Raw genomic sequence first — 57,671 nt, forward strand, 5'->3', positions numbered from 1 at the left:
GTGTTGGGATTTTACACTTCGGGCTGCTCTTGCCAAATTTTGTCCTGCTCTTCGTTGTTCTTCGGTCACGTAGCTAAGGCTATGTTCCCTCATCACGCCTTGATCAGAACAAAATTTGGCTGCGTTCGCTCCAAAAGCAAAGTCCCAACACGCTCTAAGGAATTGTTCGGCTGCAGATTTTCAGAAAGCACCGGACAACCCTTTTTCAATTGCCCTGGAACTGGCCTGGGAGAGTTTCCAAAAACGCCCGGACCAGGAACTCTTGGAATTGAAACTAACGTTAATTAAAAGATTATTGAAAGCGGGGCACAACCGGCAAAAAGTTTCCCGCGTCATGGACTTCATTAAGTTTTACCTAAGCTTTGAGCATATGGAAACAGAACTACAATTGGATCACCTCATCGATTTAGTCGAAGGCAAAAAAGAGCCATTCGGCATCCGTGAGCGTATATTAACTGAGCTGGCCCGGCAGTACAAGGAAGAGGGCCTGCAGGAAGGGCGCGAAGAAGGGCGTGAAGAGGAACGTGAAGAGCTTCAAAAAACCTTCGTCCAAAAATTACACTCGAAGGGTTACACTGTAGAGGAAATAGCCGATTTCCTGGAGATCACTCCAGAGAAAGTTAAAGCCATACTACGTAGCCTTGACCAGACTAAAGGCTAGCCTGGTCCTAAATGATCGCGTTTAGAAGAATCCCGGCACTTTTACTTTCGGATGTTCGGGAATTAACCGACTTTTGCTTCCGCAAATGAATTAAGGCTTGTTACCACAAGTAGACAAAGCAAGCTACCTAACCAAACCAAAACCATGGAAGCAATCAGCGTATTTGATATGCTTAAAATCGGGGTGGGCCCATCCAGCTCGCACACTTTGGGACCCTGGCGCGCAGCGGAGCGCTTTGCCCGTACGCTTGTCCATGAGGCACATTTGCCACAAGTCGCCAAAGTGGAATGCCACCTTTATGGCTCGCTTGCGCTGACCGGGCGTGGGCACGGTACAGATATTGCGGTTATGCTGGGCCTGAGCGGAAAGGATCCGGTCACCATTCCCCTTCCTGAGGTTAAAGCTGAGCCTGACCGCATACACGCAGAGCATTTGCTGTGCCTGGCCGGGCAGCACTCCATTGGCTTCAACCCGGATCAACACCTCATTTTCCACTATGATGAACGTCTGCCCGCCCATGCTAACGGAATGACCCTATTCGCCTTTTCTGAGGAAGGTGCCGCAATCCTGGAAGAGACCTACTACTCTGTAGGCGGAGGTTTTGTGGTAAAAGAAGGCGAAACCCTCCAAACAGATGAAGTACAGCTCCCACACCCCATTACCTCAGCCCGGCAGCTTAGCCGGTACTGCGCAAATCATGGCGTCGGCATCTGGCAAGTCGTCCTGGAAAATGAAAAAACCTGGCGCCCTGAACCCCAAATCAGGCAGGAGCTTTTAAAGATTTGGGGGGTCATGCGCAACTGCGTCTACCGGGGCTGCCACGAAGAGGGCATGCTCCCCGGAGGACTGGAAGTGACCCGGCGCGCACCGGCCCTATTTCAAAAATTGGTACTCCCCTGCGACTACAGCAACGCTGATGAATGGCTGCGGTGCATGATTCAGTGCGATTTCAAGTTTTCTAAAATCCTAAAATGGATCGGTTGCTTTGCTATGGCCGTTAACGAAGAAAATGCCAGTTTCAGCCGTATTGTGACAGCCCCTACCAACGGCGCTGCAGGAGTAATACCCGCGGTGCTGATGTACTACGCCTGCTTTTCTGAAAAAGAACAAGTCACCGACGAGGACGTCGTCCGCTTTCTGCTGGTGGCCGGGGAAATTGGCAGCTTATTCAAAAAAGGAGCAACCATTTCGGCAGCCATGGGCGGCTGCCAGGCGGAAATCGGTGTGTCTTCGGCTATGGCAGCAGCAGCACTGACCGAAGGGCTGGGCGGCACTGTTGCTCAGGCTCTTATGGCGGCAGAAATTGCGATGGAGCACCACCTCGGCCTCACCTGTGACCCCATCGGTGGATTGGTGCAAATACCCTGCATTGAACGCAATAGCATGGGAGCCATCAAGGCGATCACAGCTGCCAATATTGCGTTGGAAAGCGATCCGGAAAAAGCCAAAGTCCATCTCGACGAATGCATCAAAACGATGTGGGAAACCGCTCAGGACATGAATCATAAATACAAGGAAACCTCTCAGGGTGGCCTGGCAGTAAATATCTCCATAAAGGTGCCCGAGTGCTAGAGAATAGCCCAATTTTCGGCACAACCTGCCTCTCGTGCAACAAACGGGCTCCGTGGCTGTATAGATAGGTACTAGACTAGAAAAGCGCACATCCATGGATAAGATACCACTCCGAATACTAGGTCAGGCCAAAAGCGACTCTACTCCTGAGCACTTCATCATCATACTCGAAGACGGCAAAGAGTCACGCCGCCTGCCGATCGTCATCGGGCCCTACGAGGCCCAAGCTATCGCTATTGGTCTTGAAGGCATAAGCGTAGGCCGACCTATGACGCATGACCTGCTAAAAAACACGATCGCGGCTTTCCAGGGAGCGCTTAAAGAAGTAGTTATTGACCGTATTGAAGAGGGGGTTTTCCATGCCACGCTCCAATGTGAGGATGCTGCGCAACAGCAGTTCTCTATTGATGCCCGGTCTTCAGACGCTATAGCAATGGCTGTCCGCTTTGGCTGCCCGATCTACACATACGAGCCTGTGCTTTCCGAAGCAGCCCTCCCGGCTGATGAAACAGAAATCATCTACGAAGGGGAAGAGCCTGAGCCTGAGCCTGCTCCCATCCGCCCGGACCCCAATAAGCCCCTACATGAGTACTCCAGACAGGAGCTGGAAACCTTTCTCGACCGTGCTTTGGAGCGGGAAGATTACGAAAGCGCTGCCAAACTCCGAGATGCCATCAACAATAAATCTAAAAACTAGCAGACCTGTACCACATGCTCTTCGGCCAGGACAAACACCTCGTCTCCTGCCTTGGGTTTCACAACTGCCGTTCCGGTAAATGCGCCAAAAGCAGGCATCAGTGCCTGCACTTTCCCAAACCAAAAGCAGGGTAGGCGCATGCGTTGTCTACCCATTCCTCCCAAAACCACCCCGGGATGAATATGCCCGGCCAGATTATAACTACTTTCCGGCACTTTTTCCATCGGGTGATGAGAGAGTAGAAACCTGCCTATACGGTAGGGCTCTTCGTGCACCTGTAGGCGCGCTGCCCGGTAAGTCTCGGGCGAAAGTATATCATGGTTCCCTTCTACTAACTCAAAACTGATCGCTCCAAATTGCTGCGTCAACGACCTGAGTTCCTCCCAGTCCCTATTGTACTCGCTGTGGAATAAGTCACCCAAAAAAAGGACGCGCTCCGGCTGAAAATCCCACAGCAGGCTGATGAGCCGGTCCCAGTTTTCCTGCCCTACCGAGGCGGGTACCGCAATGCCTGCCTTCCTGAAATGCTGGACCTTACCTAAATGCAAATCAGCAATCAGAAGTATTTTTTCCTCTTCCCAATACGCGGCACGAAAAGGGTGCAGCCAAAAGTGCTGCCCCTCCTTTTCATACCGGTAAATACCTTGTATTTGGCTTAGGTTTTCCACCATTGGCTTTACTGAATCACAATCCGGTGCCGAACAGGTGCCAACTGATTCCCGGCAGCCCGCAACTCCAATATGTATACCCCAGCTGGCAAAGGTGGTAAGCTCAGGGCTTCCTCTCTGCCGCCGGAAAGGGCCTGCTGTGCCACCGGTGCCCCGCTCATACCAAATATTTGCAACTGCAACGGGCCATTATACCCCTCTACTCTAATCCGGAGTGGTTGATTTCGGGGCAAAGGGTTAGGGTATGCACGGGCTGAAAGCGCAGGGCGCAGGGCTTGCGTACCAGAAATTTCGCCACAAATCTGGTCTGCCAGAAAATCCGCTGTGGCGGTTTCTACTTCAGCCTGGTATTGGTCTGCATTATTGGTGAAGTAGCTCACGTGCCCGTTACCAGGATAAGTGATCAAACGGCTTTCCACTCCTACCGCCTGCGCTTGTTGGTCCATACTGTAGCTGCCCTCTAGGTAAACCACAACGATAGGCCCGGCAAAAACAACGCCATTCCCATACACCACTATACCGTCTCCTTCATCGTGCACACTAAGCTGTGGCGGGTCATTTGCATCTATAAAGCGAGCGTCCTTAAGGGCTCCGGAGTAATTGACCAGCCCGGCTACATCGGAGCTGTACTGATAATTGTTGCTGCTGTTCCCCTCAATGCCGCCGTTATTGGCGATGATGTTTTGCAAGTAGTTCGGAATGTCGTCCGTCTCGTCCAGGTGCGCTACATGAGCCGCCGTAATCGCACCAGCAGAAATGCCTCCGGCAAAAATCAGGTTGGTATCTACCCGAAACTGATTGGAGGTGGCAGCATCCTCACGCAAGTACCGAATTGCCGCTTTCATATCGCCAATAGCCTTGACTACCACATCATGCATCTGGTTGGAGTCTAGCGGAATGAATTGATCAAACAAGCGGTAGTCGATGGTGACGGATACATAACCTTTCCGTGCAAGGGTGCGGCATAAGTCGTCCAGGTCTTCCCTTTGACCGGCCACAAAGGCGCCGCCGAAAGCCATGACTACAGTAGGCCGGACCTGAGCCGTATCACCGGCTGGCTCGTACACATCCATGAACAGGTTTTGTGCGTTACCGCCAATCGTGGTGTTGGAGCCAAACTGTATGGCTGCTGTTATATCCACCGCATCAAAAACATCCTGCCGGTAACGCTCGCCATCGCAGCTGGAGTAATCCTGTGCACCGATAATACTTAAACCGGCTAGCGCCAGTATTCCTGTGAGTAAAAGTCTTTTCTGCATTTCGTTAATATTTAGTGGGCTAATCTTCCGCAAGGAAGATACTATTTTTCATTGGGCCATCGCCCGGAAAATCCGACGTCCACCCGGCAAATCCTAATCTTTCACCAGTTGCAGCTTCATGCGCTGTATACGGTCGGCCAGCTTTTCACTGCTGAGGCGTTCCCGCAGGCGGTCCACAATAATGGGGAACGCGAAAGGCGTGAACCGGCCCGGACGGGTCAGCACCATCTCCTGTTGCCCTATCCGGTTCAGGGCGGTGCGCAAGCGGGCTTCCTCCAGCTGAAATGCCATGACTTCCTCGTAGGCTTGCATCAGCAGCAGGTTTCCCGGCTCGTAATCATTGAATACTTCAAAAAACAGCTGTGAGCTCGATTGCAGGTGCCGCTCTTTTTTCTGTTTCCCGGGGTACCCCTTGAAGACCAGACCGGCAATACTGGCAATATCCCGGAAGCGGCGCTTAGCCATCTCCGCCGCATTGATACTCGCCTGTATATCTTCCCGCAGGTTGGTGGTGCTAAACAGCCCGGCGGCCAGGGCATCCTCTATCGGAATGGCCGTATCAGACAGCAGCTCGAAGCCGTAGTCATTCATCGCTATGGAAAAACTAATGGGCGTCAGGCGCGAAATCCTATAGGCAATCAGTGCGCCCATGCCTTCATGGACAAACCGGCCTTCGTAGGGGTACACCAATAAATGGTGCCCCTCCCGGCTTGTGAAGTACTCCATCAGTAGCTCCCCTTCCTTTGGGACCCGGGAGCGGGACGCTTGTGTCTCAATAAGTGGACTGAGGCACTCCAGCTCCACATCCGTCAGCTCGGCCCGGCTCAACTGTGCCATTTTGAAGCGCAGGGAAGCAGATAATTGAGAAGACAGCGGCAACTTGCCGCCCAGCCAGGCCGGAACTTTACCTTTCTTTTTCTTGCTCGTTTTCACCTGTACCATCATGTCCTTTATGCGTACCAGCTCCAGGCTGCGGCCCGCAAACCAAAAGTTATCGCCTGGCTTGAGCTGCGCCACAAACCACTCCTCCACCGTGCCGATAAACTTACCCCCGACGTACTTCACCTTAAGGGATGCATCACTGGTAATGGTGCCAATTTGCAAACGGTGCCGCATGGCTACCCGCCGACTGTTGACTTTGTAAAGCCCTCCCTCCACTTCCACTTTGTTGTACTCATCGTACGCCTGCAAAGCCTGCCCGCCCGAACGGATATAATCCAGGCACCAGGCCCATTCCTCATCCGTGATGCTCGCATAAGCAAAAGTGCCCCGCACTTCCGGCAGAATCTCTGCAGGCTGGAACCCCTCGGAAACCGCCAGGGTAACCAGGTACTGCACAAGTACGTCAAATGAACGAATATAAGGCAGCCGGCTTTCCAGTTCTCCCTCGGCAATGGCCCGCCGCAGAGCAGCCGCTTCGATAAGCTCTAAGGCATGAGTAGGCACAAAGTGGATTTTACTGACCGCTCCCGGCTGATGACCGCTCCGGCCTGCCCGCTGCATAAAACGCGCCACTCCCTTCGGGCTCCCTATCTGAATGATGGTTTCCACCGGCCGGAAATCCACTCCTAAATCAAGGCTTGACGTACAAACCACTGCTTTCAGGCGGGCTTCATGCAGGGCATCTTCCACCCAATCCCGCAGCTCCCGGCTGATAGACCCGTGATGCATAGCAATAATACCTGCCAGTTCAGGGGCTACATCAAGTAGCTTCTGGTACCAAATCTCGCACTGCGCCCGGGTATTGGTAAAGATGAGGGTGGTCTGGCTTTGATTGATGATGGGAATGATTTTTTCCACCAGCTTGATGCCCAGGTGCCCAGCCCAGGGGAAGTGGTCTACCTCATCGGGCAGGACAGACTCAATCTCTATCGTTTTTGGGATATCCGCCCGCACAATCCGGCAGGCTTCCGGGGGCGTATTGCCCAGCAAAGCAGCGACCGCTTCATCCATATTGCCAATCGTGGCCGAAATGCCCCATACCTTTAGCTTAGGCAGGAAGCCTTTGAAGCGGGACAGCGCCAGCTCCATCTGTACACCCCGCTTGGAGCCGATCAGCTCGTGCCATTCGTCAACAACGACCGTTTGCAGGCCTCCAAAAAAATCAGGGTACCCTTTGCTGCCCAGCAGCAGGTGCAGGCTTTCGGGCGTAGTGATCAGTACCTGCGGAGGCTTCCGCTTTTGTTTTTGCCGGTCGCTGGAGCTCGTGTCCCCACTGCGTATAGCTACTTCCCATTCCAGCCCCAAGTCCTGAGCTGCCCGGTTGATGGCCGATTGAATTTCCTTGGTCAGCGCCCGGATGGGAGTAATCCAGATCGCCTGCAGCCCCTTTTTGCCGTATCCCGGATCTACCGATTGAGCCCGCAGGCATTCCAGTAAAATCGGGATCGCCAGCGAATAGGTCTTACCACTACCGGTAGGTGCATTCACCAGTCCACTGTAGCCTTCAAGACAGGCACGCCAAGCTTCCAACTGAAAAGGAAACGCTTTCCAGCCTTGCTGTTCGAACCAATCCTGACCAGTCTTAATCCAAGGGTCAACAGGCATAGTAATGGGGCTAACAGCGCATAAGCCAGATGGTTTTCGCACTATCCCACCAAACCGATAATGAGATAGAACAGGGCGGCAATACCGCCAGCCGTAAGCGCATATGGCAACTGAGTGCGCACGTGGTCAATGTGGTCCGTAGCGGAAGCCATGCTCGACAGGATCGTGGTATCAGAAATGGGCGAACAGTGATCACCGAATACACCGCCGCCCAATGCAGCAGCAATCGTCATGTACACATCCGCCCCCATGCCCTTAGCCATAGGTACGGCTATGGAAATCATGATGGCGAAAGTGCCCCAGGAGGTCCCGGTGGAGAAAGCAATAAAACAACTCACCAGAAATACAATCAAGGGTACAAAACTAGGCGACAGCCAGGCTTTTGCCACATCAGCAACGTACTGCCCGGTCCCCAGTTCTTTACATACCGCGCCAATAGCAAAGGCAAACATCATCAACAGCGCCAGCGGCATCATGCCAGAGATACCTTTCAGCGTGAGGTCGATCATCTCTTTCCACTTCATGATGCCCTGCACACGGTAGAGCACCATCGCACTCAGCGTGGAGGTAATCACCGCGATCAGTACCGAGGTAGAACCGGAGCCCTGCCCAATCGCGTAAGTGAATTTCTTAAAGAAGGAGGCTTCCGGCATCCGCTCCATCGCGCCTTCCCAACCCGTTACGGAAAGCATGACCGGCATCATGAAGACCATAATGAGGATAGGCAGGATCATATTATGGGCTCGTGGCTCAACGCCCGGCATGGTTTCCACATCAGTGAGTTCATCAGAAATCATGGGCTGGGCACCGTCATTAAGCAGCTTGCCTTCCTCCCGTGCCCGCCGTTCTGCAGCCCGCATCGGCCCGTAATCCTTACCTGTAAATACAACAAACAACACCAGCAGCAGCGCCAGGAAAGGATAAAAATTGTACCCGACGGCCCGGATCATCGTCGCAAACGGATCGGTAAAACCTTCGGCTACAAGTAGAGACATAATGAATGCTCCCCAGCCATTGAATGGAATGATAATGCTCGAAGGGGCGGAACTGCTGTCGGCTATATAGGCGAGCTTTTCCCGGGAAATGCCCAGCTTGTCAAAAACCGGCCGGTATAAAGCGCCGACCGTCAAAACGGAAATACTGGATTCCACAAAAATCAAAAGACCGGTCAGCCAGGCCAGGAATTGTACGATAATCCGGTTGCTGCCACGTTGCTTTTGCTCGTAGTGGTGCAACAGCCGGTTGACATGCCTGATGAAGCCTTCTACCCCACCCGAGCGCTGAATGAAAATGATCAGCGCCCCAACCAGGGCACAGAACATAATGGTCCGGGTATTGCCTGGCTCTCTGAATACATCCACCAGCGCCTCTACGGTATCGAAGCTGCCCTGAATCGGGTTGAACCCATCGATGATCATCCAGCCCAGCCAAATACCAAAAAGCAGGGAAACGTACACCTGTTTGGTACGTATAGCCAAAACGATCGCAATTACCGGGGGCAGAAGAGAAAGAAAACCGTAGTCGCTGGTCATTTTTCGTGGAAATATACGCCCGTTGCCCGGGTTTAACAAATAGAGTTTATGAACGAAAATTTTGTACGCCCCTGAATCATCTTTTCCGCCAGCTCTGCATCACGTCCTCACCTTAGAGGTTGTTGAGATTTCACCCTTTGGGCTGCTCTTGCCAAATTTCGTCCTGCTCTTCGTTGCTCTTCCGCTATTTGGCGGGACAGGTTTTGATCTGACAAAAACCTTGATTCATGGCCTATACAAAACCTACATTAATAAACTCTAATCAGAATTGGTCGCGGATGTACTCCAGTACCTGCTGCATTTCCTTTTTGACCGGTGCAGTGCCCTGCACGTAGTTGTTGTTCATAAAGCTAAAAATGAGCTCCCTCCCGGTATTCGTAATCAGGTAGCCACTCAGGCAGTGTTTGTTGCTCAGCGTACCGGTTTTGGCAAAGAGGTAGGGCTTGCCTTTTGCCCCGGCGTACAAATCTTCGATAGTGCCCGATACACCGCCTGTGGCAAAAACGCTGTGCCGCCATTCGGCCGGCTTTTCCTGCCGTATAAGGTCCAATACCCCTACCATCGTGCGGGGCGTGAAAAGATTATACCGGGACAAGCCGGAACCATCGCGCCACAGCAGACGATCCGGCAGGGCACGGTACAGGCTATCCTGTGCATATCGAATGGCATCGGCGGTACTTTGGCTGCCAAACAATTTCTCAGAGCAAGCCAGCAGCAACTGCTCCGCGATAAAGTTGTCGCTATCCTGCATCAGCTTGCGGTAAAGGGTGTCAGGTAGAACCCGGTGGTGCGTTTTCACGGGCATAGGGGGCAGATGTGTCAGGTCCAGCTCCCCTACCGGCTTATTGAGCGTGTCCGTCAGGAGCTGTGTGATCAGCTGAGGCGTGACATTGAAGGGGCGGAACTGCTCAAAGGGGAACCCCGAAAGGGCAGGGTCGTTAAACTCAAACGTATTACCGGACTCTGCTCTCAGAATACTCGGCCAGTTGCCACCTATGTTTGGATTGTATGCCAGCTGCCGCTCAAAGTAGCCCGGATAAGCCTGAATACCTTCACCTGTTTCAGTCCGGTAGAAGTAGACCTGATTGCCATATAACGGAAAGGAAGACTTCTCTGGCTGGAACCCATAGCTGTAATCGTCCCAGGCCCAGCCCGGCCCAAAACGCTCATCTTTATAATTGTGCGCACTAAAAAACAATTGGCAGGAGGTATCCTGCAGAAGTGAAAAACCTGTAGCATCTGCCGGTAAATCAGGGTGGAGGAACATAGGGTCAGCGGTACCCCATATGATCATGGAATCTCCGGTAGTGGCGTAGCGGAAAGCGGGTATAGAATCCCCTAACACTTTGAGCGCAGTGTAAAGCGTCAGTATTTTCGTATTGGAAGCCGGCGTGAAGTACTTACCGGCGTCCTTTTCCATCAGGAACCGCTCTTGCTCCGGGTCGTAGAGGGAAAATCCTGTAAAGATTTCACTAAAAACTTCAGATTCATGCAGCATGCGGTAGAGGATCTCCAGCTGCTTGTCTTCTTGCCTGGTCTGAGCGTTGAGCAAGGTGGCACAAAAAAGGAATAATAAGGGCAGGTATTGCTTCATGGGAATTGGAGTTCAGATGTGTACTTTTGTTGCAGTAAGAGCGTGTTGGGACTTTAGTAATCGGTCTGTCCCTGTGCACCGGGACACTTTTTTGCTTATACTTCGTCCCGAAAATCCTTCCCGCAAACTGCGGGACAGGCTATTCAGCTAAGGCTAAACTCGGGTTTTCGTGCCTCGTCTAACCAAAAAAGGGTTAGTTTTCGACTAGAAGACAAAAGTCCCAACACGCTCTAAAATTAATAGTACAAAATATAAACTTAAATGCAACGGGTACTTCTACTTGCTTTTCTTTTTTCAGCATTCCCGCTGTTCCTGACCGGGCAGCCCTCCGAAGATTTAATAGCCAGCCTCTCTTTCAAGCGGTCGGAACGGGCCACTACGGTCCTCATGAACAAAGAAGGGTTGCTGCCGCTCCAACGGCTCGACACCCTGCGTATCGCCCACCTGAGTTTCGGGAAGCTACAGACGGGGCCTTTCCTGAAAACCCTCAATAACTATGCTCCGGTTACGCCGGTTGAAGTACCATTCGACATCACGGAAGAGTGGCTGGCCGAGCAACGCAACCGTTTCAACCTGTTCATTATTGAGCTGGAAGATATCGCTATTGCCGGGCAGGTGCCGGCCGTGTACAACTACAAAGACTTCATACAACCCATCATTGACCAGTTGCCGTCAATCGTATTTATCAACGGAGATGGGAGCATCTTACAGGTGATGCCTTTCCTGCGCAATGCACAGGGCATGCTCATCACGCCTTCTCACGAAGATATGGGCACGGTGGTGGCTGCGCAAATTGTCATGGGAGCCGTTGCCGCCCAAGGCAAACTCCGGGGCGGGCTGCGGGGTACGAACCTGCGCACCGGTGACGGCTACACCTACCCCGGTGGAGAACACCTGCGCTATACGCCCTACGATTATGCCGAAATCGATCAGGCTATACTGGAAGACAGCATCGCTGCCATCGTTGAGGAAGGCATTGCCAAAGGTGCTTACCCCGGGGCACAGGTGCTCGTCGCCCGGCATGGCAATGTGGTTTACCACAAAGCCTTTGGGCACCATACTTTTGACCGTACTCAGGCTGTCAAGACAGACGACCTGTACGACCTCGCTTCTGTCACGAAAATCAGTTCTGCCCTGCCGGCCCTGATGAAGCTGCACGGAGCAGGCCAATTCAACCTGGATGCGCCACTAAAAACCTACATGCCCGAATTCAAAGGCTCCAATAAAGGCGATCTGACATTCCGGTCTATGCTGGCGCACCACGCCCGCCTACGCCCCTGGATCCCGTACTGGCAAGGCACGCTGAGAGGGCACAGCCGCTACCCCTGGCAAAAAAAATGGGATAAAGAGCGTATCAACGACGGCCGTTTCCGGTGGTTCACCTTCAAAGCGGACTCGTCGAAGCGCTTTCCGATCTATGTGACCGACAACCTCTGGCTGCACCGCAAGTACAAAAAGCGCATCTACAAAGCCATCAAAAAGTCGCCCCTGAACGAGGAGCCTGGCTACGTGTACTCGGGGCTGCTGTTCTACCTGCTACCCGAGATTGTAGCCGACCTGACCGGCACTGCCTATACCGAATACCTCGACCAAAACTTCTACCACCGCCTGGGCGCCTTTACCCTTGGCTACCGCCCGTTGGAGGCGTTTACGAAATCCCGCATTGTGCCTACCGAACGGGATACGTTCTTTCGTATGCAACAGCTGCATGGTTACGTACATGACGAAGGGGCTGCTATGATGGGCGGCATTTCTGCCAACGCCGGTTTGTTTGCTAATGCCAATGACCTCGCCAAGCTTATGCACCTCTATATGAATAATGGCCGTGCTGCCGGAGAGCAACTGATCGACTCAGCATCCGTAGCAGAGTTTACCCGCTACCAGTACAGTGAAGAGGGCAACCGGCGGGGCCTGGGCTTTGACAAACCCATGCTGGAGTACGACTCCACCAGAAGCTACGTGGCCAAGTCAGCCAGTCCTTCCAGCTTTGGCCACAGCGGCTACACCGGCACTTTTACCTGGGCAGACCCGGAAAGCGGCCTGCTGCTCGTCTTCCTGTCCAACCGCGTCTACCCTACCCGGGAGAACCGGAAGCTCTACGAACTCAACATACGCCCCCGATTGCACGAGGTACTGTATCAGGCCATCAAGGAAGACTGATAATTTGTCTAACCCGATACACAAAAGCCCCCGCCAGCAAACGCTGACGGGGGCTTTTTGTAATCAGGGTGGACAAGCGGCTACAGGTCCAGCAGCATACTCACCGGATCTTCGATGTATTCCTTCACCTTCACGAGGAAGGTAACGGATGTACTGCCATCCACCACGCGGTGGTCATAAGACAGGGCCAGGTACATCATCGGGCGGATTTTTACTTCCCCATCAATCGCCATTGGGCGGTTTTTGATGCCGTGCATGCCCAGGATGGCCGACTGTGGCTCATTCAGGATAGGCGTGCTCAACAGGGAACCGAAGATACCACCGTTAGTGATGGTAAAGGTACCCCCTGACATTTCCTCCAGCGTAAGGTTGCCGTTGCGGGCTTTAGTAGCGAGCTCTTTGATTTTGTATTCGATCTCTGCAAAGGACAGGGACTCCGCATTGTGTACCGGAGGCACGACCAGCCCATTGGGTGTGGAAACCGCAATGGAAATATCCGCATAATCGTGGTGGACCAGGTTATCACCATCAAGCTTAGCGTTCACATCCGGCATCTCCATGAGTGCCTTGGCGCAGGCCTTGGCGAAAAGCGACATAAAGCCCAGCTTAATGCCGTATTTCTCCACGAAGCGGTCCTGATAGGTTTTGCGCAACTTCATGACTTCAGTGAGGTCGACCTCATTAAAGGTGGTCAGCATGGCCGTTTCGTTCTTAGCGCTTACGAGGCGCTTGGCGATGGTTCGGCGCATGCGGCTCATCTTCCTGGAAGAGGTTTCGCGGCTAAAGTCTTTAGCGGAGGAGAAGACGACTTGCTTGGGTGCGTCCTCTTTTTTGGGTGTTTCTTTTGCAGGGGCCGGGCTTGGTGCAGGGGCCTGCTTTTTAGCTTCGACCGCTTTTTGCGCATCCTCTTTGGTAATGCGGCCATCTTTGCCTGTACCCTTGACCGCTTTAGGGTCAATATTATTTTCCTTCAAAATTTTAGCGGCGGCAGGAGAAGGGTGTCCGGCGGCATAGCTGTCTTCATTTTCGGAAGCTTCTGCAGGCGCTGAGGTAGCAGTCTCTGGTTTTGGCGCCTCTTCTTTGGCAGGGGCATCCGCCTTTGGTGCATCACCACCGCCACTTTCTTTGCTGACGCTCGTATCAATTTTGGCGACCAGCGCACCGATTTCCAGGTCATCGTCTTCTGCCGCTACGTGGATCAGCTTGCCAGAGGCTTCTGCCGGGAATTCGAGCGTGGCTTTATCGGATTCGAATTCACAAATAGGTTGGTCAAGTTCGACATAGTCGCCGTCCGCAATCAGCCATTGAGAAAGGGTCACCTCTGTGACGGATTCTCCGATGGTGGGGACTTTCATTTCTACTACGCTCATAAGGGCCGTGGGTATATTGGGTTATGAAAGAGTTTCTGCCTTCGTGCTGCCAAAAGCACCACAATAATCAGGTTTATACAGCACTTAAACAAGCTCAACGCACCTTTTCTGGCCTTGACTTATATAGTTTGCTATATATCTCGGAATAACACCCCTAAAGTGGAAGAGGTTCTTGCACCACCGCCTTAATCCCGGGGTTTATAGTTAAACCGGTATAACTTTGGGGTTCCGCCTTTGCCTTCGTTGGAGAGGTATAGAGCACCGTTGGAGGCAAAACACAGACCTTCCGGCTGCGGGTGTACTTTTTTGCTGAGCTTTTCGATGTGCAAGATGCGCCCGGTGGTATCCAGGACTAACAGCATCTTGCCTACCGAAGAGGTAATGTACAAATGCCCGGTAAGCGGATGTATAGCAATGGCCGAAGGGCTGAACCCAAACGCCTCCTCCGGGTCAAAAAACTCCACCAGCTTTTCCAGTTTCCGGATGGCAGGCTCCTGCTCCAGGTAGTGGCGCACGGAGTCAGCATCAACAAAATAAACCGGCTGCTCTACCATGACTTTAGTACTTAGGTCAAAAGCGTAAATCCCTTTTTTATGTGGGTATTCCACTTCGTGCCCGGCTTGTGCTTTACAGGCCAGCAACAGGCGATTGTTGGCTTTATCGTAAGCCAAGCCTTCAACATCATTATCATCATTAAGGAAGAAATTGTATTTCTCTACCTGCTGTTCTGCGTGCGCCGGATTGATAACTTCGTAAATCGTGCCGGTACTTTTAACGACATAGACCGTATTGCCAACCCACTCCACGCCTTCGTAGTCGCCATCTTTCCAAAACTTGGCCTCTCTTACCACTTCGCCGTTGTAGGGGTTGATAAAAAAGAGCACGCCGTCTTCATCCTGTACAGCTACCATCTCCTTTCCGTCTTCTGAAATACCGAGCCCGGAAATTTCCTCCAGTTCATGGGGCAGATTGAATGCCTGGTCCGGGTCGTCAAGGCGGTAGTTGAAGGAAAAGTTTGGGTCGAGTGTCAGCCCCGTTGCCTGATCGGCGGCTCTGTCATTAGCAGGCTGGCAATAAACAAGCGTCAGGACGAATCCCCAAAGCATAGCTACCATATAATTATTTTTAATTTCCATAGGTGGATTTCTTCACATAAAGCAGGTATTTCTTACCAGACCTGAAGCGTCGGGTCAGTGCAGTGGGAAAAATGAGCTATTTTCAACCACACGTCCCGGTAATTACCGGGATTTCAGGAGCTTAGCCTGAGCTAATTGAATAAAAAAGGCATAGCGTGGGAAGAAAAGCGCTGTTTTACCCCTGTAATAATCCCCGACGCATCAAGTCTATTTTATGAAGAGATGCTGCTCCGAAGTTTGATGATGCGGATTTTTCGCCGGAAAGCCAAAAATCAAAAGAGTAACATAGCAATTTTTTCTTAAAAAAAAGTACATCGCAGCCCTTGTGCTTGCCGCCCGGGTTGCATTTTTAGATTAGAGCATGTTTGGAGGAGCGCTTCTGCTGATAACCAAAGTGTTGTGAATACCGCAAGGATGCGGGACGTCATGGAAAAATACTTATGTGACCCCGCATTCTGCGGGGCAGGCTCCGCCAAACGTGCATTTTTCCATTTAGCCATAACCACAACCCTTTGAATATCAACTATCGTTTGCTCTAAGTGATGAAAAATCTGCCACCTCGTTGTTTTTAGGTGTATCTTTAAGAATCCCAAAGTTGTACAATAATGCAAAAGTTGATATTTACCCTGGCCCTGATCCTAAGTACCTGCTACACGGCAGATGCCCAAAAAATAGAGGACCAGGTGATCAAAGAACGTATAGCCCAATATAAAAAGGACCCGCGTGGCCCCTACAAGGATATCCGCTGGTTTTGTAATGACGGCACATTTGCCTTACCCAAAGAACGGTGTGCAGAGCCCGGGGCTGTTCAGCGGGCCCGTTACAAAGACGAGGTAGTTGCCCTCGCCAGGTCTAATCATATTTTCTTAGGCCAGATCTTGTCTACCACGCCCAGAGAAGACTTTTGGGAGGGCGCAGTTGTAATTAGAGATGGTTTGGAGTGCTGCTAACTATTTTGGCAGTCATGGCCATGGCGGGCGGTTCGATATCCTCCACTTTTTTGAGGCCCGCCAGATAGTAGGTAATGACTTTGACATTGACCGGGAATGGTGGCAGGCACGTCTATCTTTATTTTACCGCCGGGAATGGCTGCCCAACTCCAGATCGAGGTTTAGAGCGTGTTGGGAAGTCAGAGCTTGCCCCGCATTTCTGCGGGGTTCATAAAGCGTTGATTCGCAATAGTAACGAGCTCCAAACATGCTCTGAGACTATACATCAACCAAACCGCCCGCTCCACGGATTAACACCTTGGAACGGGCGGTTATTATTGATCATTTGTTGTACCTATCTGATAGGTCCACATCCGAATACCTTCGCATTCGCTTCGATGAAGGTGCGCACCGTGCGCCGGAATCTCAAAGACCCCAACACCACGTTTTCAACCTTGGACTCCGCTTACACGTCAACGTTCGCATACTTCGCATTCGCTTCGATGAAGGCGCGGCGCGGCGGCACCTCATCCCCCATCAGCATAGAGAAGATGTCGTTGGCGACCTGTGCATCGTCAATAGAGACTTGCTGCAGGATGCGGGTGTCCGGGTCCATCGTGGTTTCCCAGAGCTGCTCGGCGTTCATCTCACCAAGACCCTTATAGCGCTGAACTTTTACGCCACTGTCATTCTCTCCTTTTCCATATGTCGCAACGGCTTCCTTGCGCTCGTCCTCTGTCCAGCAATAACGGAATTGCTTGCCTTTCTTGACCAGGTAGAGCGGTGGTGTGGCAATGTAAATATTGCCATTTTCCACCAGTGGCCGCATGTAGCGGAAGAAGAAGGTCAGGATCAACGTCACAATGTGGCTGCCATCCACATCGGCATCACACATGATGACGATCTTGTGATAGCGCAGCTTTTCCATATTCAGTTTACGCTCGCCATCTTCGGCTTCCTCAATGGATACGCCGAGAGCCGTAAACATATTTTTGATCTCCTCGTTTTCATAAATCTTATGCTCCATTGCCTTTTCCACATTAAGGATTTTACCCCTTAGCGGAAGGATGGCCTGGAAACGGCGGTCACGGCCCTGCTTAGCCGTTCCACCTGCCGAGTCGCCCTCCACCAGGAAGAGCTCAGACTCATCCGGGCTCCGGGAAGCACAGTCGGCCAGTTTGCCGGGTAGCCCGGTGCCTGTCAGTACATTTTTTCGCTGCACCAGCTCCCGTGCCTTGCGGGCAGCGTGGCGGGCCGTAGCAGCAAGGATTACCTTATCAACAATTTTTCTGGCGGCCTGTGGGTGCTCTTCCAAATAATGGCCGAGTACCTCACCTACGCAGCGGGACACAATGCCCGTCACTTCCGAATTGCCCAGCTCGCCTTTGGTCTGCCCTTTGAATTGCGGCTCCGGGACTTTAACAGACACCACAGCAGTCAGCCCTTCCCGAAAGTCTTCCCCGGAAATGTTGAACTTCAGCTTTTTGAACATGCCGTTATCCTCCCCGTATTGCTTGAACAGCCGGTTGACAGCGCGGCGGAAGCCATTGACGTGCGTACCGCCTTCACGGGTATTGATATTATTGACGTAAGAGTAAATGGTCTCTGTAAAAGAAGTATTGTAGTGCAAGGCCACTTCTACCTCCACATTCTCCTCTTTACCGATCACATGGATAGGCGCGTCAATCAGTGCCGTACGGGATTTATCCAGGTTTTTGACAAACTCCTTGAGCCCGCCTTCTGAATAGAAGGTTTCGGTTGGATGCGCCCCTTTTTCGTCTGTCACCCGCTCATCCTTCAGGGTCAGGGTCAGGCCACTGTTGAGATAGGAAAGCTCCCGCAAACGATTGGCAAGCGTAACGTAGCTGTACTCCAGCATGTGGAATATCTCAGAGTCCGGCTTAAACGTGATAAATGTTCCTGTACTGTCGGTCGTGCCAATTTCACTGACATCACCCTGAGGCTTTCCTTTCTTATAATGCTGTTCATACACTTTGCCATCACGGTGCACTTCCGCGCGCAGGTCCATAGACAAGGCATTCACACAAGATACCCCCACACCGTGCAAACCACCGGAGACCTTGTAGGTATCTTTGTCAAATTTACCACCAGCGTGCAGGACGGTCATAACCACTTCCAAAGCTGATTTTTGCAACTTGGTGTGCATATCAACCGGGATGCCCCGGCCATCATCCTTTACAGTGATGGAGTTATCGGTATGAATAATGGTTTCAATAAGATTGCAGTAACCGGCGAGGTGTTCGTCAATAGAGTTGTCAATCACCTCCCAAACCAGGTGGTGGAGCCCTTTGGTGTCTGTACTTCCGATGTACATACCCGGGCGTTTACGCACCGCCTCTAATCCTTCCAGTGCCGTAATATTCGAGGCACCGTAGTCCCCTTTTTGGGGCTTTTTTTGTTCACTCATATTTTCTGTGCTCATCTTGCAAAAATACGCAAATTCTGCCGCTTTTTCTAATGCAGAAACGCCTTACAGTTCGTTTTTAAGCCCACTTAACGGTTTCTTATGAGATTAATGCAGCGCGGCCCCGAAAAGTGCGGCCCTGGCAAGCCTCAGAAACTCCATTTCAAACGTAAAAACACGGCCTGAAGTGGGCTGCGGTACCCTTCCGCTTCCTGATCAAAGGAGATCTGCCCGATCAGGTCTAAATCCCAGTTGGCACGTATGGAATAGGTCAGGTTCGGGTTAAAGAAAAGCGCATGCACGTCCACCGGGCTGTAGATGGCTGCCAACCCGGCATTGAACAGAGGGGTAACCGGGTACGAGCTTTGTACAAACAGCGCATGCCGGTAGGGGTACAAATTGCGGGCAGAAAGCTCGAAGCTAAATAAGCCTGTGATGCTATTGCGAATGCCCCCCTCGCTGTTGTACAGGTAGCCCAGACTGGCGTACAGGGAGTTGGAAAAGGAATAGTCCAGCCCCAGGGTGGCTGCAAAGGCAGCGTCATCGCCCTGTTCCTCCACCGGAAGGAAATAGGTAAGCTCCCCCTTTAGGCCCACACCGCCCAAATTGCCCGCCCAGCCACCGCCCAGCGCCAGATCGCCCCGGGTGTAACCGGCCAGCACCTGAAAGTCATAGGACCATTGATTGAAGCGCCAAAGGCCGGCAATCGTGGCTTCATTAAAGTCATCAAACATACCTACAGCGATCTCTACACTTGAAGCAAAACCCGTGTAGTACTTCACCCGCAGGGCATCACTGCCGGGGCGTTCTTCGTAGTCAAAATCCGTAAAAGCAAATGCGTTGAAGATATCGTTGGGGTTCCAGACCGTACTGATGCCCCAGTTGATGCGCTGCCGCCCCAGGCGGATTTCCAGCTTGTCGTTGACGTACTCCGCGTACAGGCGGTCGAGCATCGTATGCATGACCCAGGCATCCTCGTTCAATATTACCTGGGAGAGGTCAAAATAGTCGTTGTTGGCATCATCTACCAGATTGCCGTAGCCAGGTGTGGCTTGCACGAAGCTGCCGTAAAAGACCCGGGTGCGCAGGTCAGCCCGTACCGTCCAGTTCTTATCCAGGTACCAGCGGAAGTTGAGGCGGCTGTGGATAAGGTTGTCTTGAAAGAAGGTATCGACCAATTGCCCCTGCGACAAATCCGGATAGGCATCGTTGAAAAAGAGCAGGGTCTGCATGTTTTTCACATAGCCGTTGACGGTCCAGTTGCGCGGTTCTTCCTGCGCCTGCAAGTGAGCCAGGCTTAGCCCCAGCATTATCAGTAGCAGTAGGCGTTTCATGGTATATGCAGTTTAGGGTTGGGTTACCGGTGGTGGTCCTCGTCAATTTTTCCGTCTACCAGCGTTACCACCCGCCTTGCCCGGTCTATCACCCGTTGATCGTGAGTAGAGAAAACAAAGGTGACCCCTTCTTCCTGATTGAGGCGGGCCATGATGTCGAGCAAATTGGCGGTAGACGCAGAGTCGAGGTTGGCTGTGGGCTCGTCGGCAAGAATAAAGGTGGGCTTAGGCGCAAGCGCGCGCGCTACCGCGACGCGTTGCTGCTGCCCCCCGGAAAGTTCCGCCGGCCGCTTGTCCACTTTGTCTTCCAGTCCTACCGCTTTCAGCAGCTCGTCAGCCCGGGCGTGGCGCTCCGCCCTGGAGCGTTTTTGCAACAGCATCACAAATTCTACATTCTCCCGGGCGGTAAGCACCGGTATAAGGTTGTAGGCCTGGAACACAAAGCCAATGTGCTCCTTCCGGAAATCAATCAGGGTATTGTCTGACATCTGAGAGATATCCTCTCCCCCGACTTCCACGTAACCGGCAGTGGGGCGGTCCAGCCCGCCGATGATGTTCAGCAGGGTGGTCTTGCCGGAACCCGAAGGCCCGACAATTGCTGTAAACTCGCCGGCTTCAATTTCAAGGTCGACGCCCTTGAGCGCTTTGACCGGTATTTTATCAGGGTTGTAGACTTTTTCAACGCCTTTGGTGGTGATGACAGCCATGTTATTGTTGTTTTTCTGGTTGTTTTAAAAGCTGTGTAGGGCATCTACCGGCTTTAGGCGGATGGCTTTGAGGGCCGGATAAATGGCCGCCAGTATGGCCGTGAGGAATACACCAATTGCCATTTGGACATACACCCCGGGCTCCACATCGAAATAGATGACCTGAGACAAGCCATAGCTCGCCATGCCTTCGCTGTAAGCGGACATATTAATGCCGTTTTCCCGCACGTAGTTGATCGTCAGGTAGCCGAGCAGTAGCCCGATAGGCGTAGCCACTACCCCGAGGATAACTGTTTCAAGAACGATCATGGAGAACACCCGCAATTTGTTCATACCGATAGCCATGAGCATGCCGAGCTCTTTGATACGCTCCAGCACCGCCATTAGCATGGTATTGATGATGCCGAAGACCAGCGCCAGCAAGATAACCACCAGGTAAATTATAGATACATTCTGAATCTGTGATTCGTAAAGCTCCAGGTCAGGCGAAACTTCCCGGTACGTTTTGACTTCCTGCCCGGGCAGGGCACCCTGCAGCAGAGCGGCTACAGTATCCACTTCATTGACGTCATGCAGCAAAAGAGCCACTTCATATACCAACTCAGCCTGCACGGTAGTAGTATCCGTTTGGGGCACGATGAGGCGGTTGAGGTCTTCCCGTTCCACAAAAACGGTACCGCCGTCAAAGGGGGTATTGCCCGTATCAAAAATACCCACCACACGGAAGGCCGCAGCCGTAATTTCACGATCAAGCCCCTGAAAAGTCAGCACCAGTTTGGAGCGCAGTTTCAGGTTGAGCTTTTTGGCCAGCTCCTGGCCGATCAGTACACCATTGCCCCGCATCTCCGGGAAAAACTCCCCGTCTACCAGTTTCTCCCTGATGGCACTGACTGCTGCCTCCTGCTCAGGTTCTACGCCTTTGACCATCACGCCCCGCGCCCCCTGACTGGAGGAAGCCATGCCACTAACCACCGTACGCATGCTGTAAGCTTGCAGCTGTGGTAAAACCTGCAGGTGGCCTTCCAGTGCGGAGGCCAGCGGCAGCTGGTACTTCAGGTCATACTCTTCCGTAAACCCCGGAGCGTGGATTTGCAAATGCCCTACACTGTTTTCGATAGCGCTGTTGACGTAGCTCTTCATCATACCGGTGGCAAAGCCGGTGAGCGAAAGCGCCGCCCAAATGCCCAGCGCAATTGCGGAAATCACCACCCAGCTCCTCGTGGGACTGCGCCAAACGTTCCGCCATGCCATTATTGGTATCATAAGGTTTGTCTTTTTTGGGTTAGCCCCGCATCGCCTGTACTGGCTGAAGCTTGCGGATTTTGAAAATCGGGTACAACGCCAGCACAGCCGTCAAGATGAACACATACAGCGCCTGCGTCAGGAAAATCTGCATATCGAAGGTGGCCGGGAAAATAGGCTCGAAGCCAAATTTCTCCAGCGAGCTGGCCATTTCGCCCCCAAACCGGATGGGGTTGACTTTAAAGTAATACACAATCGGCATACTGAGCAGGATGCCTGCCAAAGCACCGAGCAAGCCAAGTAGTATCACTTCAATCCAGACCGACAGCGCCAACTGCCAGCGTTGCAGCCCAATAGAGATCAGCACGCCAAATTCGTATTCCCGTTCCTTGCTCATCATCAATATGGTACCGAAAATACCAAAGGCAATGATCATGTACAGAATAAAGTAGACGATGACATTCCCAGCAGTATCCAGCTCCCGGGCCTGCACCAGGTCGGGCAGCAGTTCTTCCCAGTCCATGACTTCGTACACGCTCGTATCCAGTTGCGTACGCAAGGTGTGCACCACCGGTACGATAGCATCCTGGTTATTCAGCTTCAAGGCCAGGGAGGTCGCCATGCCCGGAGCGCCGTAGAAGTACTGCGCAGCGGGCAAAGGCAGGTAGACCATTTGTTTGTTGAGGTCAGGAGAGCCGAATTTGGCAATGCCTTTGATCGGATATTTCCCGGCCGCATTTACGCCGTGGTACCCCTGACTGATAAGGACCAGCGTATCGCCTAGCTTAAGCCTGAGTTTTTCGGCTACGCCACTCGCCACCAGCACCGCCTCATCATCTTCCGAGAGGTATTGCCCTTCCACAAGACGGCTTCGGAGATCGGTCATCTCATTTTCCACCTCCGGCTGAATACCGGCTACTAAGACACCCGATGTCGTTTCCCCGGCGGCGGCCAAAGCAAAGGATTCCAGGCGGGGCAGTACAGCTTCCACCCCTTCTACCATACTGATTTTATCCAGTGAGTCTACCAGTAGAAAGGCTTTGTCGATGGACTGTTCCTCCCAGTAGCCGTTTTGGTGCACTTGCACGTAGCCAAAGTAATAATTGACCACATTACTAATCATATTGTCCCAGGCGCCCCGCTGCAGGGAGTCCATAAAGGAAGCGAACAGCACCGCAAAGAGAATAGAAGCAGCGGTGATGAAGGTGCGCCTGCGGCTGCGCCAGATATTTCGCCAGGCTAATGTAAATAGCATAGTTTTTTACTTTACGCGCTTCATATTCTGAATGGAAAAGAACGACAGCTCCATGGGCTCGTTAAAGTCCAGGCTAAGGTACTCCAGGCGGGTTTTATGCCCTTCCTCATCAGCAGGCACCACTTCCATGACAGAAGGGATGAGCCGGCCGTCCATTTCTTTGACCTGCTTCCCGTAAATGGTTTGTGCCAGATAGCCGTCTTCGTCAAAAAATTCGCTCTTCAACTGCAAGTATTCCTCTTTGCTGATCCAGCTGATGATCTCGCCCCAAACAACCGGCGCATCCGGTTTGGGCGTCAGCTTGATTTTATAGCAGGCCAGCCCTTCAATGGTATCTGTGCCCAGCAGTTCGTGCTCGTAGTCTGTTACGATACTGGACTCCCGCACCAGGTCATCGTTTTTGAAGTCAGAGCCCATCCAGGACTGCATCATCATGGAAGGCGGCATTTTGATGGTCCGGTCGATGGTCGGCTGCCAGTTCCAGATTTCATTTTCGCGCTTGAGAAAAGCCGTGCCTTTATCGCGAGCGGGCGCCATCACCACGATGAGGGAATACTCCGTGCCTTTGCCCCAGCTCTTGAGTGTCATTTCCCGCTCCCAGGTGGGGCGGATGATGCTCATCTTGATAGAAGCGATGTTGGACTCGCCCCGCATCTTTTCATCCGCTTTTTGGATAATTTCTTTTGCAGTCGGGTCATTAGCTGCCATCAGCACTCCGCCAATCAGCGGCATCAGCAATAGCAACAGCAGTATGTGTTTCATGTAAATGATATTTTTCGTCGGTTATTGATCGAGGTACGGTTTGAGTACCCTTTCTTTCATTCGGTCCAGTGGGTAGCCATCGGGCATTTGCACAAACTGCAGCGCAATACCGTCCATGACTGCGCTGAAGTACATGGCTTCTTCCTCAGGTTTATTTACGCCCAATTGTTGGAATACTGCAATGATTTTCGCCATGGCCGTGCCTTGTTTTTCCATCAGTTGCGGCATAATCCCCTCCAGAATATCCTGCTGAAAAGCCAGTGCCGTCAGCAACCGCCAGAAAATGGGGTCTTTTTGCAGCAGGGACAGGGTCCCTTCTGTAAAAGCCCTGAGCTGTGCCTGCGGGCTGCTGTTTTGGGCCAGCGCCTGTTCCAGCAAAGCTTCCCCTACCTCCACGGCATGCAAAATAATGAAGTGCAACAACGCTTCTTTGCTTTCAAAGTAGTTGTAAAGCAGGCCTTTGGAAACCCTCGCTGCCAGGGCGATCTGAGCAATAGAGGTACTATGGTAGCCCTGCTCCCCAAATAGCCTCAGGGCCGCATTCGCGATATTTTCCATGCTTTGGTGCCGCATGGCTTCAAACTGTTTTTTGCTGCGTGGCGACATAAGCTAATCCAGGCATTTTCCTTCGTAAGAACGATGTTGTTAAAATATTGACCAAACGTTCAGTCAAAAATATTCAAAAAAGCAGCGTAGTCAAAAAACCCACGCCCAAAGTGTGTTTAAATCCGGCCAATAGCACCAAAATACCGACAAACGGACCAATGGGCAGCAAGAAGCACGGTGCTGCTTGTCAAAGCGGTGCAACTTTTCAGCTTATGACAGAGATATGTGGCATTTTACCGGAGCAGTGCTTAGCTTTGCCGTGTTTTTCGCGAGAGCGCAAACTGAAAATCACGCATGAAAGTCACAGAATACTTCGAAAAAGCCAACGGGCAAACCCTTATTTCCTTTGAGGTCCTGCCTCCGCTGAAAGGCGGCAGTATGCAGGCCATCTTTGATACCCTCGACCCCCTCATGGAATTCAAGCCGCCCTTTATCGATGTTACCTACCACCGGGAGGAGTTCATCTATAAAATGCGCTCCAGCGGGTACTACGAGAAGACGGCCATCCGCAAGCGACCGGGGACAGTGGGCATCTGTGCGGCAATCATGCACCGCTATGGCGTTGATGCTGTACCTCACCTCATCTGCGGTGGTTTCACCAGAGAAGATACAGAGAACGCTCTCATCGATCTCAATTTCCTGAATATCAACAACGTCCTGGCTCTGCGCGGCGATGCCCGTAAGTTTGACGGCAAGTTCATCCCTGAAGAGAACGGCCACCCTTACGCCATCGACCTCGTAAAGCAGATTGCTGAAATGAATGAGGGCAAATACCTGGACTCCAATATTGAAAAAGGGGCAAAATCAGATTTCTGCATCGGCATTGCAGGTTATCCGGAAAAGCACTTTGAAGCGCCAAATATGGATGCCGATATGGAGTTCACTAAAGCTAAAATCGAAGCCGGAGCCGACTACATCGTCACCCAAATGTTCTTCGACAACCAAAAGTACTTCGACTACGTCGAAAAATGCCGGGCGAATGGCATTCAGGTACCCATCGTACCCGGCTTGAAGCCCATGACCAAAAAGTATCAGCTCAACGCCCTGCCCAGGATTTTCCACATTGACCTGCCCGATGAACTGGTAAGAGGCCTGCGGGATGCAAAGGATGCGGAAGCACGCCGTCAGGTGGGCATAGAATGGTGCATACAGCAGTCCAAAGAGCTCAAAGCTGCTGGCGCTCCCTGCCTGCATTACTACACGATGGGCGACTCCGAAACCATCCGGCAGATTGCAGAAGCCGTTTATTAAGCCGGAGTGAAAGGATAAAATTATTAGTTTTGCGGGCTAATTAGTGTAAAATCCAATCCCGCATGAGTTCCCGATTCCTGCTATTTTGGGCAGCTTTGGTGCTGCCTGTCGTCCTGAACGCCCAACTGTTGTCCCCCTCTGAGTTCCTGCCGTATCAGCACGGTGCGCAGTTTACGCCCCACCACGTGGTTGTAGATTATATGGAGCACGTTGCGGCACAAAGCCCAAGAGTACAACTTGAGCAGTATGGCACCACCAATGAAGGGCGCCCTTTGCTGCTCCTGACCATCTCTGACCCTGCCAACCTGTCTCGTATAGAAGATATTCGGAAGAACAACCTTCGCCGGGCCCGTCAGATAGAAGGAGCCCCGGACGCCAGCCTGGACAAAGCGATAGTCTGGCTGAGCTTCGGTGTACACGGCAATGAAGCCGGCGCTACCGAAAGCAGCATGAGCGTACTGTACGAACTGGCCCGGGAAGATAATCCTGAAACCCGTACGTGGCTGGAAGGCACTATCATACTGCTGGACCCCGCCCTCAATCCCGATGGGTATGCCCGGTATACAGAATGGTACCGCCGGGTGGCACCGGTCATCAATACTCCGGAGCCTGCCACCCTCGAGCATCAGGAGCCCTGGCCGGGTGGGCGGGTCAACCATTACCATTTTGACCTCAACCGCGACTGGGCCTGGCAAACACAGGTGGAAAGCCAGCAGAGAATGAGCCGCTACCAGCAATGGATGCCGCATATACACGTTGATTACCACGAACAGTACCCGGATAACCCTTATTACTTTGCACCCGCTGCAGCACCCTACCACGAGCACATCACAGACTGGCAGTCTGACTTCCAGTACGAAATCGGGCAAAATCACGCTAAACACTTCGATCAAAACGGGTGGCTGTATTTTACCCGCGAGGTTTTTGATTTGCTATACCCCAGCTACGGTGATACCTACCCTACGTTCAATGGGTCTGTTGGTATGACTTACGAGCAAGCAGGCCATGGGATTTCAGGCCGGGGGATACTTATGGAAAACGGGGATACCCTTACACTGAAGGACCGGATTGCGCACCATACAAAAACGGCACTCTCCACTGTAGAAGTAGCTTACCGGTCGAGCGCTGCGCTACTGGAAAAGTTTGGAGCCTACTTTGATCAAGCGCTGCGGGACCCCATGGGCGAATACCGGTCTTATGTCATCAGTAAAGATAATCCGGTGGGGAAATTGAAAGCACTGGCGAGGCTGCTCGACCACAATAATATTCAGTACGGCACTGCAACCGAAAACCGCAAGCTTTCTGCCTTTGACTACCAAAGCGGCAAAAAAGCAAGCGTATCGGTGGAGAAAGGCGACTTGATCGTCAGCGCTTATCAACCGCAGTCTACCCTTGTCCAGGTCTTGTTTGAGCCAGCGCCAAAGCTGGAAGACTCTCTGACCTACGACATCACCGCCTGGGCGCTACCCTATGCCTACGGGCTAAAGGCATTGGCCAGCAGCGAAAAAATCAATGCCGATACCGGTTACGAATTCCCTGTTGCCAAGCCCGTCACTGAAGAACGCGCTTATGCCTATGTCTCTGCCTGGACATCCATAGCGGATGCCCGCTTCCTGGCCGCCTTGCAACGGCAGGGTATCAAGGTGCGCTACGCTACGGCTTCCTTTGGTATTCAGGGCGAAGACTACACAGGGGGCACCCTGGTTATCACTCAGGCCGACAACCGTAAAATGCCGGATTTTGACGATCAGGTGAGGCTGGTTGCCAAAGAATACGGGCAACAGATCAGAGCCTTAAGAACCGGGTTCTCTGACGAGGGCTTTGACCTGGGCTCTGATAATCTGAACTTCCTGAAACCGCTTAAAGTAGCCCTGTTTGCAGGCAGCTCCGTAAGTGAAAGCAATTATGGAGAAGTATGGCATTTTTTCGAGCAGGTCCTCGAACACCCTCTTTCCCTACTGCCGGCTGATAACCTGGCTTCCACAGACCTCAACGAATACAACGTCATTGTCCTGGCAGAAGGGCGCTACACCATTGACGAACCGACCAATCAGGCACTGCAACGGTGGATGCGCGAAGGCGGCCGCCTGATTGCCCTGGGCAGCGCCAATCAGGTCCTGGTGGGCCAACCCGGCTTCAGTCTTTCCAAAAAAGAAGCCGAAAAGAGCGTGGAAGCGGTCACCACTCCTGAACCCTACGGCGGCAGTAGCCGGAGGGCTATTTCCAATTACATCCCCGGCGCTATCTTCCCGGTTAAGGTGGACACCACCCATCCACTGGGATTTGGCCTGGGGAGCACCTACTACAGCCTGAAAACATCAGGTGCAGCATTTAACCTTCTGGACCAGGGATGGAGCATCGGCTATCTGGAAAGCCCGCTAACGCCCATTGGTTTTGCCGGCAGTCAGGCTGTAAAACAACTAGAGAACACGCTGGTATTCGGCATCGAAAACAAAGGCAGGGGCGCTGCCATCTACCTGATCGACAATCCTTTGTTCCGTGGTTTCTGGGAAGAAGGCAAACTGTTGTTCTGCAATGCCCTCTTCCTCGCCGGGCAGTAGCAAAAGGAGTGTCGGCAATTGCGCTTAATAGCTATCCCTGATTGCCTGCAATGCGGAATTGTAGTACATTGCCTGTAGCTCAGCATACCATGAGAAAACTATAGAACACACAGCATGCATCATCGTCTGCTATATCTATTGGCCCTGATCGTTCCAATGCAAGCCTTTGGACAACGAACCGTCCCTGTATCAGGGGCGTCCCCCCTTGCAGCTGTGCCAGTGGTCGCTTTGCCTGCGCTGGACAATGAAGCTTTGCTACAAACTGAACTGGACAGCCGAAGCCCCGACCGGGCACCACGTTTTGCGCAACGACGGTCAGTAGATATCCGGCCGGCCGATACCGGGCTTTGGGAAAGCCTGCCCGGAGGCTATGAGCTTTGGCGGCTCCGTATTCAATCGCCCGGTGCCCATTCCATCAACCTGGGCTTCACCGAATACTACATGCCGCGCGGCGGACAACTCCTGCTCTATGACCCATTGCAAACGGAGACCCTTGGCCCCTTCACCCCCTCTGATAACGAAGGCCACCAGCAATTATGGACACCAGTGCTTGGTGGAGACGAACTCGTACTTGAGGTAGTCGTCCCGACCGAAGAGCGCGCCAACCTGCGCCTGCGCCTGACTAGTATCAACCACGACTTCCTCAACTTCTATGGCGTCACCACAGGGGCCTGCCATCTCGACGTCCTCTGTGGGGAAGCGAATGGCTGGGGCATTGTAGACCTCTACCGGGATATCATTCAATCGGTAGCGGTATACGGGACAGGAGGGGAGACCTTCTGTACCGGCGCACTGATCAATAACACGGCCAATGACTGCCGGCCCTATTTCCTTTCCGCTTTCCATTGTGATGTGACCCCATCAGAAGCCCCTTCGGTGGTCGTGTACTGGAACTTTCAAAACAGCTTCTGCCGCCAACCAGGCACCGTTGCCAGCAGCAACCCTGGCAATGGCTCCCTCAACAACTTTAATACCGGAGCGACATACCGGGCCGGCTATCAACCTTCTGATTTTGTGCTGCTGGAACTGGATGACCCCATCCCGGCTTCGTCGCAAGCTTATTTTGCAGGCTGGTCGCGGGAAGCCACGCCCCCACAGGATACTGTGATCTGTGTACACCATCCGGACGGTGCAGAGAAACGAATCAGCTTTGCCTTCAATGATACTTACCCGGGCATGTGGGGCAATGGCAATCAGGAGGTACCTAACGGCAACCACCTGATTGTGCCGGACTGGAGCGTGGGCAGCACGGAGGTCGGCTCATCGGGTGCGCCTCTGTTCAATAAACAAGGCCGGATTGTGGGGCAATTGCACGGTGGCGGCGCAAGTTGCAGCAACGACCAATACGATGCCTTTGGCTGGATCCGGTCGAGTTGGGAAGGCGGTGGCACATCTACCTCCCGCCTCAGGGACTGGCTGGCGCCAAACGGAGAGAATTTATTCTTCCTGGAAGGCCGTTGGCTGTCCAGTTGCAACGCTTCGATTTTTATTGAGCCGGCGGTCACGGCTATTTGCATTCCCGGTACGGCCAATTTCGAAATCGAAATTGCGGAGGCTTTCACCGGCATGGTAGACCTCGAGGTCAATGGGTTGCCTGCAGGGGTGGACTATAGCCTGAGCACCGGAAATATTTTTGGCGGCAGCACCGTAACGCTTACCCTTAATGCCTATGGCAACAACCTGACTACAGGGCTCCTCAGCTTCTCCGTCACTGCTACAGATGAATACAACTCCGTGACGGAGCCGACCTCTATTTTTCTGGTAGCAGAGGCCCCTCAAACCGTCCTCACTCAAAACCCGGCCCCCGAAGCAGTTGGGGTGTCTTTAGCGCCGGTCTTTTCCTGGTCGGCTTCCGCAAATGCGACAGGCTACGATTTACAGATTGCAGCCGATGCTGGTTTTAACAACCTGTTGGCCTCGCTTTCCAATCTGGCCAATACCACTTACCAAAGCACAAACCTCGAACCCTACAGCAGCTACTACTACAGAGTCCGGGCCAGAAACCTTTGCGGCCCCGGAAACTGGTCTGATGGCGTGCGCTTCCGCACCTCTGCCATCCGCTGCCAAACGGTCAACGCTACCGACATCCCCCTTACCATCTCCAGCAGCAGCCCTAATACCATTTCCTCTGCCCTGGACCTGGACATAACAGGCTCTATTGGTTCTGTAGCATTGCGTAATATCGACATCGAGCATACCTACGTAGGTGACTTATCCGGGATGCTGCGCTCGCCGGGAGGCTCCGCAGTACAGCTCTTTGACCGCCCCGGCTTCCCATTGATCCCCTTTGGCTGCTCCGGTAACGACCTCTTCCTGCATTTCTCTGATGATGCTGACGCCAGCCCCTTTGACCTGGAGGGCACCTGTGGCAACGAGCCCGCTATTGCCGGCGAATTCAGGCCCGGCACGCCCCTTTCCTCCTTAATTGGCGAAGTAGCAGCCGGCGAATGGCAGCTCATCTTATTCGATAATTTCAGCCAGGACGGGGGGCAATTAAAAAACTGGGAGCTGGAGATTTGCACCACCTACCCTCCTGCCCCGGAACTGTTCCTGGAAAGCGATGTCCTGGAAGCCTGCACCAACCAAACTGAAACATTTGAGTTCTTTGTCGGCACTGGTTTTGAACAGCCTGTAACACTCGGCATTGCAGGCCTACCCGATGGCATTGCGGCCACTTTTGAACCCGAAGTAGCCCTGCCCGGCACCTTTGCCACACTCACGCTGGACAGCATGTATTCAGCTACCCAAAACGACATCATCATCTATGGTGGAGATGGTACGGCCTACCACTTCTGTGAGTCAGAGCTCCATATCAGCAGCCCGCCCAATGCGCCAATATTACTTACCCCCGATGATGCTTCGCCGGTTTTCCAGGGGGAGCAATCTTTCTCCTGGTCGCCTTCAGTAGGAGCAGATAGTTTCCGGCTGGAAATCAGTACGGATACGGCGTTTCAGGCCTTAGCGTTTAGCAAAACCGTGACACAGCCCTACTTTTCCTTGTCTGCCGAGCTGGACGCCGGCCAATATTACTGGCGGGTGAGTGCCCTCAACCGATGCGGAGCGGCGTACAGTTCGATCTACTCTTTCTTCAAAGAAGGGGCAGCTACTGCGGCACGAGACGAAGGTACAGTCACCCGCGCCCGGGTCTTCCCCAACCCGACTTCCGGTTTGCTGCAAATCAGGCTGCCCTTGGGGGCTAACACCGCCAAAATGCAGCTCCGCAACGCGCAGGGGCAATGCATACAGGAACAGCCCATCGGCGCATGGAGCACACTGAAGCTCGACCCGTTGCCCGCAGGCTTGTACTGGCTCTACCTCCAAATGGGCGATCGGGTGGAGGTCCACAAAGTGGTGCTGCAGTAATTTTCCTACATTTGCCCAAAACCAAATTGTAATGATAAAAGCAAACGATCCTAAGCTTAAATCATGGGTGCCCGTACCCGAGGGCAGCGATTTCCCGATCCAAAACCTGCCTTTTGGGGTATTCAAGACCCCGGGCCTGCTGCCCAGAATATGTACGGCAATCGGGGATCAAATTGCCGATTTGCAGGTTTTGTCAGAGCATGGCTTCTTCGATGACCTTGATATACCCCGGGAGGTCTTTGCCCAACCGACCCTCAATGACTTCATAGCGCTGGGCAAAACGAAAACCCGTGCGGTACGCAACCGGATTTCTGAAGTCCTGGATGATGACCTCGAAGATTGGGATGCCAGTCAGCTTGCAGATTACTTCCTGCACCCGCAAAATGAAGTAACCATGCTCCTGCCGGTGGAGGTAGGCGACTATACCGACTTTTACTCCAGCCGGGAGCATGCCACTAACGTCGGCACCATGTTCCGGGGCAAGGAAAACGCCCTCATGCCCAATTGGCTCCACTTGCCGGTTGGCTACCACGGGCGGGCTTCCTCCATCGTAGTTTCCGGCACACCGGTACGCCGTCCAATGGGGCAGCAAATTCCACAGGATGCCGATCAGCCGGTTTTCGGACCCTCCAAACTGCTTGATTTTGAGCTCGAAATGGGCTTCGTGGTGGGCCAAAGCACGGCGCTTGGCAGCCGGGTAGGCGTAGCGGATGCCGAAAAGTATATCTTTGGGATGATGCTCTTCAATGACTGGTCGGCACGCGATATTCAGAAATGGGAATATGTGCCGCTTGGGCCTTTCCTGGGCAAAAGCTTTGCTTCTACCCTCTCCCCATGGATTGTCACGCTGGATGCCCTTGAGCCTTTCCGGACCACCGGCCCCAAGCAAGACCCGGAGCCACTGCCGTATCTGAAGACGGAAGGCGCTCATACTTTTGATATCAATATCAGCATGGCAATCAGGCCGGAAAACGGAGAAGAAAAAACCGTTTGTGCGTCCAACTTCAAGTACCTGTACTGGACCATGGCGCAACAGTTGGCACATCATACCGTCAATGGCTGCAATCTCCGGGTGGGTGATATTATGGCTTCCGGTACCATTAGCGGGCCCGATGCGTCTTCCTATGGCTCGATGCTGGAGCTGACCTGGCGGGGTACCAAACCTATCGCTATGCCCGATGGCAGTGAGCGTAAGTTTATTCACGACGGGGACACGGTCACGATGCGCGGTTACTGTGCGCACAATGGCCTGCGGATTGGCTTTGGTGAAGCAGCCGGAAAAGTATTGCCTGCTCAACCCTAAAATAGCTTCCTTATGTACCGATATCTCATCGCAGCCCTGTACCTGCTCAGCTTCGGGTGGGAGGCTGGTGCACAAAGCAGCTGGCAGAAAGCCGCTGACCAGTTGGCCAGCCACCCGGCACTGAAACATGGCAGCATCAGCCTCTGTGTCATCGATATTGCATCCGGCAAAACGGTAGCTCAGGTTGATCCGGGCCTCAGCCTCAAACCGGCGTCCAACCTGAAGGTCCTTACCACCGGAAGCGCCCTGTCCCTGCTCGGCCCCGGTTACCGGTTTTCAACAGCCCTACAATACGAGGGCGTGCTCAACAAAAGCGGCGTACTGGAAGGCAGCCTCTACCTACAGGGCAATGGCGACCCTACACTGGGCTCTCCCCTGCTCGAGGCCGCCACTGGCCCGGAGGAGACCCTGCGGCTATTCCGTCTGGCTGTGCAACGGGCCGGCATCCGCCACGTCAAAGGCCCTATCATTGGTGATGCTTCTGCTTTCGGGTCGCAGGCCTACTGCCGCACCTGGCAGTGGGAAGATATGGGCAATTACTACGCTGCCGGGGCCTGGTCCCTAAACTGGCACGAAAACCTGCACGAACTGCATTTTGAACAAACGGCTGAGGGCCGGCAGCCCCGTATTACCGGCACCACGCCCTCCGTCCCCGGACTATCCTTCCAAAACGAGGTAACTTCCGGTAGCCCCCGCTCCGGCGATAATGCCTATATTTTTGGAGCACCCTACCAAATGGAGCGCTATGTACGGGGCAGTATACCCGCTGGCAGTGGGGTGTTCACCATCAAGGGGGCACTGCCTGACCCTCCTTTGCTCTTTGCCCAACTACTACAACAAGAACTGGCAGGCGTTGGTATTCTTTGCAGCGGGGCCAGCCGGCAATTCTCACCACCGGCACGGGAGCGGACGACCATTTACACCCATTACTCCCCCACCCTCGCCAGTATTGTGGAACGGACCAACATGGAGAGTGTTAACCTCTACTGCGAAGCGATGGTGCGGGCGATGGGTTGGGAAAAAGCACAAGAAGGCAGTTATGCCGCTGGCCATAAAGCGATACAAGCTTACTGGGAAGAACGTGGGCTGAGCTGGGAAGGTGTTTTCCTGGACGATGGCAGTGGCTTGTCTGAAGGCAACGCCGTATCCGCAAGATTTCTGGCCGCTTTCATGCGTAAAATGGCGATAGGCCCTCCTGCTGTTTTTGAACCCTTTGAGGCCTCCCTACCGGTAGCCGGCCGTAGCGGCTCCCTGAAGAATACGCTCAAGGGGACTGCTGCCGAGGGGCGGCTACTGGCCAAGACCGGCACGCTGGAGCGCGTCCGTGCCCTAACAGGCTATGCCACCACCCGAAGTGGGCAGCGCCTCGCTTTTTGCATTATCCTCAACCGTTATGAGGGGCCGGGAGGAACCGTACGGAAGGCTATGGAGCAGTTTCTGCTCTCCCTCTGCGAAGAGTAAGCCGCGCCCGGGTAAAGTGCATCGTTATGATTAAATCAGGTTTACTAACTTTGGTAGAAATAACTTCTATATGCGATACCGACTACTGCTTTTTCTGCTGGTCCTGACTTCGGCCATGATCTGGTCCTGTCAGCCCTCTGCTTCTTCGGAGCAAACCGGGACTTCAGCAAATACACCTGCCACTGAGCCCGCTCCCAATGCACCGGAAGACACCATCCCGGAAACCAAGGCACTGGTGAAGGAAAAAGAGATGTACGAAAATACCAACCGGATGGTCTGGCAAAAGCCGGAGATGATCCTTAGTATGCTGGGGGATTTGGAGAATAAGACCGTAGCCGATATTGGCGCCGGGACCGGCTTTTTTGCCAAGCGCCTTACCCAAAAGGCAGCGAAGGTCATCGCAATTGATATTGATCAGCGCTTTCTCAACTATATCGATAGCGTCAAGGTACTGGAAATGGACGAAACTGCTGCCCGCCGACTGGAGACACGGCTGGCATCCCCTACACACCCGAATCTGGCTCCCGAAGAGGCTGACGTCATCATGATTGTCAATACCTTCATGTACATACAAGACAAAGACAGTTACCTCAAAACGCTCCGACAGTGCCTTTCAGCAAACGGGACTTTGATGATTGTCGACTTTAAGCGAAAGCGCACCAATATTGGGCCGCCTTCTGCCATACGGCTGCCGTTGTATGAGCTGGAGGAAATGATGTACGAGAACGGCTATACAAACATAAAAACCAATGACACCGTTCTTGACTATCAATACATCATTACCGCAAGGAAATAGCAGCGTTACTTGACGATGAGTTTTTCGCGTTCCGGGCCGGTGGAAATCATGGAAACTTTGACGCCCAGCTGTTCCTCTATGTAGTAGACATAGTCTTTAGCCGCCTGGGGCAACGCCTCAAAAGTGGTGATGTTTTCAAGTGTGGTTTCCCAGCCTTTGTGTGCCTCGAAGATAGGCTGAATATCCTGGTCACAGATATCGTAAGGTAAAAGCTGAGTTTGCTGCCCATCTATCCGGTAGCCTACACCCGCCTGAATTTCTTCAAACGCATTCAGCACATCAATTTTAGTCATGACGATTTGGGTTACGCCATTTACCATGATGGTGTAGCGCAATTGCGGCAGGTCTATCCAACCGCAGCGGCGGGGCCGCCCGGTCGTCGCACCAAACTCTCCGCCTTCGGCACGCAGGCGCTCACCGGTTTCATCGTGCAGTTCAGTGGGGAAAGGGCCTGAGCCCACCCGTGTACAGTAGGCTTTGGTGATGCCGATGACTTCGCCAATTTGGCTTGGGGCTACTCCTAAACCTGTGCAAACACCGGCTGAAATGGTATTGGAAGAGGTCACAAAGGGATAAGTACCATAATCGATATCCAGCATAGAGCCCTGTGCGCCTTCGGCCAGGATTTTTTTGCCCTCCTTCAGCGCCTCGTTAATGTAGTATTCGCCATCAACCATCAGGAGTTGCCGAAGTACATTGAGGGATTCCATCCAGCGGGCCTCTTCCGCCTCCAGGTCAAAATCGGTAGGCGGGTAGATTTCCAGCAGGCTGAGGTGTTTATCTTTTAGCGCCTGGTAACGCTCCATGAAGTTGGCACGGGCGATATCCCCTACCCGTAAGCCATTACGGCCCGTTTTGTCCATGTAGGTAGGCCCGATTCCTTTTAAAGTAGAGCCGATTTTCGCCTTGCCTTTCGCATTCTCAGAAGCGGCGTCCAGCAGCCGGTGGGTAGGCAAAATCAGATGAGCCTTTTTAGAGATGAACAGGCGGTCCGCAAAGCTGACCCCGGCATCACGCAGCTTATCAAGCTCTTTGGACAGGGTGATTGGATCGATGACGACCCCGTTGCCGATCAGGTTTTTCTGAGCAGGCCGAAAAATGCCGGAAGGTATAGTGTGGAGCACAAATTTCTTCCCATCAAATTTTAGGGTATGCCCAGCATTGGGGCCGCCCTGAAAGCGGGCTACTATATCGTAATCGGATGCCAGGTAATCAACAATTTTACCTTTTCCCTCGTCGCCCCATTGCAGCCCGAGGATCACGTCAATCGCCATTTTGTTTTGATTTAGAAACCCGGCGGGCCCAATGGGCGGACCGGGTTGTTTTCGTTTTCTAACAAAGGGAGCAAATTAACAAAACCTGACGGAATACCCGTATCCGGCAGGTTTAATAATCCTAAGTTTTCTATTCTCTGGTTCACAGGGCGGGGCATCACGTCACTTTAAGCCCTGCAAGACAGGCGGGTAGAAAGACGGCTCTGTTTGGTCTTTTGCCCAAAAGTGAGCATCAGTTTTGCTGCACTTCCTGCAACGCTTGTTCTACGGAAGCAGTCATAACAAACATTGGCGTCAGCTTGGTCATATCGAGCAGGCTTTTAACCTTTTCGGAAACATTGGCGACCACAAGCCCCCCACCTTTCTCTTTGGAGCGGGCACGCATGGTGAGCAGGAAGTTGAGCCCAACGCTATTCATGTATTCAATAGCCCCCAGGTCTACCACAAAGGAGGAATACCCTTCGCTAAGCTTGTGCTCAACAGCTTTGATGATTTCTCGATTCGCATGCTCACTCAGGAGGTCTTTAATCTGTAAAACCTGAATGCCGTCTTGTTCGGCCAGGGAGTAGTTTAGGTTCATGGGTGCAGTAGATGTTTCTTACGATTTGGCAGCCTCAGCGTCTGTATTTACCCCCGTAGTGCGGGGGCAGGCACCATCGCATTGTCCGTATAGATTAAGAGAGTGGTGAGTGATTTTGAACTTTAGCAGCTCTCCCATCATACTCTTGATTTGCTGAATGCGTGGATCACAAAACTCCAAAACCTTCCCACAATCAACGCAGATGAGGTGATCGTGTTGTTTATAACCGTAGGACTTCTCGTACTGCGCCAGGTTTTTGCCAAATTGATGCTTTTTGACCAGGTCGCAATTCACCAGTAATTCCAAGGTATTATAAACCGTAGCCCGGCTTACCCGATAATTTTGGTTTTTCATGTGGATGTAGAGCGCTTCTGCATCAAAATGGTCAGTCCGTTTGTAGATTTCTTCCAGGATTGCAAAGCGTTCCGGCGTCTTCCGAAAGTTGTTTTGCTCCAGGTGGGAAGCAAAAATATTCTTTACTTCCTTGATGATTTCCTCTTGTGTTCTGCCCGCGCTCATATCCAATAACTTGTTGCAAAAAATTATTCTACTCTCGTAACAGTTGAGATGTTCTCTAAGTTCTTGAGCCCCTGAATCGCCATGTACAGCTGATCGGTATTCTTCACCAACAGGCTAACCTGCCCCGTAAAGTAGCCCTCATCGCCTTCGATGCTGAAAGAGCGGATGTTAAGCCCAAGGTTGGTTGAAATGCTGTGCGTCAACCGCTCAATCACCCCGGGCCCATCATCAATACCTGTAATCTTCAGATTAACTACGAAAGTAGAATTGGTTGTGGACACCCAATCCGCTTTCATGACCCGGTAACCGTAGTGGGCGATCAAATTAGTGGCATTGGGGCAATTAGAACGGTGGATTTTAAGCCCGGCATTAGCCGTAAGGTACGCAAAAATAGCGTCTCCCTGTACTGGATTACAGCAACTGGCAAAGGAATATTCAAACCGCTCCGCCGGCTCTCCATTGATGAGCAGGCGCGGTTTATCTGTAATTTTCTGACGGCGCTTTTTCGGCAGGTCTTCTGGTGCCCGCTCTACCTGCACTGGTTTTTCAGGGACTTCTGCCAGATGGCGGGAGCCATCGTTGTAAACTTCGACCTGATGGGTTTTCAGGATATCATTGAGATGGAGCTCCCCTGTAGCAATGGCAAAGTACAAATCCACGTGAGAGGTGGTGTCGTAAAACTTCACCAGTTGCTCTACAGCCTCCTCGAAGTCTACCTTTAACGGCTTAAGCTTGCGCTCCAATGCTTCCCGTCCGACTTCCCCCTGCTGCCGGCGCTCCTCTTTCATAGCAGAGCGGATCTTGGAGCGGGCCTTACCCGTTGTGATCATCTTCAGCCAGTCTTCGGTGGGGTGCTGCTTTTTATTGGTAATGACCTCAAGCTGATCCCCGTTGCGGAGTTCGTAGCCCATGGGCACGATGCGGTTGTTCACCCGAACGGCCTGGCAATGATACCCGACATCAGAATGGATACCAAAGGCAAAGTCCAACGCAGTAGCGCCTTTCGGCAAAATACGCATATCGCCTTTAGGAGTATAGACAAAAACTTCTTCGTTGAAGAGGTTGTTGGATTTGAAATCACCAAGAAACTCTACCGCGTCAGTTTGCGGGTCCTCCAGGATTTCACGGACACTATCCAGCCAGCGCTCGTAAAGGTCCGGGTTCCGGGATACGCCCTTGTACTTCCAGTGCGCAGCAAAGCCTCGCTCGGCAATTTCATCCATACGTACGGAGCGGATTTGCACCTCCACAAAGCGGCCCTTCGGACCAATAACGGTAGTGTGAAGAGATTCATAACCATTCGACTTCGGCGTGGTAATCCAGTCTTTGAGACGCTCGGGGATAGGCGTGTGCACATCCGTAACGATCGAGTAAATCTGCCAGCAAATTAACCTTTCCTGTTCGATGGGCACCTCCACAATAATCCGCACCGCGAAGAGGTCATAAATTTCTTCGAACGGGACATTCTTATTTTTGATCTTATTCCAGATGGAGTAAATCGACTTGGCCCGCCCGACGATTTGGTAGTGGGGGCCGAGCTCATCGAGTTTCTTCTTCAGGGGCTCAATAAATGCAGCGATATAGTCTTCTCTGGACCGCTTCGTTTCAGCGAGTTTACGGGCAATCTCCCGGTAGTCATCCGGGTCTGTAATTTTCATACAGAGGTCGAGGTACTCTGTTTTGACGTTGTACAAGCCCAGGCGGTGAGCAAGTGGTGCATACACATAGCTCGTCTCCGCAGCAATTTTCAACTGCTTGTGGCGGGGCATCGCGCCCAGGGTACGCATGTTGTGCAGGCGGTCCGCCATCTTAATGAGGACCACGCGGACGTCATCAACCAGTGTACTCAGAACCTTACGAAAGTTTTCGGCCTGCGGGCTCTCTGCGTTATAGGCACTATCCAGCTTTGTCAGCCCATCCACAATTTTAGCAATCCGTATTCCAAATTGTTTGCGGATGTCGTCCAGGGTGACATCCGTATCTTCTACAACATCATGGAGCAGGGCACAAATGATAGCAGTTGGCCCGAGGCCTATCTCATCTGCGCAGATCTTCGCAACAGCGATGGGGTGGAGAATGTAAGGCTCCCCGGACTTTCGCCGCTGGGCAGCGTGCGCCTGCACTGCCAATTCATAGGAGGCCCGGATATTTACCCGGTCTTCTTTTGACATATCAGACTTAATAGACCGGAGCAAATCGCGGTACGCCCCCTGTATGAGCTGTTTTTCTTCGTTATTTCCGATTAATACCTCTGCCATAATCTTTTGTGTCCTGCTGGATTAGTAATTTGTTAGTTCACCTATACAGATTTGATTCGCTTCTTATTAAAACGCATGGACGGCCCTTATCGTCCACTTTCAGCTTTGACTTTCACAAATATTTAATATTCAACGACATATATAAAAAAACGTTTCATCTTGCCAGACAAGAAATAGCGTTTTATTTATACCGCTGCTTCTACAGCAAAAAGCCTTCACTTCTGCCATTAGTCAAAAAAAGGTAATAGGGCTTTTTGGTAGGGAGTGTTTAGAAGTGCTATTTGAGCCTGTTGGCAACCTGCACATACAAATCTAATAAAAAGAATACCGTTTTCACCCTACTTTTCGCTTAGTATCCTGGGATGTATTTCATCAGCAATGGCAGGATTTATTTTTTTCCTGATCATATAGTAGTTTCCGAACAAAAACCTTATCTTTGCCGCTCATTTAGTACAATGTGGCAACTCACAGGCGCTAAACGTAGCCCTAAAGCCTGATGAGCAGCCGACTTTAAAGCGGGTGTGGCGAAATTGGTAGACGTGCTAGACTTAGGATCTAGTGCCTTACGGCGTGGGGGTTCGAGTCCCTCCACCCGCACAAAAAATGAACAGGCAGCTTTTGTCATGAGTTGCAATCCTGAAAATACCAGCGAGCGTGGTTTGTGTGTTTTACACAAAAAACATCAATGCCCGCTGATCGCAAAGGCTGCATGAGCGCTTACCGGTTATGCAGCCTTTATTATTCATACCCGACAACCAAGCATTCAAACTTTCACTTCGGGTCACGGGTTCTCACAAACGTTTAGAGCCTGCATCTTTACATTGAATTCATCAAACGCCAAGCGTTATGCCAAAAGTCGAACACGAAAATATCGACAACCTGAATGCCGTACTCACGGTAACGCTCGAAAAAAGCGACTACGAGTCTAAATTTAAGACGGAACTCAACAAATACCGCAAGCAAGCCAATATGAAGGGCTTCCGTAAAGGAAAAACCCCGGCTTCCGTACTCAAAAAGATGTATGGTAAAGGCGTACTGGCGGATGTCATCAACGAGATGCTCCAACAAGAGCTCTACGACTACCTGACCAACAACGATATCAAAATACTGGGGCAACCCCTCCCTTCCGCAGATCAGGAACTACAAGACTTTGACCTGAAAACGTTTCGGGACTATGTGTTCAAGTTTGACCTGGGGCTCGCTCCCGATTTCGAAGTGGAAGGTGCCGACGAAAACACGACTTTCGAAAAGATGGCCGTTGACCCTTCAGAAGAAATGGTTGATGAAGACCTGCAGGCCGCCCGCAAGCGCAGCGGCGAACGCAAAGCGGTCGAGGAAGAAATCCGCGATAACGATATGGTGAAGCTTGAAATCGTTGAGCTGGATGGGGAGACGCCCAAAGAGGACGGCATCACTTCCGAATTCAGCCTGCTCATCGGTCAAAACACCAATGAGGACCTGAAGAAGACGCTGTCCGAGAAGAAGCAGGGCGACAAGCTCAAAGTAGACCTCCTGAATGTGGAAGAAGGGCGGGACGAAGACTATGCCCGTAAGTACTACCTCAACATGGACGAGGAAGACGAACGAACCTTCAACAACGAATTTGAAGCCACTATTGCGGAAGTGACCCGCATCGCTCCGGCTGAAATGGACCAGGAATTCTTCGATCAAAATTTCGGCGAAGGCGAAGTAAGCTCAGAAGAAGAAGCACGCGAAAAAATCCGTGAGCGAATCACCGGCTTTTACAACAGTCAGGCCGAGGCGCTGATGTCCCGGGACATACAAGAGAAACTGCTGGAACTGAACCCGATGGAATTCCCCGAAGGCTTCCTGAAGCGTTGGATGAAATCCAACAACGAGGAAGTAGAGGCGGAAGTGATCGAAAAAGAGTATGACCACTTCGAAAAGAACCTTCAATGGTCGCTGATCCGCAATAAGCTGGTGGAGCGCTTTGGAATTGAAGTGGGCAACGAGGATCTCGTAGAAGCGGCACGCAACCGTATCCGTCAGTACTTTGGTGGACAGTCGATGCCGGGCATGGAGCAGATCGTTGACAGTACTGCGCAGCGCATCCTTCAGGACCAAAAGCAGGTAGAGCAGCTGTACGAAGAGGTGCTCACCGACCGTACTTTTGATGCCTTGATTAAGAACGTGAAAGTAGCGGAAAAGAAAGTCAGCCTGGAGGTGTTTGAAGAAGCCGTTAAGGCGGCGCAAGCAGCCAATGCACCGGCTGCTCTTGCAGAGGAAGAAGAATAAGCTGTGCTGAAAAAGACTTGGGCCGCGTGCTGGTTGAGTATTTTCTGATATTTGACCGGTATCTCCAAGTCTTTTTTTCATTTGTTCAACCGCAGGGCACCTGTTTTGTTACTACAGGTGATATTCAAACCGCATTGGAGTTTTTTTCTCCAGAAAAGATCTTAAAGCAAAAAGCGCATGTTCCAGAAGAACGAATTCATGAAGTATGCTACCAAGCACCTTGGCATGAGTAGCATGCACCTCGAAAAATACATCGACCAGGCCACTCCAATGGGCATGGGTGCTGGCCCTAACGTACAAGGTTTCACGACCGCCATTATCGACGAGCGCATCAAGAACGTCTTCCCAATGGACGTCTTCTCCCGCTTGATGATGGACCGTATCATTTTTATGGGCGTACCCGTAAATGATTACGTAGCCAATGTCATTCAGGCCCAGTTGCTCTTTCTCGAATCTGATGACCCTAAGCGGGATGTACAGATGTTCATCAACAGCCCGGGCGGTAGCGTAATCGCCGGGCTCGGCATCTACGACACCATGCAGTACATCGCACCCGATGTGAACACCATTTGCACCGGCCTTGCGGCTTCCATGGGTGCCGTGCTGCTCACTGCCGGTGAGAAAGGCAAACGGACCTGCCTGCGCCACAGCCGGGTAATGATCCATCAGCCACTCGGTGGTATGCAGGGACAGGTTACTGACATGGAAATTTCCTATAAGCTCATCAAGGATCTGCAAAAACAACTGTATGAAATCCTTGCTCAGCACACCGGGCAGCCTTATGATAAGATCGAAGAGGACTGCGACCGTGACAACTGGATGACCGCAGAGATGGCCAAAGAATACGGCCTGATTGACGAAGTACTGGACCGCAACAGCCCACGTAAAGAAATGTAAGTCACAGAGGGGCGAACCACATCAATAGCGGTTCGCCCTATCTCTTTTTGAGCACACCGGCTTGACTGAATCAGCTGGCGTAATTTTAAAAAGCAGCGTATGCGAAAAAGCAAACAAAGCTACCGTTGTTCCTTCTGCGGAAGGGACAAGTCAGAAGCACTTATCCTCATCGCCGGTATCGACGGGCACATTTGTGAAGTGTGTGTGGAACAGGCAGGGGAAATCATTGAAGAGGAACTCTACGGCGGTAAACGTAAAGAAGAAGGCGAGCAACAACAAGACTTTTTGCTGCCTGACAAAATTACTCCGCTGGAAATAAAGGACCACCTCGACGAATACGTTATCGGGCAGGATGAAGCGAAGAAGTTTCTTTCTGTAGCGGTTTATAACCACTACAAACGCCTTCGGCAACATCGCAACGATGACATTGAAATCGAAAAGTCAAATATCGTTTTTGTAGGGCAGACCGGTACCGGTAAAACACTCCTTGCGAAAACCATTGCCAAGTTTCTGAACGTGCCTTTCTCTATCGTGGATGCAACCGTATTCACAGAGGCTGGCTACGTTGGCGAAGACGTGGAAAGCATCCTGAGCCGTCTGCTGCAAGTCTGCGACTACGATGTAGCTGCCGCTGAAAAGGGCATTGTTTACATTGATGAGATCGACAAAGTAGCGCGCAAGAGCGATAACCCATCTATCACCCGCGATGTTTCCGGCGAAGGCGTACAACAAGCTATGCTGAAAATGCTGGAAGGCACGGATGTCAATGTACCTCCTCAGGGCGGCCGCAAGCACCCTGAGCAGAAACTGGTTAAAATCAATACCAGCAATATCCTCTTCATCTGTGGTGGTGCTTTTGACGGAGTAGAGAAGATCATTGCCCGCCGGGTGAACACCCACGTCATTGGCTTCAAAAACAAAGAGGCTACTGCGGAGGCAATAGACCGTACCCGGCTGCTACAGTATATCAGCCACCAAGACTTGCGTGGTTTTGGCCTGATCCCTGAATTGCTGGGCCGTTTGCCGGTACTGGCGTACCTCGAACCACTTGACCTGGATGCACTCAAGAGCATTCTGGTGGAGCCGCGCAATGCACTCATCAAGCAGTATCAGAAACTGTTTGACCTGGAAGGCATCAAACTCGAGTTTTCGGAGGATGCCATTGAGTTTATCGCGGAGAAAGCGCTGGACTTCAACCTCGGTGCACGGGGGCTGCGCTCCATTTGTGAAGCGGTCATGACTGACGCCATGTTTGAACTACCTTCCAGAAAGGACGTCGACCGGTTTAAAATCACAAAGGAATACGCTGAAGAAAAACTCAGCCGTTCCAAAATCAGCAAACAACTGAAGGCTGCCTAAAAGCAGTTGACTCTAAAGAAGGGCACCGCAAACTGCAGGTGCCCTTCTTCATTTCAAAACAGCTGGTTTATGGCCAACGCATTATTTTTCTTCAAAGCTCTGCACGTTGTTGGGTTTGTTTCCTGGTTTGCCGGTCTGTTTTACCTGGGCCGTATCTTTGTATACGACGAGGAAGCCTCCGGCAAAGCAGAGCCTGCACGCCGTACATTAAAAGAACAATTCAACCTCATGGAGTGGCGGGTCTACCGCATCATTTGCAATCCGGCGATGATGATTACCTGGGCTGCCGGGCTGATTATGCTTGCGCTGGGCTGGTTTTCGCCCCTCGTCCCCAACTACCTCACCTCCGGCACACCGGGATGGATGCACCTCAAGCTATTGCTCCTGGTGCTTATGACCGTTTACCACCTCTGGAACAAGCGTATCATCCGCCGGATGGAACAGGGCGAGCGGCCCTTCTCCTCTTGGCAGTACCGGCTGCTCAATGAGATGCCCACCCTCTTTCTGATTGCCATTTCCTATATTGCCGTCTATGGCAAAGCCGGCACACTGAATTACCTTTATCTCGTAGGTGGAATGGCCGTATTTATTGGCCTGATTTTTCTGGGGGCCCGTACCTATAAAAAAGTACGAAAACGGAATGGTACGTTGTAAGGATACAGCGGAAAACCTGAAAAGAAAGCCCGGGTTGTATAGCCAAACTTCTCCCACGCAGCAGCCGAAGGCCCTGCATACGGGCGATTACCTACCTACCCAAGCCGTGCTCTTCGTGTGGGTAGCCCTTATCTTCCAGTGGCTCTACGACCAAAACCCGGCCCTCTTCAATGACATCCACCACACGGATAGAAGCGCCTTCGCGCAATTCCAGGCCTGCTGTCATCGCCTCTATTTCGTAGGGCATCCCTTTGACGTTGAGGTGAACAGTGCCAAAACCATTGCGGTGGGAAGGGACCCTGTACAAAACCCGGCCGGTAGATTGTACCAGCCGCTGAGGGTTGCTCAGCGCAGGCCGGGGTGCTAGCCGAAAGAGCATCAGGGTCACCCCTTTCGCCATAGCAGCGGCAATCAGCCCCGCAAGACAACCCATAATAATGGTTAGGGAGAGTGAGACACCGGCATAGGCAAACAACAAGCCTGCCCAACCAAAGAAAGTGATAAAGGTGAGCACTGTGCGCGGGTTCAGCACCCGGGCAAAGCGAGCGGTTGCTTCTGCTTCCGTGTCCGGGTCTATGAGGCTCATCACAATAAGGATCAGCAACAAGAGCGTGCCGGCAACAGCAATCAGCCACAAGCTCTGCTGTAGTGCAGATAAAGCTTCCCACCAATTTGAAAAAAATAGTCCTGGCATAAGCTGCAAGGTTTTGCCGGGCATTAGTTGATGAGGAACACCCGATGTACAATAATACGTGGACTTTCCCAAACCCGACAGATCCCTTCGACCAAGCCCACCTGATTTTCGGCGAAAGCCTGACACTGATCTCGTTTGGGATAAAAGGCAACTGACAGCGGACCTCCTGCCTCAAGTGCGGGCCTATTGTAAGAAATACGATTTCCCCTCCTCGCGCCTCAATCAAACCCCAAATTGGCTACGGCCGCTCCAAAAGCAAAATCCCACCAAGCTCTAAATCCTCGCCCTGATCTATGAAATACTACCTCAGAAATTTTACCTTTGTTCAAGGCATAACCCACGACAAATGATCAAAGGCCCAATGGTAGAAGTTAAACTCTTCTCAGGTACCACATCAGCGTATTTATCCAAAAGCATTGCCGATCACTACGGGCATCCGCTGGGAGATATCAACGTACACCGCTTCAGTGACGGGGAGATGCAGCCCGTCATCAATGAATCGGTACGCGGTGCATACGTATTCTTCATACAGTCTACTTACCCGCCCACTGAAAACCTGATGGAGCTGCTCCTGATGATCGATGCTGCCAAGCGGGCCTCTGCAGGCTATATCACGGCGGTCATCCCTTACTTTGGGTATGCCCGTCAGGACCGGAAGGACAAACCCCGCGTACCCATTTCCGCCAAACTGATTGCTAACCTGCTACATACTGCCGGAGCCAACCGCATCATGACGATGGACTTCCACGCAGATCAGATTCAGGGCTTCTTCGATATCCCGGTGGACCACCTCAAGAGCGAGGCCATTTACATCCCTTATTTCCAAAAGCAGGACCTCAGCAATACCATTTTTGCTTCTCCGGATGTGGGCGGCGTGAAGCGTGCCCGCACTTACGCCAAGCACTTCAGACGGCCACTTGTGATCTGTGACAAGTACCGCAAGCAAGCCAATGAGGTATCAGAGATGACTGTAATCGGAGATGTCGAAGGTGCAGATGTTATTCTGGCCGATGACCTCGTCGATACGGCAGGTACGCTGTGCCGGGCCGCTGCCATCCTGATGGAAAAAGGGGCTAAAAGCGTCCGTGCCATGTGCACCCACCCCGTACTGTCGGGGCAGGCCTACGAAAAAATAGAAAACTCCCACCTTGACGAGCTTCTCGTGTGCGATACCATTCCGCTAAAACAGGAATCCGAAAAAATAAAGGTGCTGAGTACCGCCAAGCTGTTCTCCCGGGCCATCCGAAATACGCACGAACACCGTTCTATTTCTGCCCTTTTTGTTGGGGATTAGGCCGGCCGCTATCTGATAAAACCTTTTCGATCAACTTTTTAGCCAATCAGTTTTTACTTTTTGGCTTGGAATACCTATCTTTGCGTGCCTTTTCAGGGCTAAATGTGTATTGAATACACTATTCATTGGAATACAGAAAAAGACAAAGTCTATAAAATCATGGAAACGATAGCTTTTACAGGACATCCGCGCACCGATCTGGGCAAGCGAAGCACAAAAGAACTGCGCAAGGAAGGGCATATTCCATGCGTTGCATACGGAAGTGATGAACTGATCCACTTCTACTTGAATCCTATTGATGTTAAGGATTTAATCTATACACCGGATTTCAAAATCGCGGATGTTACTGTTGACGGCAAAAAATTCAGAGCTATCGTCAAAGACATTCAGTTCCACCCGGTTACAGATGCAATCCTGCACCTCGACTTCCTTCAACTGGAAGAAGGCCGTACAGTGAAAGTGGAAGTCCCGATCCGATTCAAGGGCACTTCTCCTGGCGTAAAAGGTGGTGGTAAGTTGATTCAGCGCCTGCGCCGTCTCAAGATCAAAACGAAGCCGGAGCACCTGGTAAGTGAAATGCAGGTTGATATTTCCAAACTGGAGCTCAACCAATCTATTCGTGTACGCGACGTAGATCAGAAACTCGAGACCATCGAGATCCTAAACTCCCCGGGCGTGCCTATCGCAAGTGTTGAGACACCACGTGCACTGCGTTCTGCAGCATCAGCGGCAGCTAAAGCAGGCGGAGCAGCTCCTGAAGAAGAGGAAGAAGAAGCCACTGAAGAGTAATCCAAGAGGCTTCTTTAGACTAAGCATAACGAAGAGAGGTGTAAGCACGGTGCTTTACACCTCTCTTTGTATTTGTGCGTGTCAGGACTTTAGAGCGTGTTGGGACTTTAGTAATCGCCCTGCAAACTGCAAAACTTCGGAGAAGTCGCAGGTTATACCCAGCAGAAGGAAAATGCGCCTTCTGTTCATCTTTGGAAACTCCGCTTTTTATACTTGACAAAGCAATAGAAGACCAAAACCCCAACACGCTCTAAGCGCTGTACAAAGTGAGTAGTGGCCCGGGGGGAGCCTTTTTGATGCATCGACTGTGGTGAGTTTAAGCAGCTCCACACTTCGTGCCTGATAGATCTCACCTGCCCGGACCGGGGTATTTACCAAAGAATCTGTATTATAAAGCTATGAAAGAGCAATTAACGGTTTCCCTTTTGCAAACTGAACTGGCCTGGGAAGACCCCGATGCCAATTTCCAGTACCTGCATACGATGGTACAGAGGCTGCAGCCCGGGCAAACAGACCTTCTGGTCCTCCCGGAAATGTTTACCACCGGCTTCTCCATGAATGCACCGGAACTGGCGGAGCCTACACAAGGAAAAGCCTACAACTGGATGGCGGAGAAAGCAGCCGCCCTTCAGGCGGTCGTTACCGGTAGCTTTATTGCTGAAGCTGCCGGGCAGTATTACAACCGCCTGCTATGGGTGCGCCCCGATGGCACTTTCTCCCATTACGATAAACGGCACCTCTTCACACTTGCCGGAGAAGAGCAAGTCTACCGCCCCGGTAGGGCACACCTACTGACTGAGCTCAAAGGCTGGGCCATTATGCCTCTCATTTGTTATGACCTCAGGTTTCCGGTTTGGAGTCGCAATACAATGGGGTACGACCTGTTGATCTACGTGGCCAACTGGCCGAGCAAAAGACGGACAGCCTGGAAAAGCCTGCTCGCAGCACGGGCCATCGAAAATCAGGTGTACACGATCGGCGTCAACCGGGTGGGAGAAGATGGCAACGGCTATCCGCATTCGGGTGACACTTCAGTGTTTGATTTTGCCGGAGCACCGCTACTGCAGGCGGCTGATGTGGAAAGTGTTTTTACCCTTACCCTCGATCCTGAAAAACAAGATCAATTCCGCAGTAATCTACGTTTTCTGGATGATCAGGATGCCTTCCAATTGCATTGAGCAACCGCCTCCCTGATGAAGGCCGCTCATCGTTAAGCGGGCAGGCCTGCCCAATCGCTTTAACCTTTCTTTTATCCGAAGGGGAAAATGAAAAGCCAGGCCCTACGTTAAAAAAGAGTACACCCAAATTTTATCTATCGACACAACATTACAACGCAAGCACCTATGTATCAATTTCTTCCCCGCTCTGTACAGCTGGCCCTTAGCCTGGCCGCGATGCTGCTGCTCAGCGCCTGTGGTCTTTTTTCCAATGAGTACAGCTACAATGCCTCCCGCGATGGGCGCCCGACCCGGGACCGCCCCCTATACGAAGAAGACCGCAAACCGCCCGTAAATGAGAAAGTTTCTCCGGAAGATAAGGAAGACGAAGATGTGGAATTGATATTTGAAGAAGAGGATACCGATACGGATGAAGTAATAGAAAGCCCCGGTATCCCCTCGACTGAAGAAGCCTTGCTCCGGCAGGAGGCCGTTGATTATGCCAAGACCTTTCTGGGCACGAAGTATAAGCTGGGGGGCACAACGCCCAAAGGCGGCTTTGACTGCTCAGGCTTTACCTCCTACGTGATGAAGCAGGTGGATATTGCGCTGTCACGAACCTCGCAGGCACAGGAGAATAATGGTAGGAAGGTCCGCCTGAAGAACGTAAAGGCCGGCGATCTGATTTTCTACCGGCGTTCACCCCTCGGTAAGGTCTTTCACGTTTCCATTGTCGTGGCCAATAAAGAGGATGGCATTTACGTCATTCACAGTACCTCCCGGGGCGTGGTGATCGACAACGTTACCAAGTCGAGCTACTGGTCACCGAAAATCTCCTCCGCCCGAAGCGTTTTCTAAAGCAGGCAGGAGCAACTTGTACGAAATCCAAAGTCAGGGCATTCAAGAGTCAAAGGCCTTTCAGTAGCGTCATGCAGCCTTGGTTTCTAAGCATTTTCGTATTTTGCCCATTCCGGTTCGAGCAGTTGAGAACCATTTTTATCAAAACAAACCTCCCTTCCTGCAGTTGAATGTTGCGAAGGGGCTAAACCAAAAGTATTTACATGATTAATTTGATACTCTTCGGCCCTCCGGGTTCCGGCAAGGGGACACAGGCCACCAAACTCGTTGAAAAATACAGCTTGCTGCACATTTCCACCGGGGACCTTTTCCGCTACGAAATGGGCAATGATACCCCACTCGGCAAAGAAGCCAAAAGCTATATCGAAAAAGGGGAGCTCGTACCGGATAGCGTAACGGTAGGCATGCTCCGCAACAAAGTGGAGGCTAACCCCGATGTGGCCGGCTATATCTTTGATGGTTTTCCACGCACCACGCCACAGGCTGAAGCACTGGACGAGCTGCTGAGTGAAAAAGGGGAAGCCGTTTCTTCCCTCATCATGCTCGATGTACCCGACGAAGAACTCGTCAAACGCCTTCTGGAGCGCGGCAAGACTTCCGGTCGTAAGGATGACGCCGACGAAAGCATCATCCGCAACCGCATTGAGGTCTACAAAAGCGAGACCACGCCGGTGTTTGACTACTACACCGACAAGAGCAAGGCCGTGAAGGTACACGGTGTAGGCAGCATCGAGGAGATCTTCGGCCGTTTGTGCGCGGAGATTGACAAGCTGTAAAATGCCTACATTTGCCCTAACCAAATTTTAAACATGTCCGGAAACTTCGTCGATTACGTAAAAATTTGTTGCCGATCTGGCAAAGGAGGCGCTGGCTCAGCACACCTGCTTCGTAATAAATTAACCCCAAAGGGTGGGCCCGACGGTGGCGATGGTGGCCGGGGCGGGCACATTCTCCTTAGGGGCAACCGCAATGTATGGACCCTGCTGGCGCTGAAGTACCGCAAACATGTGCTTGCCGGCGACGGCGTCAATGGTAGTAGTAACCATAAATTCGGCGCAGACGGTGAAGACATCATCCTGGAAGTGCCTTTGGGTACCGTAGCCAGAGATGCAGAAACCGGCGAGGTGGAGTTTGAAATCACCAAACACGACGAAGAGCGCGTTTTGCTCAGCGGTGGCCGGGGCGGGCTGGGCAACAGCCACTTCAAATCCTCAACCAACCAAACCCCACGCTATGCACAGCCCGGCGAACCGGGGCAGGAATCCTGGAAAATCCTGGAATTGAAGACCCTCGCGGACGTAGGGCTCGTTGGCTTCCCGAATGCAGGTAAGTCCACCCTCCTTTCCGTGATTACAGCAGCGAAGCCGAAAATTGCCAACTACGCCTTCACCACCCTCGTGCCTAACCTCGGTATCGTTTCCTACCGCGATGGCCGCTCTTTTGTCATGGCCGACATACCGGGTATTATTGAGGATGCTCATCAGGGCAAAGGGCTCGGCTTCCGCTTCCTGCGCCACATTGAGCGCAATGCGACCCTACTCTTTATGATCCCCTGCGATACGGAGAGTATCCGAAAGGAATATGATATACTCCTCAACGAGCTCCAACAGTATAACGAGGAGCTAATGCATAAGCCCCGCGTCCTGGCGATCACCAAAAGCGACATGCTGGACGAGGAGCTGAAGGGCATGCTCCAATCTGAACTGCCACAGGATCTGCCCACGCTGTTCATTTCCTCCGTGGCCCAGCAAGGCCTGCAGGAATTGAAAGACTTGCTTTGGACCACCATCTCTGAGTATAAGGCTATAGATCAGGCGCGGGAGGAAGATCATTTTCAGGGTTGGGGGGAGGAGGAATGATTACTTCGCCACCCCCTGCCGCAACAACCGTTCAATCGCCTCCTTCTTCAGCCCTTTCCCAATCACAACCAAAGTGGAAGGGCTGTCCGTTGAAAGCGGTGCAGCTGCCGGCGTGATTTGCAACGCCTTGCCGGTGGACTGCAGCAGATAGCTTTGCCCATCTTCCTTGCTCTTTACGATGCCCTTGATGCGGTAAATCTGCTTAGCGTAAAGCATCAGACTTACGGTCAGTACGTGCCGGAGCTGATTGAGGTCAAAGGGTTGGTCGAAAGTATGAGTAGTCGAGGAAATATCAGACTGCTGAAGATGGCCCGTTGTTTTGGGTTTTGCAGCAGCCGTTGCGCTGGCAGGTAGTTGGAAAGCCATGCGGGAGCGCCGGGTTTCCAGCCAGGAAACCGGGATACTGCCCTCTTCACTGGGCACCACCGGTACAAAGGGGTTAAGGTGGCGCAGCCGGTCGCGGGCTTCCGCAATCTGTGCCTCCGTGGCTTCCTGCATTTTATTCAAAACCAACAGGTCGGCAGCGGTAATTTGTCGACTCACTTCTTCAAGGCGCTCGGCTACATTGGTCGCATCCACCACGCCGATGACCTGAGCCAGCTCGTAGCGCTGACTGATATCCCGGCGCAAGAAAATGCCCGACAGGCTGCCGCTGTCGGCTACGCCGGTGGCTTCGATAAAGAGATGATCGGGCACCGGATCTTCGTGGATAAGCTCGGTGAGTACATCAAACAGCTCATCGTCAAGTGAGCAGCAGATGCAGCCGTTGCTGATCTCATAAACATCGCTGGAATACTGCCGGACCAGCCCGCCATCAATGGACACCTGCCCGAACTCATTCTCAATGACTACATTATTCTGACCTTTCAGTTGGTGCAGCAGGGCATTGAGCAGGGTGGTCTTGCCCGCCCCCAGAAAGCCAGTCAGTATCGTCACTTGTATCTTTTTCATACGTATGCATTAAAAAGCCCGGGATCCATTTCCCGGGCTGCTATATATTGAATTAGTATGAAAAAACAAACCTTGTAAATGCAACGCCGTTGCAATAATTTTTATTGTCCTTCCCTTCCTTTCAACCTAATCCCCCTCAATTTTGTACCTTTAAAAGGCAATTAATTTATAAACCGCGCAGTATGGTCCGGGAAGAAGATATTCTCCAAAAACTGGAATCGCATCAACTACGTAAGACCGCTTTCCGAAAGGAAGTCCTTGAGCTTTTTATGGCTTCTGAAGGGGAGGCACTTTCCAATCAGGAACTCGAATCTCAACTCGATAACCCGGACCGTATCACCCTCTACCGCACCCTCAAAGCCTTTGAGGACAAGGGGCTGATACACCTGGCAGCAGACAATGGCGGCATTAGCCGGTATGCCCTGTGCCTTGCCGATTGCACCACCCACGCCCACCACGATCAGCATGCGCATTTTCAGTGCCGAACCTGTGGCAAAACCATTTGCCTCGAGGGCGAAGTTGTCATCCGTGCCCAAGCCCCGGTGGGCTTTAAAGTCGAGCGGGAGAACCTTACCCTTGAGGGGCTCTGTGATGAGTGCCTTTAGTCCGTCACCATTACTTCAAAAATAACGGGCTCGGCTGTATTCCGCACCCCATCGTGTGCGTCCACCCTAAACTGAAAGTTTCCAGCCTTCAATGTCTGTGGAATGGTATATTCAAAATCGAAATTGTAATCTTTTTCAACTCCTGCATCAAAAGCGATATAAGCGCCCGTGCTAAAGGTATTGCCTGAACTCAGGTCCGTATAGCTCAGAAAGACAATACCATTCCCCCCTTCGCTCAGGGAGTAGTTGTCGGTGACCGTGCCGGAAAAGGTGACGGTACTACCCTTGGCGGCGGAAAAGCTGCCTTGAGAGGGGGAGCTGACCGCCAGTGTTGGTGCCTCCCCGTCTGTAGGATTGATCGCACGGATGCTGTAAAAATTGGCCAGAGGATTATCATTACCGGCTTCATCAATGACTTGTATCTGAAAGTGGTAAACGCCCGAGGTAACATCCGTAGGCACCTGCAACTGCAACTGCCGTTCGGTACGCTCACCCGAAAGCCCCTGAATATCGAGCACGGTCCAGTCTTCCGTCTGATTGCCCACATTCGGTACAGTCACACCCGGTGCAGCAGTGCCTCCGTGCCCGTGGCAGTCGAAGTTGTTGTGGATATCCACTTTGTACTGCGACAGCGACCGGTCGTCGGTAAAGCGTAGGGTAGCGGTCAGCGTTTCTCCACCGAGGACAGTAAAGACCGAATCTTCCATCCCCCCGCAAACCGCGCCAGGTGCAGGGGCGGGCGCAAAGGAAATAATCTCCATAGACGGGGCTGAGACATCCACGTCATCAGACCCATTGCAACTCCACGCGAGTAGAGCGAGGAGTACGGTGCCGGCAAAAAAAGTCTTGATTGGGTCCATAAGTCAGATAGCTTCGGTTGTTGTACAAAGATAACCACTGCTAATGCAACTATGTTGCATTAAGTGTGTTATTTTGCCAGCCTGCTGGCAAAAATGATCTGCCTGCGCTTGCAAACCATCATGCAGAGCGTTAAGCCAGCTCAACGATATAGCTTGGAAGAACCTGTCTACCTCATCTAGTCAGGTTAAGTTGCACCTTTTTAAGCCAAAATAACCGTAGAAAATACTGACTTCAGAGAAGTCGAACGTTCTATTTTGACAAGAGAAATGGTTGTTATAATCATAGACCCCCAACTTGTCAAACGTACAATGCACTTACGCTTTACACACTGCATATGACCAAAAGAGCCTTATCTATTCACACCCTCACCCTCCTGTTTTTGCTGCTGCTACAGTCCGCAGCCGCGCAGGTTTCCGGCCGGGTGGTTGACCCACAGGCGGCACCACTGACCGGAGCCACGGTATTGCTGTTGCCGGACAGCCTGGCCCGGATTGCAGATGAAGAAGGACGGTTCCGGTTCAGCACATTGCCCAACGGGATGCATCAGCTCCGGGTATCTTTTGTAGGCTATGAAACGATAGAGCAGCCCATCCGCTACGAAGGCGTACCCATTCAGCTCCCACCCGTCACGCTGCAGGACGCGCAGGAACTGCTGGAAACCGTGGTTGTCACCGAAGAGCACGCCAAGCAGGAAGAAACTCTTTCCACCGAGCACTTTACCGGAACTGTGATCGAAGAAAACCTGCAGGGTACCTTTGCCCAATCCATCGACAAGCTCCCGGGGCTCAGCGCCATCAACATAGGAACGGGCATCGCCAAACCAGTGATCCGGGGACTGTCCTCCAACCGCATCATCGTCAATCATCAGGGCATCAAGCAGGAGGGGCATCAGTGGGGAGCAGACCACGGCCTGGAGATCGATCAGTTTGGGGTGGAACGGGTGGAAATCATCAAGGGGCCCGCTTCCCTACAGTACGGTTCAGACGGGCTGGGCGGCGTGATCAACATTATGCCCGGAAGAGTGTCCCCGGAAGGCGTGATACTGGGCAGCATAATGGGCATTCACCGCACCAACAACGCCCACTGGGGCGGCTCTGCCAAGCTGGGCTTCAACCTCAACGGCTTTTTTACGCAAGCCCAGTACAGCCATCAGGACTTCGCCGACTATCGGGTGCCGGCGGAGACCTTCGACTACAACACCTTTACGCTGCCCATTATCAATGAGCGGCTCAAAAATACGGCCGGAAAGGAAAACACCATCAGCGTCACCACCGGGCTCAACCGCGACTGGGGCATCACCCGGCTGACCTTCAGCCGCTATCAGCTGGAAGCCGGGCTGTTCTCGGGCGCCGTGGGTATCCCCCGTTCCTACGCCCTCACCGATGATGGCAACCGCCGGGATATCGACATTCCCAAACAGGAGGTGGAGCATACGCGCCTTAGCCTGCATCAGGACCTGGTGCTGCCGCAGGGGCACATCAACTTCAATATCGGCTATCAGCGGAATCTGCGGCAGGAGTTTTCCTTTCCGGAATTCCACAGTATCCCCAGTTCGCAAATTGATCCCGGCAATACGCTCGGGCTGCAGTTTTTGCTGGAAACGTTCAGTGCTGACCTCCACTACGAGCGCGAAGGCACTAACGGCTGGCGGGAAGTCTACGGCGGCAACGCGCAGTGGCAGTTCAATGAGCGGGCGGGCTTCGAGTTCCTGTTGCCTGACTTCCGCACCTTCCGGGCGGGGGTATTCGGGCTGGTGGAAAAGCAGCTTTCGGAGGACCTGCTTGTCAACGGGGGGCTGCGCCTCGACTATGCCACCAACGATACGGAGTTCTACCGGCAATGGGTGTGGGACAGCAATGAGAATATCACGGATTCTCTGGTTGCTCCGGTCACGACGCCGGAGTTTTTCAACTGGTCGGCCTCGGCGGGGCTTTCGGCTGTGCTTTGGGAAGACCGCGCTCAGTTCAAAGCCAATATTGGCAAGAGCTTCCGGGTGCCTTACCCGGCAGAGACGGTTTCCAACGGCATCCACCACGGCACCTTCCGCCACGAGATGGGCACGCCCGGGCTGGACTCCGAGCATGGCTATCAGCTTGACCTCAGTTTGGAGTGGGAACGCCCCCGCTTTTCCGGTATGGTCGCGACGTACTTCAATTATTTCGACAATTACATCTACCTCGGCCCGACTTTCCCGGCCCGCTTTTCGCCCCTGCCGGAGTCCGGGCAGATTTTCCAGTACCGGCAGGACGACGCCATCTACACCGGCTTTGAGGTGCAGTACGAACTCGTTCTGCTCCCCCGCTTGCGCTTTTCGCAAACCGCCGACTTCGTGCAGAGCTACAATATCCGCACCCAACTGGCACTGCCCTTTACGCCACAGCCCTCTGTGCAGAGCAGCCTGCGCTACACTACCGAGCCCAAGCGTGGCCGGGTACAATCCTTCTACGCCGAAGTCAGCCATCAGTACGCCTTTGCTGCGGAAGGCCCCTACCGTGTCGACCGGTCGGAGCGCGCTACACCTGCCTATCAGCTTTTGGGGGCAGCGCTGGGGCTGAAGCTGCACTGGTTTGGGCCACAGCCGCTGCAGTTCAATGTGCAGTTGCAGAATGCCCTCGATGTCTTCTACCTCAACCACCTGAGCCGCTATCGCCTGATCAATGTGCCGGAGCAGGGCCGTAACGTCAATATCAGCCTGAAAGTGCCTTTTTGGGGGCGGTTGAAACGATAAGAATCTCCCGCATTTTTCGCAACTTCGCAGCATGAAGACATCCCTGCTCGAGAAGCACTTATCCGATCTTTTTGAAGAATGGGCAGGCGTCAGCCCGGAGCTGATGCTGCCCCTTGCGCCTTCCGGTTCAGCGCGCATTTACTACCGCCTGCAGTACGATGGCAAAAGCGCGATAGGCACCTACAGCCCCAACCGGCAGGAGAATGAGGCTTTCGTGGGCTTCTCCCGCCACTTTCATGCCAAAGGGCTGCCCGTACCCGAGATTTATGTGGAACGGCTGGACAGCCACGTCTATCTACAGGAGGACCTCGGGGCGACTACCCTCTACAGCTACCTGCTGCAGCGCGACGATGGTCCCTTCCCTAACCATTTGACAACCATCTACAAGCGGGTAGTGGAAGAACTGGCGCGGGTGCAGATCGAAGGCGGGCAGGGGCTGGACTACAGCAAGTGCTTCCCCCGCGCTGTGTTTGACCAACAGTCGATGCTATGGGATTTCAATGCCTTCAAATATCAGTTTCTGCGGCTGGCGGGCACCGATTTTAATGAGCAGCGGCTGGAAGAAGACGCCCATCGCCTGGCAGATTTCCTGCTGGAAGCCGGCACCGATCACTTCATGTACCGCGATTTTCAGTCCCGCAACATTATGGTGCGGGGTGGCAAGCCATTCTTTATCGACTATCAGGGCGGGCGCCGGGGGGCTTTGCAGTACGACCTGGCTTCTTTACTTTATCAGGCCAAAGCCAATATCCCGGATGAGCACCGGGAAGCCCTCCTCGACCACTACCTCGACACCGCCACACAGCTTACGAAGATTGACCGGGCGGCATTCCGGCGCTACTACTACGGCTTTGTGCTGATGCGCAGTGTGCAGGTGCTGGGCGCCT

At 52.5% G+C, this 57,671-nt stretch carries 45 protein-coding genes, 1 tRNA gene and 1 pseudogene (1 of these 47 running past the window's edge); 26 read left to right on the plus strand and 21 right to left on the minus strand.

Translation table 11 applies throughout. The features are described from left to right. Positions 1-334 precede the first annotated feature (334 nt). The 3 genes from RIC19_RS16795 (at position 335) to RIC19_RS16805 (ending at position 2,930) form a co-directional block, all read left to right on the plus strand. A complete protein-coding gene (locus RIC19_RS16795) occupies positions 335-661 on the plus strand; it encodes a hypothetical protein (RefSeq protein WP_350179505.1) in 327 nt (108 codons plus the stop codon). Positions 662-805: 144 nt separating this feature from the next. After that, positions 806-2,233: an L-serine ammonia-lyase gene (locus RIC19_RS16800; RefSeq protein WP_350179506.1), complete on the plus strand. Its 1,428-nt coding sequence runs from the start codon at positions 806-808 to the stop codon at positions 2,231-2,233. A gap of 94 nt (positions 2,234-2,327) precedes the next feature. Continuing rightward, positions 2,328-2,930 carry a bifunctional nuclease family protein gene (locus RIC19_RS16805; protein ID WP_350179507.1) on the plus strand — a complete coding sequence of 201 codons (603 nt, stop codon included), beginning with the start codon at positions 2,328-2,330 and terminating at the stop codon, positions 2,928-2,930. On the opposite strand, the gene pdeM is transcribed toward RIC19_RS16805, so the two are convergent. The 5 genes from pdeM to RIC19_RS16830 form a co-directional block, all read right to left on the minus strand. After that, positions 2,927-3,601: a ligase-associated DNA damage response endonuclease PdeM gene (gene pdeM, locus RIC19_RS16810; protein ID WP_350179508.1), complete on the minus strand. Its 675-nt coding sequence runs from the start codon at positions 3,599-3,601 to the stop codon at positions 2,927-2,929. The genes RIC19_RS16805 and pdeM overlap by 4 nt on opposite strands. A gap of 5 nt (positions 3,602-3,606) precedes the next feature. After that, entirely contained in the window at positions 3,607-4,857 is a 1,251-nt protein-coding gene (locus RIC19_RS16815; protein ID WP_350179509.1) for an alpha/beta hydrolase fold domain-containing protein, read from the minus strand. 93 nt (positions 4,858-4,950) lie between these two features. Continuing rightward, a complete protein-coding gene (locus RIC19_RS16820; protein WP_350179510.1) occupies positions 4,951-7,404 on the minus strand; it encodes a ligase-associated DNA damage response DEXH box helicase in 2,454 nt (817 codons plus the stop codon). A gap of 41 nt (positions 7,405-7,445) precedes the next feature. Continuing rightward, positions 7,446-8,936 (minus strand): Na+/H+ antiporter NhaC family protein, encoded by a 1,491-nt coding sequence (locus RIC19_RS16825; RefSeq protein ID WP_350179511.1) that lies wholly within the window; start codon positions 8,934-8,936, stop codon positions 7,446-7,448. Between the two features lie 262 nt (positions 8,937-9,198). Continuing rightward, positions 9,199-10,530 (minus strand): D-alanyl-D-alanine carboxypeptidase/D-alanyl-D-alanine-endopeptidase, encoded by a 1,332-nt coding sequence (locus RIC19_RS16830; protein WP_350179512.1) that lies wholly within the window; start codon positions 10,528-10,530, stop codon positions 9,199-9,201. A gap of 261 nt (positions 10,531-10,791) precedes the next feature. On the opposite strand from RIC19_RS16830, the gene RIC19_RS16835 reads away from it, so the two are divergent. Then, a complete protein-coding gene (locus RIC19_RS16835; protein ID WP_350179513.1) occupies positions 10,792-12,690 on the plus strand; it encodes a serine hydrolase domain-containing protein in 1,899 nt (632 codons plus the stop codon). A gap of 80 nt (positions 12,691-12,770) precedes the next feature. Here RIC19_RS16835 and odhB read toward each other — a convergent pair whose 3' ends face one another. Together odhB and RIC19_RS16845 are read right to left on the minus strand one after the other, a co-directional pair. Continuing rightward, positions 12,771-14,060, minus strand: a complete 1,290-nt coding sequence (gene odhB, locus RIC19_RS16840; protein WP_350179514.1) for a 2-oxoglutarate dehydrogenase complex dihydrolipoyllysine-residue succinyltransferase — start codon at positions 14,058-14,060, stop codon at positions 12,771-12,773. Positions 14,061-14,245: 185 nt separating this feature from the next. Continuing rightward, positions 14,246-15,196: an SdiA-regulated domain-containing protein gene (locus tag RIC19_RS16845; RefSeq protein ID WP_350179515.1), complete on the minus strand. Its 951-nt coding sequence runs from the start codon at positions 15,194-15,196 to the stop codon at positions 14,246-14,248. A 605-nt stretch (positions 15,197-15,801) separates the two neighbouring features. On the opposite strand from RIC19_RS16845, the gene RIC19_RS16850 reads away from it, so the two are divergent. Next, positions 15,802-16,146: a hypothetical protein gene (locus RIC19_RS16850; RefSeq protein ID WP_350179516.1), complete on the plus strand. Its 345-nt coding sequence runs from the start codon at positions 15,802-15,804 to the stop codon at positions 16,144-16,146. Positions 16,147-16,591: 445 nt separating this feature from the next. On the opposite strand, the gene gyrB is transcribed toward RIC19_RS16850, so the two are convergent. From gyrB to RIC19_RS16885, 7 genes are all read right to left on the minus strand, one after another. Beyond that, positions 16,592-18,553 (minus strand): DNA topoisomerase (ATP-hydrolyzing) subunit B, encoded by a 1,962-nt coding sequence (gene gyrB, locus RIC19_RS16855; protein ID WP_350179517.1) that lies wholly within the window; start codon positions 18,551-18,553, stop codon positions 16,592-16,594. Between the two features lie 146 nt (positions 18,554-18,699). Then, positions 18,700-19,884, minus strand: coding sequence for a hypothetical protein (locus RIC19_RS16860; RefSeq protein ID WP_350179518.1), 1,185 nt, complete (start codon positions 19,882-19,884; stop codon positions 18,700-18,702). 23 nt (positions 19,885-19,907) lie between these two features. Continuing rightward, entirely contained in the window at positions 19,908-20,591 is a 684-nt protein-coding gene (locus RIC19_RS16865) for an ABC transporter ATP-binding protein (RefSeq protein WP_350179519.1), read from the minus strand. A gap of 24 nt (positions 20,592-20,615) precedes the next feature. Next, on the minus strand, positions 20,616-21,842 hold the full coding sequence (locus RIC19_RS16870; protein ID WP_350179520.1) for an ABC transporter permease: 1,227 nt from the start codon (positions 21,840-21,842) through the stop codon (positions 20,616-20,618). 31 nt (positions 21,843-21,873) lie between these two features. Continuing rightward, on the minus strand, positions 21,874-23,088 hold the full coding sequence (locus RIC19_RS16875; RefSeq protein WP_350179521.1) for an ABC transporter permease: 1,215 nt from the start codon (positions 23,086-23,088) through the stop codon (positions 21,874-21,876). Between the two features lie 6 nt (positions 23,089-23,094). Beyond that, on the minus strand, positions 23,095-23,850 hold the full coding sequence (locus RIC19_RS16880) for an outer membrane lipoprotein-sorting protein (protein ID WP_350179522.1): 756 nt from the start codon (positions 23,848-23,850) through the stop codon (positions 23,095-23,097). Positions 23,851-23,871: 21 nt separating this feature from the next. Next, on the minus strand, positions 23,872-24,423 hold the full coding sequence (locus RIC19_RS16885; protein WP_350179523.1) for a TetR/AcrR family transcriptional regulator: 552 nt from the start codon (positions 24,421-24,423) through the stop codon (positions 23,872-23,874). A gap of 327 nt (positions 24,424-24,750) precedes the next feature. On the opposite strand from RIC19_RS16885, the gene metF reads away from it, so the two are divergent. From metF to RIC19_RS16915, 7 genes and pseudogenes are all read left to right on the plus strand, one after another. Further along, on the plus strand, positions 24,751-25,707 hold the full coding sequence (gene metF / locus RIC19_RS16890) for a methylenetetrahydrofolate reductase [NAD(P)H] (RefSeq protein ID WP_350179524.1): 957 nt from the start codon (positions 24,751-24,753) through the stop codon (positions 25,705-25,707). Positions 25,708-25,769: 62 nt separating this feature from the next. After that, positions 25,770-28,268 (plus strand): M14 family zinc carboxypeptidase, encoded by a 2,499-nt coding sequence (locus RIC19_RS16895; protein WP_350179525.1) that lies wholly within the window; start codon positions 25,770-25,772, stop codon positions 28,266-28,268. A gap of 156 nt (positions 28,269-28,424) precedes the next feature. Further along, positions 28,425-29,612 (plus strand): annotated as a pseudogene (locus RIC19_RS25775) (trypsin-like serine peptidase); the annotation flags it as partial. 222 nt (positions 29,613-29,834) lie between these two features. After that, complete coding sequence (locus RIC19_RS25780) at positions 29,835-31,631, plus strand: T9SS type A sorting domain-containing protein (RefSeq protein WP_502930846.1); 1,797 nt, start codon at positions 29,835-29,837, stop codon at positions 31,629-31,631. Positions 31,632-31,662: 31 nt separating this feature from the next. Continuing rightward, a complete protein-coding gene (gene fahA / locus RIC19_RS16905) occupies positions 31,663-32,934 on the plus strand; it encodes a fumarylacetoacetase (protein WP_350179527.1) in 1,272 nt (423 codons plus the stop codon). 12 nt (positions 32,935-32,946) lie between these two features. Further along, a complete protein-coding gene (dacB, locus tag RIC19_RS16910; RefSeq protein WP_350179528.1) occupies positions 32,947-34,395 on the plus strand; it encodes a D-alanyl-D-alanine carboxypeptidase/D-alanyl-D-alanine endopeptidase in 1,449 nt (482 codons plus the stop codon). A 70-nt stretch (positions 34,396-34,465) separates the two neighbouring features. Continuing rightward, positions 34,466-35,191 carry a class I SAM-dependent methyltransferase gene (locus RIC19_RS16915; RefSeq protein ID WP_350179529.1) on the plus strand — a complete coding sequence of 242 codons (726 nt, stop codon included), beginning with the start codon at positions 34,466-34,468 and terminating at the stop codon, positions 35,189-35,191. A 5-nt stretch (positions 35,192-35,196) separates the two neighbouring features. Here RIC19_RS16915 and RIC19_RS16920 read toward each other — a convergent pair whose 3' ends face one another. From RIC19_RS16920 to RIC19_RS16935, 4 genes are all read right to left on the minus strand, one after another. Further along, the gene (locus RIC19_RS16920) at positions 35,197-36,465 is read right to left on the minus strand and encodes an adenylosuccinate synthase (protein WP_350179530.1); all 1,269 of its coding nucleotides are present in this window, start codon (positions 36,463-36,465) and stop codon (positions 35,197-35,199) included. 232 nt (positions 36,466-36,697) lie between these two features. Next, positions 36,698-37,045 carry an STAS domain-containing protein gene (locus RIC19_RS16925; protein WP_350179531.1) on the minus strand — a complete coding sequence of 116 codons (348 nt, stop codon included), beginning with the start codon at positions 37,043-37,045 and terminating at the stop codon, positions 36,698-36,700. Between the two features lie 18 nt (positions 37,046-37,063). Beyond that, entirely contained in the window at positions 37,064-37,564 is a 501-nt protein-coding gene (locus RIC19_RS16930; RefSeq protein ID WP_350179532.1) for a Fur family transcriptional regulator, read from the minus strand. A 23-nt stretch (positions 37,565-37,587) separates the two neighbouring features. Further along, positions 37,588-39,822 (minus strand): RelA/SpoT family protein, encoded by a 2,235-nt coding sequence (locus RIC19_RS16935; RefSeq protein ID WP_350179533.1) that lies wholly within the window; start codon positions 39,820-39,822, stop codon positions 37,588-37,590. A gap of 515 nt (positions 39,823-40,337) precedes the next feature. Here RIC19_RS16935 and RIC19_RS16940 point away from each other — a divergent pair. The 5 genes from RIC19_RS16940 to RIC19_RS16960 all read left to right on the plus strand — a co-directional run bounded on the left by RIC19_RS16940 (position 40,338) and on the right by RIC19_RS16960 (position 44,988). Beyond that, a tRNA-Leu gene (locus RIC19_RS16940) sits at positions 40,338-40,419 on the plus strand. 249 nt (positions 40,420-40,668) lie between these two features. Beyond that, positions 40,669-42,078 carry a trigger factor gene (gene tig, locus RIC19_RS16945; RefSeq protein ID WP_350179534.1) on the plus strand — a complete coding sequence of 470 codons (1,410 nt, stop codon included), beginning with the start codon at positions 40,669-40,671 and terminating at the stop codon, positions 42,076-42,078. A 177-nt stretch (positions 42,079-42,255) separates the two neighbouring features. Further along, positions 42,256-42,975, plus strand: coding sequence for a ClpP family protease (locus tag RIC19_RS16950; RefSeq protein WP_350179535.1), 720 nt, complete (start codon positions 42,256-42,258; stop codon positions 42,973-42,975). Between the two features lie 99 nt (positions 42,976-43,074). After that, positions 43,075-44,334: an ATP-dependent Clp protease ATP-binding subunit ClpX gene (clpX, locus tag RIC19_RS16955; RefSeq protein ID WP_350179536.1), complete on the plus strand. Its 1,260-nt coding sequence runs from the start codon at positions 43,075-43,077 to the stop codon at positions 44,332-44,334. Positions 44,335-44,403: 69 nt separating this feature from the next. Next, on the plus strand, positions 44,404-44,988 hold the full coding sequence (locus tag RIC19_RS16960) for a CopD family protein (protein ID WP_350179537.1): 585 nt from the start codon (positions 44,404-44,406) through the stop codon (positions 44,986-44,988). A 91-nt stretch (positions 44,989-45,079) separates the two neighbouring features. Here the strand turns inward: RIC19_RS16960 and RIC19_RS16965 are convergent, their stop codons facing one another. Next, complete coding sequence (locus RIC19_RS16965; RefSeq protein ID WP_350179538.1) at positions 45,080-45,682, minus strand: hypothetical protein; 603 nt, start codon at positions 45,680-45,682, stop codon at positions 45,080-45,082. A 361-nt stretch (positions 45,683-46,043) separates the two neighbouring features. Between RIC19_RS16965 and RIC19_RS16970 the strand changes: the two genes are divergently transcribed. The 6 genes from RIC19_RS16970 (at position 46,044) to obgE (ending at position 51,639) form a co-directional block, all read left to right on the plus strand. Then, positions 46,044-46,976: a ribose-phosphate pyrophosphokinase gene (locus RIC19_RS16970; RefSeq protein ID WP_350179568.1), complete on the plus strand. Its 933-nt coding sequence runs from the start codon at positions 46,044-46,046 to the stop codon at positions 46,974-46,976. Between the two features lie 159 nt (positions 46,977-47,135). Beyond that, a complete protein-coding gene (locus tag RIC19_RS16975; RefSeq protein ID WP_350179539.1) occupies positions 47,136-47,765 on the plus strand; it encodes a 50S ribosomal protein L25 in 630 nt (209 codons plus the stop codon). 398 nt (positions 47,766-48,163) lie between these two features. Beyond that, the gene (locus RIC19_RS16980; protein ID WP_350179540.1) at positions 48,164-48,943 is read left to right on the plus strand and encodes an amidohydrolase; all 780 of its coding nucleotides are present in this window, start codon (positions 48,164-48,166) and stop codon (positions 48,941-48,943) included. A 165-nt stretch (positions 48,944-49,108) separates the two neighbouring features. After that, positions 49,109-49,780 (plus strand): C40 family peptidase, encoded by a 672-nt coding sequence (locus tag RIC19_RS16985; RefSeq protein ID WP_350179541.1) that lies wholly within the window; start codon positions 49,109-49,111, stop codon positions 49,778-49,780. A gap of 203 nt (positions 49,781-49,983) precedes the next feature. Next, the gene (locus RIC19_RS16990) at positions 49,984-50,556 is read left to right on the plus strand and encodes an adenylate kinase (RefSeq protein WP_350179542.1); all 573 of its coding nucleotides are present in this window, start codon (positions 49,984-49,986) and stop codon (positions 50,554-50,556) included. A 33-nt stretch (positions 50,557-50,589) separates the two neighbouring features. Continuing rightward, positions 50,590-51,639, plus strand: a complete 1,050-nt coding sequence (gene obgE / locus RIC19_RS16995) for a GTPase ObgE (RefSeq protein ID WP_350179543.1) — start codon at positions 50,590-50,592, stop codon at positions 51,637-51,639. On the opposite strand, the gene RIC19_RS17000 is transcribed toward obgE, so the two are convergent. After that, entirely contained in the window at positions 51,640-52,590 is a 951-nt protein-coding gene (locus RIC19_RS17000) for a CobW family GTP-binding protein (RefSeq protein ID WP_350179544.1), read from the minus strand. It abuts the gene before it with no gap. A gap of 182 nt (positions 52,591-52,772) precedes the next feature. On the opposite strand from RIC19_RS17000, the gene RIC19_RS17005 reads away from it, so the two are divergent. Further along, positions 52,773-53,195: a Fur family transcriptional regulator gene (locus RIC19_RS17005; protein ID WP_350179545.1), complete on the plus strand. Its 423-nt coding sequence runs from the start codon at positions 52,773-52,775 to the stop codon at positions 53,193-53,195. Here the strand turns inward: RIC19_RS17005 and RIC19_RS17010 are convergent. Next, positions 53,192-54,055 carry a DUF4625 domain-containing protein gene (locus RIC19_RS17010; protein WP_350179546.1) on the minus strand — a complete coding sequence of 288 codons (864 nt, stop codon included), beginning with the start codon at positions 54,053-54,055 and terminating at the stop codon, positions 53,192-53,194. The two genes, RIC19_RS17005 and RIC19_RS17010, sit on opposite strands and share 4 nt — an antisense overlap. 335 nt (positions 54,056-54,390) lie before the next feature. Between RIC19_RS17010 and RIC19_RS17015 the strand changes: the two genes are divergently transcribed. Both RIC19_RS17015 and RIC19_RS17020 read left to right on the plus strand, forming a co-directional pair. Further along, positions 54,391-56,784 (plus strand): TonB-dependent receptor, encoded by a 2,394-nt coding sequence (locus RIC19_RS17015; RefSeq protein WP_350179547.1) that lies wholly within the window; start codon positions 54,391-54,393, stop codon positions 56,782-56,784. A gap of 31 nt (positions 56,785-56,815) precedes the next feature. Next, on the plus strand, positions 56,816-57,671 hold the 5' portion of the coding sequence (locus RIC19_RS17020) for a RapZ C-terminal domain-containing protein (RefSeq protein WP_350179548.1). The gene runs 602 nt beyond the window's last position; only the first 856 of its 1,458 coding nucleotides appear in the window; its start codon is at positions 56,816-56,818; its stop codon lies off the right edge, out of view.

Origin of the sequence: Phaeodactylibacter sp., assembly GCF_040219495.1 — a bacterium.
Taxonomy (GTDB): Bacteria; Bacteroidota; Bacteroidia; order Chitinophagales; family Saprospiraceae; genus Phaeodactylibacter.

Bases quoted from the DNA above. Each gene is read 5' to 3' on its own strand.
- RIC19_RS17015 (WP_350179547.1), top strand. From the start codon at position 54,391: ATGACCAAAAGAGCCTTATCTATTCACACCCTCACCCTCCTGTTTTTG.
- RIC19_RS16985 (WP_350179541.1), top strand. From the start codon at position 49,109: ATGTATCAATTTCTTCCCCGCTCTGTACAGCTGGCCCTTAGCCTGGCC.
- pdeM (WP_350179508.1), bottom strand. From the start codon at position 3,601: ATGGTGGAAAACCTAAGCCAAATACAAGGTATTTACCGGTATGAAAAG.
- odhB (WP_350179514.1), bottom strand. From the start codon at position 14,060: ATGAGCGTAGTAGAAATGAAAGTCCCCACCATCGGAGAATCCGTCACA.
- RIC19_RS16795 (WP_350179505.1), top strand. From the start codon at position 335: ATGGACTTCATTAAGTTTTACCTAAGCTTTGAGCATATGGAAACAGAA.
- RIC19_RS17000 (WP_350179544.1), bottom strand. From the start codon at position 52,590: ATGAAAAAGATACAAGTGACGATACTGACTGGCTTTCTGGGGGCGGGC.
- RIC19_RS16800 (WP_350179506.1), top strand. From the start codon at position 806: ATGGAAGCAATCAGCGTATTTGATATGCTTAAAATCGGGGTGGGCCCA.
- RIC19_RS16950 (WP_350179535.1), top strand. From the start codon at position 42,256: ATGTTCCAGAAGAACGAATTCATGAAGTATGCTACCAAGCACCTTGGC.
- RIC19_RS16930 (WP_350179532.1), bottom strand. From the start codon at position 37,564: ATGAGCGCGGGCAGAACACAAGAGGAAATCATCAAGGAAGTAAAGAAT.
- RIC19_RS17005 (WP_350179545.1), top strand. From the start codon at position 52,773: ATGGTCCGGGAAGAAGATATTCTCCAAAAACTGGAATCGCATCAACTA.
- RIC19_RS16860 (WP_350179518.1), bottom strand. From the start codon at position 19,884: ATGAAACGCCTACTGCTACTGATAATGCTGGGGCTAAGCCTGGCTCAC.
- RIC19_RS16980 (WP_350179540.1), top strand. From the start codon at position 48,164: ATGAAAGAGCAATTAACGGTTTCCCTTTTGCAAACTGAACTGGCCTGG.
- RIC19_RS16970 (WP_350179568.1), top strand. From the start codon at position 46,044: ATGGTAGAAGTTAAACTCTTCTCAGGTACCACATCAGCGTATTTATCC.
- RIC19_RS16935 (WP_350179533.1), bottom strand. From the start codon at position 39,822: ATGGCAGAGGTATTAATCGGAAATAACGAAGAAAAACAGCTCATACAG.
- RIC19_RS16845 (WP_350179515.1), bottom strand. From the start codon at position 15,196: ATGGAAATTAAAAATAATTATATGGTAGCTATGCTTTGGGGATTCGTC.
- tig (WP_350179534.1), top strand. From the start codon at position 40,669: ATGCCAAAAGTCGAACACGAAAATATCGACAACCTGAATGCCGTACTC.
- RIC19_RS16920 (WP_350179530.1), bottom strand. From the start codon at position 36,465: ATGGCGATTGACGTGATCCTCGGGCTGCAATGGGGCGACGAGGGAAAA.
- RIC19_RS17010 (WP_350179546.1), bottom strand. From the start codon at position 54,055: ATGGACCCAATCAAGACTTTTTTTGCCGGCACCGTACTCCTCGCTCTA.
- RIC19_RS16990 (WP_350179542.1), top strand. From the start codon at position 49,984: ATGATTAATTTGATACTCTTCGGCCCTCCGGGTTCCGGCAAGGGGACA.
- obgE (WP_350179543.1), top strand. From the start codon at position 50,590: ATGTCCGGAAACTTCGTCGATTACGTAAAAATTTGTTGCCGATCTGGC.
- RIC19_RS16885 (WP_350179523.1), bottom strand. From the start codon at position 24,423: ATGCGGCACCAAAGCATGGAAAATATCGCGAATGCGGCCCTGAGGCTA.
- dacB (WP_350179528.1), top strand. From the start codon at position 32,947: ATGTACCGATATCTCATCGCAGCCCTGTACCTGCTCAGCTTCGGGTGG.
- RIC19_RS16805 (WP_350179507.1), top strand. From the start codon at position 2,328: ATGGATAAGATACCACTCCGAATACTAGGTCAGGCCAAAAGCGACTCT.
- RIC19_RS16865 (WP_350179519.1), bottom strand. From the start codon at position 20,591: ATGGCTGTCATCACCACCAAAGGCGTTGAAAAAGTCTACAACCCTGAT.
- metF (WP_350179524.1), top strand. From the start codon at position 24,751: ATGAAAGTCACAGAATACTTCGAAAAAGCCAACGGGCAAACCCTTATT.
- RIC19_RS16915 (WP_350179529.1), top strand. From the start codon at position 34,466: ATGCGATACCGACTACTGCTTTTTCTGCTGGTCCTGACTTCGGCCATG.
- RIC19_RS25780 (WP_502930846.1), top strand. From the start codon at position 29,835: ATGGTAGACCTCGAGGTCAATGGGTTGCCTGCAGGGGTGGACTATAGC.
- RIC19_RS16925 (WP_350179531.1), bottom strand. From the start codon at position 37,045: ATGAACCTAAACTACTCCCTGGCCGAACAAGACGGCATTCAGGTTTTA.
- gyrB (WP_350179517.1), bottom strand. From the start codon at position 18,553: ATGAGTGAACAAAAAAAGCCCCAAAAAGGGGACTACGGTGCCTCGAAT.
- RIC19_RS16820 (WP_350179510.1), bottom strand. From the start codon at position 7,404: ATGCCTGTTGACCCTTGGATTAAGACTGGTCAGGATTGGTTCGAACAG.
- clpX (WP_350179536.1), top strand. From the start codon at position 43,075: ATGCGAAAAAGCAAACAAAGCTACCGTTGTTCCTTCTGCGGAAGGGAC.
- RIC19_RS16880 (WP_350179522.1), bottom strand. From the start codon at position 23,850: ATGAAACACATACTGCTGTTGCTATTGCTGATGCCGCTGATTGGCGGA.
- RIC19_RS16825 (WP_350179511.1), bottom strand. From the start codon at position 8,936: ATGACCAGCGACTACGGTTTTCTTTCTCTTCTGCCCCCGGTAATTGCG.
- RIC19_RS16815 (WP_350179509.1), bottom strand. From the start codon at position 4,857: ATGCAGAAAAGACTTTTACTCACAGGAATACTGGCGCTAGCCGGTTTA.
- RIC19_RS16875 (WP_350179521.1), bottom strand. From the start codon at position 23,088: ATGCTATTTACATTAGCCTGGCGAAATATCTGGCGCAGCCGCAGGCGC.
- fahA (WP_350179527.1), top strand. From the start codon at position 31,663: ATGATAAAAGCAAACGATCCTAAGCTTAAATCATGGGTGCCCGTACCC.
- RIC19_RS16850 (WP_350179516.1), top strand. From the start codon at position 15,802: ATGCAAAAGTTGATATTTACCCTGGCCCTGATCCTAAGTACCTGCTAC.
- RIC19_RS16835 (WP_350179513.1), top strand. From the start codon at position 10,792: ATGCAACGGGTACTTCTACTTGCTTTTCTTTTTTCAGCATTCCCGCTG.
- RIC19_RS16960 (WP_350179537.1), top strand. From the start codon at position 44,404: ATGGCCAACGCATTATTTTTCTTCAAAGCTCTGCACGTTGTTGGGTTT.
- RIC19_RS16870 (WP_350179520.1), bottom strand. From the start codon at position 21,842: ATGGCATGGCGGAACGTTTGGCGCAGTCCCACGAGGAGCTGGGTGGTG.
- RIC19_RS16975 (WP_350179539.1), top strand. From the start codon at position 47,136: ATGGAAACGATAGCTTTTACAGGACATCCGCGCACCGATCTGGGCAAG.
- RIC19_RS16830 (WP_350179512.1), bottom strand. From the start codon at position 10,530: ATGAAGCAATACCTGCCCTTATTATTCCTTTTTTGTGCCACCTTGCTC.
- RIC19_RS16895 (WP_350179525.1), top strand. From the start codon at position 25,770: ATGAGTTCCCGATTCCTGCTATTTTGGGCAGCTTTGGTGCTGCCTGTC.
- RIC19_RS16965 (WP_350179538.1), bottom strand. From the start codon at position 45,682: ATGCCAGGACTATTTTTTTCAAATTGGTGGGAAGCTTTATCTGCACTA.